The sequence below is a fragment of the Methanobrevibacter sp. V74 genome (assembly GCF_963082495.1).
Classification (GTDB): Archaea; Methanobacteriota; Methanobacteria; order Methanobacteriales; family Methanobacteriaceae; genus Methanocatella.
The window spans coordinates 1-57,671 of sequence record NZ_CAUJAN010000004.1 but is presented as its reverse complement, the minus strand read 5'-3'; the positions used below and the strand labels follow the sequence as shown (position 1 = coordinate 57,671).

Sequence of the window (57,671 nt, the reverse complement as noted above, 5' to 3'; positions counted from 1 at the left end):
AAGTCATTTGTTGGTAAAATGGGGGATATAAAAGGAAAAGAGTTTAATGAAAGAGTTTTTAAATGGTTTGAAGATAATTTAGATGCCTCTGAAAAATTTTATTTAAAACAAAATGTGAAGATAGATAAAATAGTAAAAGCCAATCCAAAATATGGTGATATTGATATTTTATTGTTAGATAACAATGAAAAACATTTATTTTCAATTGAATGCAAAGATATTGAAGGTGCACGAAATCCTCGTGAGATTTTTCATGAAATAGAAAAATTTTTCGATAATAAAGAATGGATAAAAAAACACCAAAGAAGAGATATTTGGATAAAAAATAATCTAGATAAATTAGGCAATAAAATTGGGCATGATTTAAAAGATTATAAAGTTTTTTCATTTTTTATTGTATCCCAAGAGTTATCTATAATTTATTTAAAGGAAACACCTATAGATATACTTCCGTTTTCGCAAATAAAGAATGATGGACCAACTTTCTTAGATAAATATAATTAATAGTGCGTTGGTCATTTCATTTCTTAAACTATACTTCAACACCTGCATCAGTTACAATCCTCTCACCAACAGGCTGTTCTTCCTCAAAGTTACTGAGATAATTTTTATAGATTTCATCACCTTCAGAAGAAAGTTCCATAATGTATCTTAAAACATCATCTCTTGAATAGCTGAAGTAGATATCTAAACTTTCACTAATACCCATCAGCTCCAGTTGCATATTCAATAGCTGATTACAATACTTTAACACCCATTTCTGGTCGTTGGCCACATTAACAATAAACCCAGTGATAGCTGAATCATTAATGTACTCGGCAACATTCTGATTTGATTTTTCATTACCTGCCTGAGACTGAGGAGTTACAAAAGTTCTTAAAATATTATTCCTAAAGATTTCGGTTTGCCTTGTATAGTCAGACTGGTAGTTGTTACCCCCTAAGATTTTACTTTCAATTCCTGGAGGCACAATAGCTACATTACTTCCGGTAGTAGTTCCATAATCAGCATAAAGATTTTCCTTAGCAGTAGATGAAAGTTCAGTAATATAAGGTTGACCGTTTGCATCCATTGCAGGTTTAACTTCAATAATATTATCTTTGTTGATACGTTCCACTTGATTTCGTTCCAAATTACACTTGTGGTATATATCATCAAGGCAATTTAGGATAATGCTTTGAGCTTCACAATAAATTTCATTATACATGAAGTTAATAACATCTTCAGGTTCATACTTGACCGTTAATGTTCCTTCTTCAACACTAACATAATTATCAAACTCTTCAGGAGATCCAGCAACAATATCCTTAGGCATTTCATGAAGATATAGCTGCACTTCATTATCATCATTAAACTCTTTTTTTAATCCGTAACCGTGTGCACCTATTTCTAAAAATACAGGTTTAATGTATTTGCCAATGCTTTTATCCCAACGTTGTACAGGTTTAATTAGACCTTCCCCATCAACCATTCCACCTTGCAGAATATTTTTAGCAACTTGAGAAATGTCAATTTTTCTGGTCCACAAAATTAATGTCAATTTCTGCTCTTGAGATAATTTATTTTCCTTATCAACAAGCACCATATTAACATTAGCTTTATCAATTCTGTTTTTCAATATACCTGAAGTATAACCGTCAAGTTTAACAGCATAACGTGCATTAGCTATTGTCTTATTAATAACTGGCGGAAGCACATCCGGCAAGTCAAGGCCAGTATTTATTCCATCAGTTCTAGGTTGTCTTTCATCTTCACCCCAATAGCTGCGCTTGGTGTTGTACTGTTCCACCCTATTATTCAATAGTCTTGTTTTAATATAATCAGTAATTCCCATAATAATCATTTCTGGCTCTTTCAAAAACTTTGTTGATTTGAAATTTTTTGATGAAAATTAGTTTGGAATTTTTAATTTTGTCTAAAAATAGTTAAATTTAATAAATAGGTGGGAGTAAAAGTTTTTATTATGCCTAATCAAAAAACAAATACTCCAAATAGTATTTTAGATGTTAAACAATATATATTTTGTGATTTTAATGATGGATTTGTCCTTTCAGATCCTCGTTTTGTGAAAATTTTTAAATCCTGTCAAAAGGCTCTGAAATCTTTTGATTTGAGTTTTAAGAAGGATGTTCCGTATTTTAAAATGAGTTTAGCTCGATGCACTCATTGTGGAACTCGTCATGTAGTTAAATATGGTTTTACAAAAAGAACATTAGTATTTAAAGAAATAGGCAAAACTAAGGTGAAAGTTCAGCGTTATATTTGTAAACGTTGTGGTAAAACCTTTCAAACTGATTTAACAAGTCTTGTTGATAAAAACAGTAATTTTACGAATGAATTGAAAAGTAAATCAGAGCATTTAATTTCAGATTATCTGGGAAGCTTGAAAAATGTTTGTAAATCTTTTAAAAAATTCTTTGGAATAACAGTTTCACATCAAACGATTGAAAATTGGCTTTTTGTTGATGAAAACATTTTAGAATTTGATTTAGGTCGTTGCTCGGGATATTATGTCTTTGATGTAGAATGGATAAAAATCAATGGAGAATGGAAATATCGACACACCTTACTTGATTCAATTTCAAATTGCATCGTAGCCGATGCAATTTACGATACTGAAGATGAAAACACTGTTGAGAAGTTTTTAAGAGAATCTACAGTAAATAAAAATAAAATTGCAATCACAACAGATTTAGATAAAAAATATGCCTCAATTATACCAAAACTAGGTTTTAAACACCAATTATGTATTTTCCATACTAAAAAAAGTTTAAATAAACAATTAAAAACTTTTACGTTTAAAGATAAAAATCTCATTTCTGACGAAGAATATCAAGAATGCCACAAACAACTGAAAATAATCAAAGATTTATTCGATTTAAATGATTACGATGAATTCAAAAATGAAGTACAATCTTTAATTTATCGCAAAGATGATTTTCATCCAGTTATTTACAAAATAATCAGAAAAATCAATCACTCCTCGATATAAAAGCTTTATTCATCACTTAAAAGATAAACGAATTGAAAAAACAAGTAACAAAATTGAAAATGCCTTCCAAAAAACAATGCCAAAATCTAGAAAAAGAACATTCAAGACCAAACGAGGTGTTTTAAAACGAATCTATCGCAGAGATTTAATTTGGAATGACAATCGCAAAAAGGATTTTGAAAATCAACAAAGTTTTTGAAAGAGTCTCATTTCTTATATTTTATTATATTGTTTATTATTATAATTATATAAATTATATAATAAATTTATATTGTTATACAATATAGTTCGCATTTTACCGAACAATAATTATACAAGCATTAACATAATATTATACCAAGAAAAAAGTAAAATGGCAACAACCAACCATAATGAAATGTAAAGGCAATACCTACTGCCCATCAGATTTTATACGAATTTTTTTTTAAAAACTAAAAATGAGTTAACGACAAATATTTTAGGTTAATTGTAAATTAGAAAAAATGAGTTAGTCGAAAATTTTAAAAAATTAAATTTCATAAAATTGAAGAATTGTATTAAATTTATTGAAATAACCGGGTAGTGTAATGATGAGTAATGATGATGAAAATAAATCCAATGTTATAAAAATTATTTATTTTGATGAAATTTCAGCAACAGATTATTTAATTATTAAAAATGGTGGTATGTTGGATGAAATAAATAAGGAATTAGGTAAAACTGATAAAATTAAAGATTTGTCTCTTAAAGGAAAATTATGGGCTAAATTACCTTTTTTAATTGGAACGGCAAAAGCGGAAGGGGAACTCAGTTATGAAAATTATGAAGGGTAGTTTTATTCAAAAGACTATTACTAACTCTTTATTAAGTGATTTCATTGAAGAACTTGATGACAGTGAAATACGTGAATTCAACAATTATTCTATCAGACCATATCCCAATTCTTTTGCCTACTTTAAGATGTTCACTCCATTTTTAAAGATGTTTTCTGATAAGTTAGCAGACGGAATTGCAATCCCAATTGATATTTCTTCCATGGACAATGTCTTTGAAGGTGGAAAAGGATATTATGAGATGATTGCAGAATATGGTGAAAATAAAGTTGTTTTAAGATTTAATATTGCTTCTTTTAGAAATAAATACACACTTGCAGATTTGACTAAAATGGATTTAACCTATTACGGCATCCTAGTCGGTGAAACTGAAGAATATCTCTTAGATATTTCCAATGAATTAACACCTTACGAAGATATAGCAAATAATATCAAAGAATTAGAAAATAAACATGATTGTAATACAAAACTTAAAGTTTATGATGTAATTTTGGCGGGGGTTCAACATGGTTGAGATAAACATTTTCATTGGCCCTAAAAAAGCTTTTGAAGAACACATCCCTTCTGGAAATCGTTTGTTATTAAATGATCTTGTGAAAATTGTAGATAACAAAATAAATAGGCCTTTGGAGTATTTTGATTATTTAGTAGGATACTCTGAAAATTATTCTGGAATAAGTGAAAGCGCTATACAAAATTTTGATATGATTTTGAAAGCAGATGAATTTGACCAAATTTATCTTCAAAACCCTCCAGAAAATATTAAACGATTGATAGAAAACATTTATGATGATGTAACAATCGAAATTTATGATTATCCTAAATTAACCTCCGAAAAGTTTCTTAGGATTAATGAAAAGTTCAGTGAAAGAATAGTGGGCCAAAATCATGTTAAAGATGAGTTATTAACTTCATTATATGATTTACTTATGGGATATAATAGAAATAAACCTATATGTTTGCTTTTTTATGGACCATCAGGTGTTGGAAAAACTGAAACAGCAAAATTTTTATCTGAAATTGTAGGCGATGAATTATTTAGAAAACAATTTTCAATGTTTCAAAATAATAAATTTTCTGAATACCTTTTTGGTGGAGCTCATATGCAAGCGTCTTTTGCAAGAGATTTACTCGAACGTGAATCCAATATAATCTTATTGGATGAATTTGATAAAGCAGCTAATGTTTTCCATGATGCTTTTTATCAATTATTTGATGAAGGCATATTTGAAGATTCAAATTATAAAGTTCCGTTGAAAAATTCAATTATTATTTGCACTTCAAATTATCTTAATATTAAAGACATTAGAAAGAATATAGGGGATCCACTATTTTTTAGATTTGATAAAATAATTGAATTTAAAAAATTAAATAATGATGCTATAACCAAAATTCTCACAAATAAAGTTAATAAAAAATATGAGTTATTAAGTGATGAAGATAAAGAATTAATTGATTCCCAAGAAATTATTAACTACTTTAAAGGATATCTTCTGAGAGTTTAATTAATACTCGACAAATATCGAAATTTGTAGATGAAAAAATAAACATGATTCTTGTTGAACATTACCTTAATGAAAATTCTAAAAGTACTAAAACTCCTATCTCAAATAGATTATAAAAAGTTCCGTACCATCTCATCACCACTTTTATTATATTAATTATTATATTTTCTTATATAAAACAAGTAATAAAATTTTTGAAATAATGGGTAAAAATAAAAGTAATAAAAATATATATACTTCTTAGTTTTATATTATAATTTGAGAGCGAAAAGTAGTAAATATTTTGTATAGTATACGGGCAACAAAAAATTAATTGATTTTTTAGGGTTAGATGATCTATTGATTGTTTTATATTATTTTTTATTTATTTTAGGTTAATGCAAAGTTTTAAATTTGAAAATTAACGTTTTTTGTTTTATTTGATTTAAATAAGTTTTATGAATGATTATTTTTCAAGGTCATTTTGCATTCTTTTGGTGGGGGTTTATATTTTGTATTGTTATTTCAGTATATTGTCTTTGTTATAAACATTTTAAAGTGTAATAAATTTTCCAATATTGTAGATTTTATTGAATATTCTTTTATATATAATCATTCAATATATTGAATAAGTATTTATATTTTGTCATTCAATATATTATTAAAGAGGTGGATTATTATGAATCCTGAAAATGAAGATTCAATTCATGATTTTTTACAAAGTCAAATAACAGATACTCCTTTATCTTTAAACAATGAATTATCAAATATGGGTGTTAAATTTAACCATAGGAATGATTTTGAAGAAATAAAAACATTTATAGATGAATTCATTGATGGAAATAATGTTAATCGTTATATTGTATTGCCTGGTCTTAGAGGTGTTGGAAAAACAACAATCCTATTTCAGATATATGACTATTTGTTAAATATAAAAAATATCAAGTATGAGCAGATACTATATTTTTCCTGTGAAGAATTAAATAAAATAGAAGATTGTGACATCTATGATACCATCAAATATTATCTAAAAACATTTCACAACTCATCACTACAAACACTTGATGAAAAGTTATTTTTATTAATTGATGAATCACACTTTGATAAAGATTGGTCAATTTCAGGTAAAATAATCACTGATAAATCTAAAAACATATTTGCGATTTTCACAGGTTCATCAGCAATAAATCTTGAATATAGTGCGGAAGCTGCAAGAAGGATGATAAGATATCCAATAACTCCCTTAAATTATTCACAACACTTAAAATTAAAATATAATTATCACACAGACATTTCCAACAATTTAATAGATTTAGTATTTAATGGTAATGTTGATGATGCAATAATAAAAGAAAAGCAGGTAAATCAGGATTTATTAAATCTAAAAAATTATCATTCAATGGATTGGGATAATTATTTTAAATTTGGTGGATTTCCATCAGTGATGCATGATACGAATCACAGAAATGCATTTAAAAAATTATACTACTCAGTTGAAACTGTAGTAACAAAAGATTTAGGGACAATGAATAACCTGACTGCAAATACACAAACAAATGCATTAAGATTAATGAAATTTTTAGCGGAAAAATATCCTGGGGACATTTCACAAAATGCACTTGCAAATAAAATCAAAACTTCTGCGGGAACTGTTAGTACAATAATGGACTTGCTTGAAAAGACTCATTTGATATTTCACATAGAACCCTATGCTGGTGCAAATGCAAGAGCAAAAAAATCATGGCAATATTATTTCGCAACACCAAGCATAATGCATGCAATAAATACAAAATTTGGATTTTCATCAATAAACTTAACAGAATATGAAGGAATATTGCTTGAAACATTAGTCGGATCAAACCTTGTCAACCTGAAAAATAGTGAACAGTTCTTTGAATTCAGTATATTCTACGACACCCATAAAGTGAAAAAACAAAAGGTTGACTTTATAATAAAAAAAGATTTTGATGAAGTAATTCCAATAGAAGTGGGGTATGGTAATAAGGATGATAATCAAATTAAGGATGCGATAAGGAGGTATAAATCTCCACATGGAATTGTTATATCGGATACAACAAAAACAATTGAAAAAGTTGATAATGTAATATTCGTGCCAATAAAAATATTTTCATTGATGTAAAATATTAATTGGGAAATATTATTTATTTTCCCTTTTATCTTAAATGTGAAAGAATATTCCGACCTCTGTAGGTCGGAGATGAATTTCACAAAAAAAGGGTGTGTTTGGTAAAAAATATTACTTATCAAACGCTCTACCACTTTTTTTATATATTATCTTATTTATATTATTATTTAGTATAACACTTTTAAAAAATATCTTAACTATCATCATTTAGGTTGTGATTATTATTACTGAATTTGTTAATAAGAATTTAAAAATCCGTATTTATCCATCTAAAGCAGATTTTAATGATAAAGATGAAAAGATTGTTAGTATTAGTAAAATTGAGCAGATTTCGGTAATTCAAGGTTTGTATGGAATCAAACATTAAGTTTCATAAAATATTTTAAACAAAGAAATTATTAATAAAATATGGATTTGATTCACATATTAAAGTCAATAATACTTCATGCAATATCATTTTAGACATGCTGAAAGAAGATAATACTTTTTTAGAATTATCTGAGTCAAGCAGCTTACAGCAAACGCTAAGAGACTTGAATACAGCATTTAAAAGATACTTTAATCCTAATTTAAAATCAGCCCATCCCAGATTTAAAAGCAAAAAGAACAAAAAAGAAAGTTTCAGAATACAAAACAACAATAACAATGTAAGACTAACAAAAAACAAATACTGTGGTTCATATAAATTAAAATTAGTAAAATTAGGAATAATAAAATTCAAAACCAGCAAAAAATACAAAAAATTACTAAAAAAAGGAAGCGATAAAAATGACCAAACAGTAAAAATACAACCTTGTAGAAACCCTCTTCTAAAAAATTTGTATGGTTCTGTAAATGTTATATAATACATCTTTGAGTTTTGTTTCTTTATTCTGTTGTCTTGTATTTCTACTAAAATTAATGCCATTAAATTCTTCTTTTTATTACGGAAATTACGCTTTCAACATTCATTCTTCGTGCATTGACATCATGCCAGAAGGATTGTAGCGCTATTTAATCTATAATGTCCTGTTGTCGCACCTTTTTTTTAATGGTATTTGGTCGAATGCTCCTACTTCTTCATTTTATGCATTTTTCTTATTTCTTCGGAAATCATATGCCTTGTCTGCTAGTATGTAATAGGGGGTTTGTATGGTATTAATTGTCTAATTGAAGGTAATGCGAATTGTGTATCATGTTTTGGACTTTTATTTGCTGCGTAATTTTAGGATCATTCGTGTGTCAACATTTGATTGCAATATTGGTTTTTAATGTAAGCATTTTCTGCATTTTCCCCTTATTTTTGCGTAATAATGGTCAGCATAGTCACTTGTGTTCCTGTTCCATCCATATGGCAACTAATTTTACATTCTGATGGATGCATAAAAATTAATTAAGTCATTTAAATCTTTTAATTATGGTGTCTGAAATTCTTTTACAAAGAATTTTTTGAATAGTTGTGAAGTGTGGTAGCTTATTAAGACCTAGGAATTTTCTTATTTTATCCATAAGCTCCAAACATTCAATTATTTCGCGATAGGTTGTCTTTAAATAGGTTTTCATTGCTAAAATAGTGAATAATTGCGGGGCTGATTGTACATAATAGATTGCCTGTAATCACAGGAAATACTTTGGAAAAAAATCCATCTGGAAATAGTTTATAGGTCAATTCAACAAAATTTTAACAGCATATATTTTCATGTTTAGCAATGGAAAAAATAGTTTTTCTTCTTGAGTTTCATTTGTTAATTTTAAGTCCAAAATCCAAAAGGTTTAACTGTCTTGAATTCAAATAAATAATATGGAGAATATTTTATTTTTGTCTTCATATTAATATATATTCTCCATTTTACTATATATAGTTATTTATCGTATTATTTGGATAGTAGTAAGTTATATTTCAAGTGTAAAAAAATTAAAGTAATTAAATCGCTTAAAATTAAAATCTAAGCATTTTTGGAAAAATTTTTTTGCTAAGTACATGTTCAAGTGAAAAATAATAATGAATGAAAAACATGTTAAAATTAAAAATAAAGAATTTATATGACTTATTTAGACAAAACAACTAAATAAATTCGATGTTACCATAAATTTTGATATGGTTTCTACAAGGTTGATAATTTATAAGAATTTAGATGATAAAACTTTCAAAGAACGTGGGAAAGATTTTTTAATTAATTTTGGACTATCATCATTGCAATTTCTATTTTCGCAGTTATATGATAAATTTTCTAATAGTGGAGGTGCATTAAATGGAATTTCAATTTTATAATAAACATGAACTTAAATTATGTGCTATACGATGTTTTATTATTGGAATTATTATTATGGGACTTGGAGGATTAATTTTATTCCTCATTTCCCATAATTTTATTATTTCAAATTTTATAATAATTGGAGGAATTATTTCTTCAGCAGTATATTCCATCCTGATTTATTCCTAAAGAGATTTTATTGATGAAAAATATGGAATATTTGATTCTGAATTTTCTGGTTTTTCATATCATATGGTCATATTACTAGGATGTTTATGTATTGGATTATCATTTGCCTCATTTGGCATAGGTTTAGTTCAAGGAGGCATTTATTCTGCTATTGCATTTAGTTTAACCAGTTATTTTCCATTTATTTTCATGTTTTTGCGATTAAATGTTTATAAAAATGAAAATTCAAGATGGTTAAAAGTTGAATGTGAAAATGGAGATGCATATTATAAAAAAGTTTTTGGATATCATCCTGTTTTTTATTATTTAATTGGAACAATCTTTGTTATGGGACCATTAGGAATGTCTACCCATAATATTTTAAATTCCATATTTTTAAAGAGTTATCCGGTAAACATTGCAATATTTTATTTTATTTTGTCTTTTATCTGTGGTTGTTTACTGTTATCTCCAGATATTTTAAATAGAATTTTACCATTTGAATTAAAAACAATTGAAGGCTTAAAAAAGTTTTTATTTATTTCAGTGATAATTATTGTAATATTGATGGTGTCAATTATTTAATGGCTCTTTCAAAAACTTGTGTGATTTTTTTCTTTTTCATTTTTTTATGTTCCAATAATTTAGTTTTAGCATGAATCTTGTTAAAAGTCCTTGTTTTATCGTTCGTTGATGGAATATTTGTGTTTTCAAGGTGGTTTGTTAATTTTTTAAAGTTGGGAATGATGAATTTCCATAGGATTTTGTATTGTGAAGTTGTTTGGAGGGTATTTTTTTATCAATTAACATGTCACGTAGTTTTTTTAGCATCATTGAGTGTTTCTGCATCCAATATTTTTATAAATGTCTTGTTTTAATTCTGTTAAGATTTCTTTTTCTTCATCTGTTAGTTGGTTTTTATTAAAATAGTCTTTAAATCTTTTTATGTTTTGTTTCACGTGAAATTTGCAGAAATGATGTTTTACTTTTAGTTTATCTATTGCTTCTCGATATTCATGTTTTAAGTCTGTTTCCTATTGATATTTTTCTTTAGATTTCTTAGTGATTCGTTTAAGAATTGATAAATGGTCTTGTAATCTTCTGATTCGACTAATTTGACTGAAACTAAAGTATTCAGTTTAACGTCGAATAATGCTAAAAATATAATATCCAAATCCCATTAATTTTAACCCAAAGACTGTCAAATAAATAATAAACCATAAATAAGTCCAATTTGGATAGTTAAATTGATAATTTGAGTTTTAATAATATGTTTTCTATGCTTTGGTGTGAGATTTCGATGTTGTGTTGATTTTTTAAGTCAAATCGTATTTTGTGGGAGCCCTGCACCATAAAATTTGATATAAATTTTCAATACACTCAACAACCAGTAATGTAATATTAGAATTAGAATAAACAAGTGAAGATAAATTAGTATATAAAAAAAACTTTACCGCATTTTTTTGCATTTATATTTTTGAATAGTACAAATTTGTTCTCCAATTCTTAAAAAAATATTAGTTTCCTTTCGTAAGTTCCATTTTTAACAGCATCTTTTGATTTACAACTTGGATAAAATACTAATTCTATTTTTCAAAATAAGTTTTTTCCTCTTTTTTCCAGTCTAATATAGATTATCAGCAATATTTTTCACAACCAAATCGAGAAAGATCATCATATTGGCGGAATTCAGAAAAAACTCTGGAATAAAATCGGAAAGTTTATATTCTTTTAACTCCATACATTCATATGGAGCTTTAATATTCTTATTAGACATATTAATATTTAAGTTCCACCTTATATATTAATTTTACTACTTTTAAATTAAAAATAAAGAAAAAATTAAACGAAAAAATTTCATGGCTCAAAAACTAGTAAAAATTCAAATCACACAAGTTTTTGAAAGAAACCAAATCCTCCTCTAAACGTGATATAACAATGTTATTAATAATGATAATAATTAAAAATTTCATCTGGAAAACCCTTAAGTTTCTAGGAATGTTGCATTTTCAAAGAATTTATAATAAATGAAAATTATAATTAACTATTAAATTAAAGGTGATTTTTCATGATTTATACTATTGAGGAAATTAAACAGAAAGCCATACCTGTTGCTCAGGAATATGGTGTTGATAGTATGAGTCTATTCGGCTCTTATGCACGTGGTGAAGCAAAAGAGGATAGTGATTTGGATTTTTTCATTGATCGTGGAGACATTAAAGGTTTATTGGATTATATAGGTTTTGTTCAGGAATTGGAAGAAATTTTACACTGTCATGTTGATGTGGTATCAACCGGAATAGAAGATAAATCATTTTTAGCAATAATTAAAAAAGACGGAGTTCTGATTTATGAAAAACAATGATATCAGATATGTTGAAAAAATTATTGAATACTGCGACATTGCCGATAGCCTTTTGGATGAAGGAATTATCTGATATTCCAATCATCACAATCATTTCAGTTATCAACAAGCATGTGCATTGTTCAAATTGGTGAATATGTCGGAAGATTGTCTGAGGAATTTAAACAGGAGCATGACAGTATTCCATGGAAGCAAATCAAAGGCATGAGGAATTTCGCAGCCCATCAATATGAACATTTCGAATTTGAAGTGTTATGGCACACATTAACTGAAGAACTTACTGAATTAAAGGAAATGTTGCTTCCGTTAATTTAATGAACCTTCAATTGTTATCATGATTTTTGAAGGCCTAAGATTCCATTTTATATAAACTTATTTTTTTATCTGTGTTTTAAATCCGCATTTTTCCTGTCTTAAATTCTTGAACTTTTAATGAACAGTACGTTTTTATATTCAGTTCATAGTCTAATCTTTAATGATGACTGTGTAGTTGCATTCACGGGCACTTATGAAAAAATAGCTAATGAAAAGCAAACCAAGAGTTGATGTGAATAGATGGCATTCAACATAAATCAGTCTCTTTCAAAAACTTGTGTGATTTGAATTTTTACTATTTTTTGAGCCACGAAATTTTTTCGTTTAATTTTTTCTTTATTTTTAATTTAAAAGTAGTAAAATTAATATATAAGGTGGAACTTAAATATTAATATGTCTAATAAGAATATTAAAGCTCCATATGATTGTATGGAGTTAAAAGAATATAAACTTTCCGATTTTATTCCAGAGTTTTTTCTGAATTCCGTCAATATGATGATCTTTCTCGATTTGGTTGTGAAAATCCACAAAATGCGATTTGACTTAAAAAATCAACACAACATCGAAATCTCACATCAAAGCATAGAAAACATATTATTAAAACTCAAATTATCAATTTAACTATCAAAATTGGACTTATTTATGGTTTATTATTTATTCGACAGTCTTTGGGTTAAAATTAATGGGATTTGGATATTATATTTTTAGCATTATTCGACGTTAAACTGAATACTTTAGTTTCAGTCAAATTAGTCGAATCAGAAGATTCCAAGACCATTTATCAATTCTTAAACGAATCACTAAGAAATCAAAAGAAAAATATCAATAGGAAACAGACTTAAAACATGAATATCGAGAAGCAATAGATAAACTAAAAGTAAAACATCATTTCTGCAAATTTCACGTGAAACAAAACATAAAAAGATTTAAAGACTATTTTAATAAAAACCAACTAACAGATGAAGAAAAAGAAATCTTAACAGAATTAAAACAAGACATTTATAAAAATATTGGATGTAGAAACACTTGATGATGCTAAAAAACTACGTGACATGTTAATTGATAAAAAAATACCCTCCAAACAACTTCACAATACAAAATCCTATGGAAATTCATCATTCCTTACTTTAAAAAATTAACGAACCACCTTGAAAACACGAATATTCCATCAACAAACAATAAAATCGAAAACATCTTCCAAAAAGTATTCCCAAAACATATAAAAAGAACAATGAAGATAAAACAAGGACTTTTAACAAGATTCATGCCAAAACTAAATTATTGGAACATAAAAAAATGAAAAAGAAAAAAATCACACAAGTTTTTGAAAGAGCCAAAATTAATAAAAGTATAAAGTTCATTCATGAACTTTAACTTCCTTAAATTTTAATTAATGTTTAAAACTAAAATTTTTAATTTAATTAATAAATTTATTTTCTTTTAGATACAAAACAAACTGCTGAAAGAGCTAATAATGCTAAAATTATAGGATTTCCAGTATGATGTTTATTTAAATAGGATAATTGTCCATCCTCATTCCGATTATTATCGGTTCTTAGATTATCCTTTACTGAAGTAATATTTCCTGAATCATCAGTTTCGTTATCATCTATTGGAACAATATCATCAGTAATATTCTCCGAATCATCAGTTTCGTTATCATCTATTGGAACAATATCATCAGTAATATTCTCCGAATCATCAGTTTCGTTATCATCTAATAGAACAATATCATCAGTAATATTCTCCGAATCATCAGTTTCGTTATCATCTAATGAAGAAATATTTCCTGAATCATCAGTTTCGTTATCATCTAATGAAGAAATATTTCCTGAATCATCAGTTTCGTTATCATCTAATGAAGAAATATTTCCTGAATCATCAGATTCATCAACCATAGTATTTCCTGCAAAGACCATACTTGAAGTGATTATTACAAAAAATATACTTAAACATATTATCAATGTTTTACTTACTTTCATTTTTTCACCTCTTTCAAATATTTATGCATTATTGCATATAAATATTTTGGTTATAAATCATTCGGCTCTTTCAAAAACTTGTGTGATTTTTTTCTTTTTCATTTTTTTTATGTTCCAATAATTTAGTTTTAGCATGAATCTTGTTAAAAGTTCTTGTTTTATCTTCATTGTTCTTTTTATATGTTTTGGGAATACTTTTTGGAGGATGTTTTCGATTTTATTGTTTGTTGATGGAATATTTGTGTTTTCAAGGTGGTTCGTTAATTTTTTAAAGTTGGGAATGATGAATTTCCATAGGATTTTGTATTGTGAAGTTGTTTGGAGGGTATTTTTTTATCAATTAACATGTCACGTAGTTTTTTAGCATCATTGAGTGTTTCTGCATCCAATATTTTTATAAATGTCTTGTTTTAATTCTGTTAAGATTTCTTTTTCTTCATCTGTTAGTTGGTTTTTATTAAAATAGTCTTTAAATCTTTTGTTTATGTTTTGTTTCACGTGAAATTTGCAGAAATGATGTTTTACTTTTAGTTTATCTATTGCTTCTCGATATTCATGTTTTAAGTCTGTTTCCTATTGATATTTTTCTTTTGATTTCTTAGTGATTCGTTTAAGAATTGATAAATGGTCTTGTAATCTTCTGATTCGACTAATTTGACTGAAACTAAAGTATTCAGTTTAACGTCGAATAATGCTAAAAATATAATATCCAAATCCCATTAATTTTAACCCAAAGACTGTCGAATAAATAATAAACCATAAATAAGTCCAATTTGGATAGTTAAATTGATAATTTGAGTTTTAATAATATGTTTTCTATGCTTTGGTGTGAGATTTCGATGTTGTGTTGATTTTTTAAGTCAAATCGTATTTTGTGGGAGCCCTGCACCATAAAATTTGATATAAATTTCAATACAATCAACAACCAGTAATGTAATATTAGAATTAGAATAAACAAGTGAAGATAAATTAGTATATAAAAAAAACTTTACCGCATTTTTTTGCATTTATATTTTTGAATAGTACAAATTTGTTCTCCAATTCTTAAAAAAAGATTAGTTTCCTTTCGTAAGTTCCATTTTTAACAGTATTTTTTGATTTACAACTTGGATAAAATACTAATTCTATTTTTAAAATAAGTTTTTTCCTCTTTTTTTCCAGCCTAATATAGATTATCAGCAAAATATTTTTCACAACCAAATCGAGAAAGATCATCATATTGACGGAATTCAGAAAAACTCTGGAATAAAATCGGAAAGTTTATATTCTTTTAACTCCATACAATCATATGGAGCTTTAATATTGTTGTTTTTCATATTAATATTTAAGTTCCACCTTATATATTAATTTTACTACTTTTAAATTAAAAATAAAGAAAAATTTAAACGAAAAAATTTCGTGGCTCAAAAAATAGTAAAAATTCAAATCACACAAGTTTTTGAAAGAGACTTAATTTTCTAAATTCGCATATGGAATAATCGTGTAGAACATATGAAAATTAATCTAAGAATGATACTAGATACCATGAACGTTTGATTGCTATGAAATTGTTTTCTAAATGAAATAAACTTTCAGACTTGCAGATATTTCAAAATAACAAAAAAGACGGTATAATTCTTTCAGATGAAACAACACATATAATTGAAGATACAAACTGGAGATTGTAAAAAATTTAGCTGATTGATTTTTTATAATTTTATTTTCATTAAATTATTATATGAAAAATAATGATAAATTCATTTAATATTTCTTTAATTAAATAATATTCTCGTTTTAAGTATTTTGGTAGTGTTATTTTGAAGTATTCTTCGATTTTTATTGTTTGTTTTTGGTATTTGGGAGTTTTGAAAAGTATGTGGTGGTTTTATTGAATTTTTTTGTTGGGTTTTTTAGGAATTTTTGTGTATCTTCATAATTGGTTTGATTGGTTGTCTTTTTTCGAGTTTTTTTTTTGATTTTTCTAAAGGATGGTGTGCGTTTTTTTATGATGTGGAATATGCAGAGTTGATGATTTATGTATATTTTTTTCTATTATTGTGGGACATGCTAAATAACCATCAGTTACTAGTACTTTTTTTGGGTAATCCTTCCAGAAAGTATTTTAAAAAGATTTCTAGGAATTCTTTGTCGAAATCTTCTTGAAGCATTACTTGGTCATTTATTAGTATTTTGAAGGTTTTCTTCTTTTTGCGTGATGAATGAATCTGCATATGTTGATTTAGTGATTCATATTCATAATATCCAATTTTGGAATAATATTCATCATAATACTCATCAAAAAAGCTCAAATCATCAAGATGAATGGAATTACTGACATTTAGTTGATCATCATCCAAAAAAAATAGTCTCTTTCAAAAACTTGTGTGATTTGAATTTTTACTAGTTTTTGAGCCATGAAATTTTTTCGTTCTATTTTTTCTTTATTTTTAATTTAAAAGTAGTAAAATTAATATATAAGGTGGAACTTAAATATTAATATGTCTAATAAGAATATTAAAGCTTCATATGAATGTATGGAGTTAAAAGAATATAAACTTTCCGATTTTATTCCAGAGTTTTTCTGAATTCCGTCAATATGATGATCTTTCTCGATTTGGTTGTGAAAAATATTTTGCTGATAATCTATATTAGGCTGGAAAAAAAGAGGAAAAAACTTATTTTAAAAATAGAATTAGTATTTTATCCAAGTTGTAAATCAAAAAATACTGTTAAAAATGGAACTTACGAAAGGAAACTAATCTTTTTTTAAGAATTGGAGAACAAATTTGTACTATTCAAAAATATAAATGCAAAAAAATGCGGTAAAGTTTTTTTTATATACTAATTTATCTTCACTTGTTTATTCTAATTCTAATATTACATTGCCTGTTATTGAGTGTATTGAAAATTTATATCAAATTTTATGGTGCAGGGCTCCCACAAAATACGATTCGACTTAAAAAATCAACACAACATCGAAATCTCACACCAAAGCATAGAAAACATATTATTAAAACTCAAATTATCAATTTAACTATCAAAATTGGACTTATTTATGCTTTATTATTTATTCGACAGTCTTTGGGTTAAAATTAATGGGATTTGGATATTATATTTTTAGCATTATTCGACGTTAAACTGAATACTTTAGTTTCAGTCAAATTAGTCGAATCAGAAGATTCCAAGACCATTTATCAATTCTTAAACGAATCACTAAGAAATCAAAAGAAAAATATCAATAGGAAACAGACTTAAAACATGAATATCGAGAAGCAATAGATAAACTAAAAGTAAAACATCATTTCTGCAAATTTCACGTGAAACAAAACATAAAAAGATTTAAAGACTATTTTAATAAAAACCAACTAACAGATGAAGAAAAAGAAATCTTAACAGAATTAAAACAAGACATTTATAAAAATATTGGATGCAGAAACACTCGATGATGCTAAAAAACTACGTGACATGTTGATTGATAAAAAAATACCCTCCAAACAACTTCACAATACAAAATCCTATGGAAATTCATCATTCCCAACTTTAAAAAATTAACGAACCACCTTGAAAACACGAATATTCCATCGACAAACAATAAAATCGAAAACATCTTCCAAAAAGTATTCCCAAAACATATAAAAAGAACAATGAAGATAAAACAAGGACTTTTAACAAGATTCATGCTAAAACTAAATTATTGGAACATAAAAAATGAAAAAGAAAAAAATCACACAAGTTTTTGAAAGAGCCGAATTGATCACTTCGAAAATATTTATTATTAATGAATGGGATATACTTAAATAAGAATTCATTACCTGATGGTGATTTTTCATGGTGTTTACTATTGAAGATATTAAAAAAAGAGTTTTTCCCATAGTTATCAAATATGGAATAAATACTTTCAGCCTTTTTGGATCTTATGCACGTTGTGAAGCAACTGAAGATAGTGATTTAGATTTTATAATGGATAAAGGTGATTTAAGAGGTCTGCAATATGTTTCTTTAGTTCAAGATTTAGAAGATGAATTTGAGTGCCATGTTGATGTAATTAGTAAAGGAAGTTCAAATAAAAAATTTCTTGAAGCAGTAAGTAAGGATGAGGTTCTTTTATATGAACGAAAAAGATAAAAGATATGCTGAAACCATAATTGACTACTGTAATTGCATTAATGATTATCTAAAGCGTTTTGATGATGATAAAGAAATTTACATGTCAGATAGTTTATATAAAGATGCTTGTGCATTAGTTATTATTCAAATGGGGGAATTTGCAAATAGATTTTCAGAGGAATTCCGTGAAGAATATGATGGAATTGAATGGAGTCAGTTAATTGGTTTGAGAAATGTCACTGCACATAATTATGAAATATCGTTGATGATGTAATCTGGGAAATTATTCATGAGGATGTTCCTGAAAATTTAAAGAATATTTAGGAAAAATTCTTTTTGACTAAATTTTACTGTTCTTGGGTTAAAGTAATAAATATTTTGTAATATGAGTCTGTCCAATAAATAATTTTTTCTAATTTTTTATTTTTTTTATTAATTTTTTCATTGAAAATTTGTTTATTTTTAAGATTCTTTTATAAAAAGTAGTTAATTATAAGTATGTGAGAAGATAAATAGTTATTTAATTCTACAAAACCAGAATCCTCTCACAATTTATTTTTATGTATTTTGTGACACTTAAATGTTTTGGTTTTGTCAAAAAGTTTAGGTGTTTTGATATTTATGACTTTAGTTTATGATAAATCCTCTTGTGAACAGGCTATTTTTACATGTACCTTTTCTGGATAGAATTTGAATAACAATAATATAGTTTTTACAGTTAAAAAGTTAGTAAGTAATTTTAAACGTGATTTTCCATTATTCTTTGAAAGTGATTTTAAGAGTCATGGAAGGTCTAAAGAATATTATTTGGATGATTTATTGGGTTTTGTTGTCTATGGAATTTATAATAATAGATTTAGTTGTAGAAGTTTGGCTGATTGGATAAATAATAAATGATGAATCAGTTAATTATATCTTGAATGATAAGAAAGCTAAGAAATCGATTATTCATTTGTTTTTACAGGAAAACACTTTGTTGATTAATGCATTTTTTCATTACACTGTATTTTGGGGATTAATTTGGGTTTAATTGATGGTGAGTGCGTTGCTGTTGATGGAAGCATTGTTAAAGCAAATGCGAATAATTTCCGTTTGATCAAAATTGAAGAAATTGAATTTTTGCAAAATTTGATTTTAAATTATGGCATGGACAGATGTAAAAATAGTATTTGGTACAAAATCCACAAATATTTTAATAAAAATAAAAAACAAGAAGATATTGATGAATTAATTAGTGAAATTATATGATAATTTAAATAAAAATGCATTAATTCTTCTAAAAAGACTGCTTTGATTAGTAATGGACAATGAACTATATTCTTGATTTTCTGGATGTTTTAAAGGCAAATTAATGATGGAAAACACAACTTAGTTTAACATGATCCCGAATCAAGATGGATGAAAGATAAAAAACACAATATAGGATTAAATTACAACTATCAAGTTGCAATAGACAGCAAAAATGGAATGGTAGTGGGGACAATACTTAACACAGAGTGCTACAGACCACAATGAACTATTTAAAATGTTACATGAAATAAAAATAGAAAATGGGAATTAATCCTCAAAGTAGTAGTTGCAGATAAATGGATTATAATGGAGGATGAGGTAATAAAAATATGCATATGAGAACAATATAAAATTAATAATTCCAGACCGTAGCGAAAGTAGTAAAAACCAAAATATCTTCGAAGTACTATTTCAAGTGTAAAAAGCACTCCGAATCTTAAACAATCTCTCTCCAATTCCAAAATCAAAATTTTAAAAAATCACATTATTGGACAAACTCAAATACAAATAGCATTTCTATAAAAATTTCGAATCAACAATATTTTTAAAAGAATCATTTTATTCGGCATAGTTAAACAAACTCGTAATTGTATTTCTTTTTTTAATAGTTTTATCTATTTTTGCTGTTTCGGCACAGGATAATGCTACATCTGAAATAGGTTTAGATGAAAATACAACAATTGTAGAAGTTGAAGAAAATGATGACACACTGAATGTTGAAATGAATAAAAGTGAATTAAGGGGAGGTGGTTCGGCATTTGCTGATTTGCAAAACCTAATCGACATTACTCCTGATGGAGGTGCATTAAATCTATATCAAAACTATGCCTATGAACCTGGTGACAATGTGATAACAATTAATAAACCAATAACTATCAACGGACAAGGTCACACACTTGATGGTAAATCAGCTTCAAGCATATTCTGTATAAAAGGCAATCCAGTTACATTAAAAAATATAAGATTCATAAATGCTAATAACATAGTAACAGATTATGGTGGTGCTATTTACTTACAAGGATTTAATTGTCAAATAACAAGTTGTACTTTTATAGACAACACTGCTCAGCATGGGGGTGCTGTTTATTGGAGTGGTGATAATGGTGCTTCAAATTATTGTTCTTTTAACAATAACAATGCTAAGTATTATGGTGGTGCTGTATTTTGGCATGGTGCTAATGGTGCTTTAAGTTATTGTTCTTTTAACAATAACAATGCTAAGTATTATGGTGGTGCTGTATTTTGGCATGGTGCTAATGGTGCTTTAAGTTATTCTTCTTTTAACAATAACAATGCTAAGTATTATGGTGGTGCTGTTTACTGGGAGGGTGCTAATGGTGCTTTAAGTTATTCTTCTTTTAACAATAACAATGCTAAGTATTATGGTGGTGCTGTTTACTGGGAGGGTGCTAATGGTGCTTTAAGTTATTCTTCTTTTAACAATAACAATGCTAAGTATTATGGTGGTGCTGTTTACTGGGAGGGTGCTAATGGTGCTTTAAGTTATTCTTCTTTTAACAATAACAATGCTAAGTATTATGGTGGTGCTGTTTACTGGGAGGGTGCTAATGGTGCTTTAAGTTATTCTTCTTTTAACAATAACCATGCTAAAAAGCTTGGTGGTGCTGTTTGTTGGAATGTTAATAATGGTAAATTAAGTGGTTGTCTTTTGTTAATAACTATGCTGATAGTAATAAAGGTAATGCTATTTATTTTTATAAATCAAGTGCGATTTATAATTGTATTTTTAGTATTTATCGTCCTAAAAAAACAGCTACTGTTAATGTTAAAAATTTAATTTACGATGCGGAGACTAACTATCCTGTTGCATACTATAAAAATGGTATTAATATTGTTAATGCTTTGTTAAATAATGGTATTACTTTTAATAATTTACACAATGGAAAAAATACTATTAAAATGGTATTTAATGGTTTTTCAAATTACATAATTATAACTGGTGATACTTATTTAAGGGCTAAAAATATTCTAATGTTTTATAACGACGGAACAAAGTATAAGGTTAAACTAACCAACTACAAAGGTAATCCTTTAGTTAATAAAAATGTTAAAATCACAATTGCAAATAAAAACTACTATGTGAAAACCAACAAAAAGGGTTATGCAATTTTACTTCTTAAACAAAAACCTGGAAAATACTTAGTTATCACCAGATTCAACGGAGATCGTGACTACGGATCAAGTTTATATAAAACCACACTAAAAATCATAAAATCTCCAATAACAGAAAACAAAAACATGATAATCTACTTTTTAGGAGGAACATTTAAAGTAAAAATAATCAAACTAAACAAAAAATCTGTAGGGGCTGGAAAAACAGTTAAATTCACCATTGACGGTAAAACATACACTAAAAAAACAAACAAAAACGGATACGCAAAATACGAAATCCTACAAAAATCTGGAAAATACACAATAACCACAAAATACTCCAAATTCAAACAAAAAAACACAATCAAAATCAAACCAGTACTAACAGCCAATAACGTAGTCAAGAAAAAAACAAAAACAACAATATTCAAAGCCAAACTAATAAAAACAAACGGAAGAGCAAACCCTAAAAAAACAATAACATTCAAATTCGAAGGAAAAACATACAAACAAACAACAAACAAACACAGAATCGCAACACTAAAAATCAAAAACTTAAAAATAGGCAAATACAAAATATACTCAAAATACAAAAAATCCACAATAAAAAACACAATAATAATCGAAAAATAAGGAACCCAAACTCCTTATTTTAACTTTTTTTAAAACTTAAAAAATTATTCAATATTAACAAAATTGTATGAATACTCATAAAAAATGAATTCAAAATAAATCTTAACTTAACAGCATTGTTTTTGTTCATAAAATATATATAAAGCTTACAAAAATTCAAATTCAATCTAAACATGATATAACTATGTTATCAATAATGATAGTAATTGAAAAATCCATCATGAACGCCCCTTCTTAAGTTTCTAAAAATGGGAATTATGGTGCTAAAAAGTTACTATTGCTTACAATTTTCATTCAACAAAAATATCTAAAATCAGTTACAGCAGTAACCTCCTAATCCATCAATTTCTTTAATAATATCTTTGAACATGAATACGGATTTAGATTATCCAAACATATGCCATGGGTTCCATTACAGCAAATTCCATCAACAAACAAGTTATTTTCTTGATTGACATTTAATTAAATAATAATATATTAATAATACAAAAAATAAGAATTTTTAGAAAAAATTAAGTTGACGACATTTAGAATTTTTCTAAAATTCTGGCATATACGGCTTTTAATTCATCATCTGATTTTTCATAAATTCTTTTTAGGATTAATTCAGGGGTACTTTTTGCAAGGAAGTTCATTTTAGGTGTTCTGTCAACTATTAAATTATAGTCTTCATCTAATCCTTTAGCTTCAATTCCATCTACTCTAATATCTGTGTAGTTCATTAATTCTCTTGCCATGTGAGTAACAATCACTCCATAAGAATTAGATTCTTTAATCATATCAATAAATGTGGATATAATTTTAACAGCTGCTTCAAGTTCTGTTATTCCTTCAAGTTCATCTAATAATACTAACTTTTCACTATTTGTGGTAACGATTGGTATGAACACATTTAGGAATGATTCAAATGCTCCAGCATCTAGAGATCTTTTCTTTGAGAAGTGGTAAATCTCATGGAATAATTTTATTTTAGCTTTATCCGCACTTACAGGAAGCCCCATTTGCGCCATTATTGATATTTGAGTTAGGGTTTCTAAAAGTGTTGTTTTACCTCCACTGTTTGCTCCTGTTAGAAGTGCAATATTTTCTTTTTTGCTTAATTCATAATCAATATTTTGCACATGATCTTTATCTTTTTTAAGTGCCAATTCTAAGTGTATTGCTCCTGTTAATTTTATTTCATCACTGAATTCTGGCTTACATAAATCATATTCGTATGCAAAGCTTCCTAAACTGAATTCATAGTCAAATTTGATTGTATCGTTTACTTCTTTGATAGCTTTTTCTTTTATAGAATTTAATTCAATTGCGGCTGTTTTTTTAATGTCGAATATGTCGTTTTCTTTTTTAGATGCCTGTTCAATGGTTACTCTTTGAATTTCTGTTTCATCAATTTGAATTGGATATGTTCTAAGGTATGGATCAAAACTTAAACCAGTTTTCTCGCGGATAATTTCCTTACGTTTGTTTATAATTTCATCGAATATTTTGCTAATTTTTGGTGGGAAGTTATTGTTTAATAAGTTGAGAATTTCACCTCCTTCAAGGTCAACTTGTTTGATGGATTTTTCTAATTCTTCATCCATCTCCTCTTTTAGAGAAAGTACAAGTTTTTCAATATCCACTTCACGCTTATCAATAATGTTCAATTCATCAATTAGTGGAATTATTTCTCCTAAAACACTTTCATTATTTCTAATCTTTTGTATTTCATAAACTTTGGAGAATAATTCTTTATTTTGGATAAAAAAGTTTATGATTTTTTCAGGAATAATTTCATAATCATTTTCATCAATGTTTATCATAATAAGGTTTGGCATTCCTTCAAAATCAAGTATTCCTTGAGAATAAACATAAAATACTAGATCATAATTCAATAATTCCTCTTTTAGTAGTGGGGAATCACTAGCAGTTATGATTGGGTAATATTGATTCAATCCTAAGTCTGTAAGATATGAATTGTCTTCTTCACTTTCAACAATAATGGCTTTACTTGGGTCATATTCCGGTTTTACTTCTTCAACTTCTTTTAAATTTTTCATTAATCCTCTTAATTTAATAATTGGAAGTTGTGAAACATGCTCCTTTGCGGTCATTACAAAATTAAGGTTTGAATTAATTTTATCAATATTTTTTGACGGTGAGAGTAATAGGATTCTATTTTTAGAATAAGAAGTATTAGAATATGCCAAAATCTTGTTTATAATATCTTCATAAATCTCCATTGCCCTATCACTTTTTATAAACTGATATTCAGGGTTATTCAGTAGTTGATTCATTATTTCAATAGCTTTTCTTTGGCTTATGCCTTCAATATTCGCTATTTTTTCAACATCAATATCTTCAACTATTTTTTGGAGTTCCTCTTCTCCTCCAACACTATTGATTATTTTTTCAGAGATTTTATCTCCAACGCCTTTAATATTTTGCAATGTAATTCTTTCTCCACACATTTTACCAAACCTTTTTTGTAAATATAGTATAAAGTTGATATGTTATTCTAATTTGCCAAGAGCATTTGAAAAGTATTTGTGCAACAAGCTAGGATCTATCCGTTAAAATCGGCGAAATTTTATTTCAATCCTCTTTATGATGAAATTTTCCCCATTGAAACTCATAATCTGGTAATTGATTATGGGTTCATGATATATGTCCAATTAAATATAAAGCATTCATCATATTTATAGTAGGGAAAGAATGAAAAAAGGTTAATGAAAGCGAAGAATTGTAGTCTTCGCAAAACAAGACAATAGGGGGAATGCGACGTTAAATTTATTTAACTGCTGCTGAACAGCAAATTCATAGAAATCATCAATAAATATGTGGTTGTTTTGCCGTAACCTTACAGTAATTTGCCTGAGCAGTGATGTAACATTATTAATTCGATATGAAGCAGATCAACTTTTTAGGCCTCACAACAATTTGTGAGTAAGCGAATTGTAAATGAAGTCTAAATCCTTAGAAGATAAAGGATATCAGGGAAAGTGAAAGCCATTAAATGTCAAAAGACAATAAGGAAATAGGAATAATGACTATAATGGATACCGTGCCTTGTGCATGGCATGGATAACATGGATGGCTTCTGTTGGTGGAAAAAGTGAATATAAAATGAATAAAAATCATTAATTCAAATGATTGGTGATGGAGGATATATGCTCAAAACAATAATGTTTATGTGTCCACAACACAATACGCTACGGATTGGGTCACTATCAACTGCTACAATGTTGAGAAGTAGGATGTAAGTTAAAGTTCTGCATTGTCAGTGTCTTCGGAAACGGATACATACGGTTCTTAAGAGCGTGCGAACGAGCAATCGTCCAATATTATCTGACTTAATAATTGGCTGGTGTATTTTTTGGGGAATATTTTTCTAATTCTTGTTTGAGGATATTCCCAGTTAATGCTTCCTGATAGATATTTACTATTTTATAATAAGAATCCTTCCTATATCTTCCATCTATTGAGAAATTGCAATAACCAAGATTTTTCAAGTGATCTATTTCGTCTATAAGTGATAGGTCCCGTTCATTGAAGATAATCAATTCTTCTGATGAAATACTTTTATGAATTGGATGCTTGTTCTTTTTTTCATCAATTAAATAATTTTTATAATCTCTTTTACTTTCATTTCCATATAAAATCGGATATCGTGTTTTCATTAACTCAACACGTCCATGAACCAGTATTTCAACTTTATTGGGGTTCATGCAATATTTGATAATCTCTTCATAATCTTTTTTGCGAAGTTCTGGTGAAACTGTTAATATTTTATAGTTCTCAAGACTGTTGATTGAGTAATTATTTGCAATGTTCATTGAGTAGGAAGCATATTCTCCATTAAAGGAATTGCTCATGATTGGAATGGTGTAGTGCATTTTGTTTAATATTCCTCTTACTTTATTCAATGCTTTAATAAGTTTATCGTGAGCAATATCCGGCCATTTCCAAATCAATTCATAATTTTTACCATTTGCAATTTCAATAGCTTTTTTAATAAAATTTACAATGTAATTAATGTTATAGTTTCCATTTTCAAGGGATAATGAATCATCTTGGGGTGGAATTTCCAGATAAACTCTTTTAACTCCTGTGATGTTTTCCAGGTGCTTTAAATTATTGGTATAGAATGAAAAATTAATTTCTGCTTCTTTTTGATTGATTTCCTTTTTATTTAATCTAATGGTCTCTGGTTCATGTTTATATGAGTCGATTACTTCATTTTCTAATTTTTCAAATAAATTTCTTCTAAGTTTATTAATTTTACTAATTGGGATGAATAATGTTCCATCATAGTTAATATTGATTTGTGCAATTTCAAATGGATATTTATCCATTTTTAATAATTGGTTTTTAATTGTATCTTGACTGATGCTCTTTTTTAAAGGTTTTTCAAATGGTGTATTTCCCATAACTTCACAAGTCACTTCTTTGTGGTTTGCAAGGGTCAATCTTGCTTTCAGGACAGGATATTTATTTCTTATAGAAAACGTCAGCATCAATTTTGATTTGACATAACTTGAACCTTTATTCTCAATTTCTTTAACTTTTTTCGATAAATTGTTTTTCTTTGTTAGGTATACATCAGATTCATTTAAATTAAAGTCTGCCTTTTTATTTTGCCATACTTTTTTAACAATCAGCACTTTATTCTTACGGGTCAGGTCTTTTACAGGTTTATTTTTACCTTTTTGGAAATGATTCAAGGTTGTTATTAGGGGATCTTGTGATATCTCAAAACCATAATCGTCATTATTTTTAACTATCAGTAATCCGTCCCCTTTCTCAGGCATAGTTTTGATATGATCATTCATACGTATTGCAAGTTGATTTTCACTGCTTTTAATTACACGACCTATTTTTAAACCGATATGGCCTGCACGTATGCTTCTTTTAGATTTATTTAGAAATTGCCCTTCATTAAATCCTCTATTAAATACCAAATTAATTTCTTCAGAAGTGCTTTCTTTTCCACTTTTTAATCTATTCAATGCCTTTCTATAATTGCTTACAACAATAGTCAAGTATTCCTTTGACCTCATTCTTCCTTCAATTTTAATGCAGCGAATATCTAACTCAGCAATCTCTTTTAGATGGTTAAACAGGTTCAAATCACTTGGAGATAAGTAATAATCTTGTTTTTTCATACCTTCAATTAGGTATTTTTGACGGCAAGGTTGGGCGCAGGTTCCTCTGTTTCCGCTTCTTCCACCTTTAAAACTACTCATTAGACATTGTCCGGAATAGGAATAACATAATGCTCCATGAACGAAAATTTCAAGTTCCATATTTGTTTTAAGATTTTCAATTTCTTCTTTTCTCATTTCTCTTGGAAGAACAACTCTTTTAATTCCTTTACTTTCAAGATAATCTATTTTAAGCTGATTTTCACAAGTCATTTGTGTTGAAGCATGAATTTTCAAATTTGGTAAGTGTTTTCTGATCAGCTCAACTAATCCTAAGTCCTGTACCAAAACAGCATCTGTCCCCATTGCATATAGCTTGGCTAAATAGTTTATAACATTTTCAAGTTCGTCTTCCTTAATTAATGTATTGACAGTAACATAAACTTTAACATTATGCATATGTGCCATGTTTACTGCTTCCTCAATTTCATCTAATGTGAAGTTAGTCGCGTATTTGCGGGCACCATAATTCTTTCCAGATAGATAAACTGCACTGGCACCGGCATTAATCGCAACTTTTAGATGATCCATTGACCCAACAGGCGCAAGTAATTCAGGAATTCTCATGTAATCTGCCCTCAATATAATTGCCTTTGTTAATGTAGGATTGTGAGAAATCCATAATTTGGTATTTATATTTACTTAATTCCTCTGGGTCTTTATTTTTAAGACTTTCAGTATAAATTGATAAGATTTGAGAAGTATATTTCTCATTTGAGTATCTGCAATCTAAAATTAAACAGTCAAGACCCATTTCTTTAATTTCATTCATCTCTTCAATTAAACATAAACAATCCTTGTTGATAATATGGCTTTGTCGGTTATAGTCAAAGAATACTTTATATTTGAATTTTTTTCTTTTTTTATCTTCTAAAGTTGCATAATCAGAATCATTTGAAATAATGAAATCTTTTCCATCATTTAAATTGGTGAAATCGTCCTTACTTACAATCACTTCCAAGTTTCCATTAACAATCATTTCCAAATCAATATTCTTGTCATGATTTTTAAGCACGATTTGCTTGATTTCCTCACCTGAAAGTTCAGATGATAAGATTAATGATTTAAAATTGGATGCATTCAGATTATGCACACAGAAACTATTCCAAACATTCAAATTGTGATTTCCATAAATTGGACAGTCAAATAGGTCATTCATACCTGGAAAATCCCCCATTACAGAAACAATGATTCCTTCATTTTCAAGTTCCTTAATGATTTCACTACATTTAACGGCGTCTTCTTGTGTTATGAAGGAGGATAAAACCCAAACGAATTCTGTTGGAGCCGCCATCAAACTGCCTTTCTTTAAAGTTTCTTTTATATTTTCAAAGTAATCTTCAGGGTTGTTATAGTGACAATTGCCATCAAAATAAATTCTTTTCAAATCAAAACCAGAAGCGGATCTGATTTGTGCGATATCATCGATAAATATTGATAATTTCGGAGTTTTCTTTTTAATTTTGCCGGGATTTTCAGTATAATCTTTGAAAAATTTAGTTAAATCTTTACGAACCGCCTTTATGGATTTTTTATTAGGTGTGTAGTGATTTAATAATAATTCAGTTGCAGTATCTAGGATTTCGCGCCTTATCTGATTAATTTCACCTAAGGGTATGAAAATATCATTGGGCATATTGTTAAATCGGATATTTCCAATATAAAATGGGGTGTTGCCTGTCCTTTTCAATTGTTTTTCCATTACCTCTTCAGTCAATGGCTTGTTTTTAGCTTTTTCAAATTTATCAAGTGTTTTATGTCTGAAATTAATTAATTCATCATCAAGGTGAAATTCGACCTTAGTATAAAGGTTTAAATCCTCATCCCAAGTAAGGGACAATTCAATAGCAACATTGTTTTTAATTGTTTCTTTTTCAAACTGCTTTAAATATTCGTGGGTTGATTTAGAATAGCTAATGAATACTTCAGTTCCAACTTTAACAAGACGTGTAGTGTCTATGATTATTTCATTTTCATCTTGTTTTATGATGTTTTCTAAATATATCCCTTTGATTTTTCCATTGTATTTAAAAGCAATTCCATCTCCTGGTTCTAAAATAATTGGAATTTCTTTGTTTTTAATTTCAATTGTAACTTTAGTGTCTTCAATGTTTACAATATCTCCGATATATAATCCTTCATGACCAGAATGGCCTCTTCCCATTACCTCTCCAGGTTTATCCCCCAGCATATATCCTTCGGTAAATTGACGATTGAAAACAAGGTGCAGGTCTTTTTTATAATCTCCTGAATTTCCATCAATTATGTTTCTGTAACTGTTAACAATTGTTCCGATGTAGTCTTTTGATTTCATACGGCCTTCAAGCTTTAAGGATTTAACTCCTGCATCTGAAATATCAGTTAGGTGATTATATGTTGCAAGGTCATGTGTAGATAATAAATAACCATTTCCAATATTGTATCCTCTGTATTTTAGACGATATTCTCGCCTGCATGGTTGGGCGCAAGCTCCACGATTGCCGCTTCTTCCACTGTTGTATGAGGACATGTAGCATTTTCCACTAACACAATAGCATAATGCGCCATGTCCAAATACTTCAATATCCATGTCAATATGGTCTTTTTCAAGTTGGTTTTTGGTGTTTCTGATTTCATCAAGTGTGACTTCTCTTGGAAGAACCACTCTTTTAATATTGTTCTTACTGGCCCATTTTATTGAGGAATAATTATTCAATCCCATTTGTGTTGATGCATGAACTTCCAAATCCGGAATAAATGTCTTTAAAAGCCAAATTAATCCTAAATCCTGTACAATAACTGCATCCACTCCAATTTGATATAATTTAAATAAGTATTTTAACACATCAACAACTTCAAAATTGTTTATTAATGTGTTTACAGTTACATGGACTTTGCTGCCATTTAGATGAGCGTAGTTAACTGCTTTTTCAATTTCTTCTATTGTGAAATTCTTAGCATATGCTCTAGCACCATATTGTTGGCTTGCAATGTAAACTGCATCAGCTCCCGCATTAACTGCAACCACTAATACATCATAAGACCCTGCCGGAGCTAATAATTCTTTTAAAACCATTTTATTTCTACACCCTGATTGATTTGTTCATTTAAGTTTTTGTACTTAATTATATATTAAATTAAAACATAATCTATTTTATGTATATAGTATTTGAGGGAATTGATGGAGCTGGTAAATCTACTCAAATCCAATTATTAAAAGAATGGCTTGAAGCAAATGGATTCAGAGTAGAAACATTAATTGAACCGACTGATTCAGAAGTTGGAAAACTTATTAGAAAGATTCTGCAACGCCCTGATGCAACAACTGACAGAGTTCAAAAAACCCTAGGTTTACTTTTTGCAGCAGACAGAATGCTGATGGGGGATAAATTAAATGATGAATCAAAAATAATTATTTCAGATAGGTCATTTATTTCAAGTTTAGCTTATCAGGAACCTGCCGATTGGATTGAAGTTTTAAACAAATATGCTAAAAAACCTGATTTATTGTTGCTTCTTGATTTGGATGTTAAAAAATCCGTTGCAAGAACTTCTGGTAGGGATACTTTTGAAAATGAAGAATTTTTAAATAATGTTAAGGAAAATTACCTAAAACTGATTGAAAATTATGAACATCAAATAATTGATGCAAATAATGGAGTAAACAAAGTATCTTCGGATATAAAAAAAGCAGTAGCACCATATCTTGGAATCTGTCCCGATTGCATACTATAATTAAAAATAAAGGGAATTATTTTTTCCCTTCTAATTCTTCTAATCTTTCACGAATGGCGTTTTCTAAAAACTCTCTAACTTTTACAAGCTCTTCATATTCCCCAATAATTTTTGGACCAAATTCAGTTTGTTCTAGTTTAATGTCAAACTTTTCAAATGCATGAGCAAGCATTTGTTCGCCAACACCATTAGGCAAACCCATTTCAAATTCTTCTTTCTCTTCAACCATTTAATTTTCCTCCATGTACTTTCTTACCGGAGCAAAGAATTCAATTAAGAAATCCTTAATTCCATTTTTCAAATCCATTGGATGTAAATTACCTTCACTAAAGTCCTTAATCAACTCATCATGTGTTAATTCAATGTCTCCACCGAATTTTTCAGGTCTTTTAATTAATAAAGTATCTTGATTTGGAAAAACAAAGGTTTTTGCGATTTCAATCATCGAATTTCCTTCAATTTCTCCTTGCGGGCAGTAACTTTTGTTGATTTTTTTAGATATTTCTTCAACGCTATCGTCTACAGCGATATAGTTTCCTTTACTTGAAGACATTTTAGCATCACCGTCAAGGCCATGTAATAATGGTGTGTGGATACAAACAGGCACATTTTCACCTATTTTTTCTAAGTTTTCACGTGCTAGCATTTGGATTTTTCTCTGTTCCATTCCCCCAAGTGCAATGTCCACTTCAAGAGCACTCATATCAACAGTTTGCATAATAGGATAAACTACACTTGCTACTTTAGGATTGTCGTCTGCACGACTTACTTGATCCATACTTCTTCTTGCTCTTTTTAAAGTAGTCATAGTAGCTAATTTATAAACTTTATCAGTGTAGTCAGGTTTCAATTGGAATGAGGAACCGTAAACATATTCTGTTGTTTCATCAAGACCTAACGCCTGGAAACATTTTTTGTTGTACTCAGCAGTTTCTGCAATTTCTTCAACACTTCCTTTTCCGTTTAAAAATGCATGGTAATCTGCTAAAAGGATTTTAATTTTAAAACCTAACTTTTGTAATTGTTTTAATTTTTGTACCGTTACTGCATGTCCTAAATGAATTTTACCTGAAGGTTCATAACCGGTGTAAGCTATAGGCTGTTTTTTTTTAAGCACTTCTTTCAATTCTTCTGCATCTATAACTTCCAGAGTTCCTTCTTCAATCAATTGAATCTTTTCTTCAATATTCATGTTATCACTTAAATTAATAAATAAACGTAGCTATCAATTCTGATAAGTTTCACTTCTTCTCCAACATCTAATTTTTCATATTCCTCACACATATTCAAATCCACAGCTGAATAATCGAGAGGGTCTAGAATTTGTATGAATTGAGGAGATTTTGATATGACTGTTGTAGTTCCTATTTCCGATGACTTTTTAACAAGTTTAATGTCTTCCATATTTTTCATAGGAATATTATGCTTTTTGTGTGTGGAGATATCTACTCCTAAAACACTATTTTTACTGATGCTATTTATCCTGATTATTTTATCTTCATATTTTACAAAATCATCTATTTCAAATTCAGGAATTCTAACTGAAATCCAAATTCTGTACAATCCTTTACCTGTTGATTTGTCCTCACTTATAAGTCTCGGAGACTCTTTAACGATTCCTCCAAACTCTTCAGTCAATGCTTCAGCAACTTTTTTTCCTGATTTGAAGGAACCAATGTAGTAATCATAACCTTCTTTTAGCTTAGCTATTTGCGGACAGTATGCTAATTTATCGCTTTTTGATTGTTTAATTAAAGTTCTCTCAACAATCTCATCAGCTTTTCCATATTCTTCAGGTTTTATTTCTCTTGAATCAGCTCTAAATTGAATAACAGTTTCATAGTATCCTGACTGCATTTTGCTGCATGTTGGACAAACTGTTTTTAGGATTTTAACTTCACTTTCATGAGTTTCTTCAATTTGAGTTCCATGAACTTCACCAATAACCTCAACATAACAAGAAGCTATTGTGCCTTTAATCTGATCAATTTCAAGGTTTATGATTTCGTTTTCAACTTCATCAGCGATTTTAATGTTCCTCTCAAGTGCACGATAAATAATTTCTTCTTCGGGAATGTTTTCTTCCCCCCATTTCCCTTCTTCAAGTTTGCTATTGCAATGGCTGCAGATTTGAACTTCAATACGTTTCGCTATTTCAATCATCTGAAATTTTTTTAAAAAACAGCCTATGCAGATGTCACCAACCATTTCTTTATCAGTACTTCCGCACTCTGGACAAAACATAATATCTGAAAAAATAAGTAAAAAAAAGTAGAATTATAAAGTTTTTAAAGGAGCTGTTGCACCGCATGCAGCACATTTAAGTAAGAATATTCTACCTTCTCTGATAATTTTGGTATCTGGTCTGTTACATTCATGACAAATAACATATTTGTCTACATAGTCTTCAATTCTCTCATTAATCAAGTAATGAGTAAATTTTCCTTGTAAAATTGCTCTTTGACCTTCAATATTTCCTGCAGTACCTAATTCTCTCATTAAGAATTTTAATAAATGTTGAGGGTCTCTACTTAAACCTTCTGAAACATCTTTAAAGTTTTTAATAAATGTTCTATTACCTTGGATATCTGAATAAGCTTTAGGAATTTTGAATCTTTTGTGTTCAAATACTTCAGGAGGTAATTGGTCTATTGCTCTGTCTAATAAATCTTCGTATTTATCCATAATTATCTCTCCTAATAAAATTAGTATAAGTATAATACACTAATTTTAAATTTAATCATTTATTAATGTATTGTTATTTTGGAAAATTTCCAAATAAAAATAAAAATTGAATAATTTAGACAACACGCCTAAAGTATCCATTGGTTGGCTGATAGATAACTCCTTTTTGAACAAGGTTTTTAACAATTTGTTCAGTTTTATCTTCACTTATTCCATATTTTTCACTCATATTTGACAGTAACACGTTTAATGGAGCTTGTCCAGCATATTCCTCTTCAAGATTTTTGATTTCTTCAGTTACTCTTTGGATTTTATCTCTGTCAGATTTTGGTGTTCCCCCACCAACAATATCCACATCCATTTCACCAGTTTCGGGGTCTACTCCAACTTCTTTAAGACATGCCATTTGCAATCTAACAGCTTTTTCAGCATCTTCTTTGTCAACAGTTTCTTTAAGTTTAATTTTAGCGCTGGCTTCTGATAAACGAATGATAGCTTCTAATTGTCTTGCAGTGATTGGAACTGGGCCTTGTTCTTCAGAATTGCTATTTCTTGTATTTACATAGAACTCTCTTAAAACTTCGTTAGCTTCATCAGTTAAGTGGGGTTTGATGTTTTTACGAGCATATGCAATATATTTTCTAAGTAAATCTGGTTCGATTTCATATTCAACAGTATTTTCTTTATGTATTTTCAAAATATGCTCTGCTAATTTTGAATCTCCTTCTCTGCTTGGTTTGTCTTCAATAACAAAGATTAAATCAAAACGGGAAATGATTGGGGCTGGTAAGTCAATTTGTTCTGCAAGAACTTTATAGCGATCAAATCTTCCAAATTTAGGGTTTGCTGCTGCAAGAACAGAACATCTTGAGTTTAATGTTGCCATAATTCCTGCTTTTGCAATACTTACAGTTTGTTGTTCTAATGCTTCGTGAAGTGCTGAACGATCTTCTGACCTCATTTTATCCAATTCGTCAACACATACGTTACCCTGATCCCCAAGTACCAATGCACCTGCTTCAAGAGACCATCCGCCAAGTTCGTCTCTAACTGCAGCTGCAGTTAATCCTGCACCAGTTGTACCTTTACCGCTTGTGTAAATACTTCTTGGGGCAAGTCTTGAAACATATTTCAATATTTGGGATTTACCGATACCTGGATCTCCAACAATCAAAATGTGGATGTCTCCTCTTAATTTAGTTTCATCTTCGAGTTGTTTTGCAGCTCCTCCAAATAATTGAAGAGCTATAGCTTCTTTAACATCTCTATATCCTCTAATGGATGGGGCAGTTGATTTAATTATTTTGTCATAAATATGAGGGTCTTTCGATAATTCGATGATTTTTTCCTCATCCTCTTCAGAGAGCTGTAACTCTTCAAATTCCTGTTCTAAAGGTTCAATATGGTTTACATAAATATAATTTTTAAATTTACCGCTTCTCTCCTCTCTGAATGTTTTTAATGTTCCAGTTATTCTTACTTTATCTCCCGGATTTAATTCATCTACTAAATCATCTTCTAAAACCATCAGCATCTGCTTAGGTTCAGTTCCTCCAGATAAATTCTCTAAAGGTTCTTGCATCCTAGCAGTTTGAGTATCAATGTATTTTGATTCTTCTTGAAGTAATCTAAATGATCTTCCACCGCATTCACTACATAATGACGGTTCAATAATGCGATTTCCTGAAGTTTGCTCAACCTCGTGCAATCTCATACATCCTCTACATTCAAAAACACCGGTTTCAATACGTGGTCTGATTTCATCAGTTTTCCTTACAATTCCATCAGCAGAAACAAATGTTCCTATATACTTGCTTAAAAGAGTTTTTAAAGGAATTACATTTGTTAAATTTTCAAAACGGATATTGATTTCTGCATCTTTAACTAATGGATCAATATTTTTAATAGCTATTTGAGCAGATGCAATAACCTCTTCAGGTTTTTCAATTAACAAATCCGCTAAATTAGGATCGAACATTTCTAATGATTGATAGTTTACAGTAAGTGATCGCTCATCAGGATATTTTTCGAGTATTTTAAATACATCATCCTTATATGATGTTGCGAAAAATTCTTCAAATTTTGCGGTTGATGTTTGAGTTTTATTAGTTGAGTTCATTGTCATAATATTAATTGTTCATACCTTAAAAAATATTGCATGAACTTCCTAAAAAGCAACATTAATATACTATTAATTGATATAGTAATAACAAATAAATTTTTATTTATTGGGATTAATATGAGGAAATCTAGATTAAGCTTATTTAAATCCACCTCCATGTTAATTTCTGTTGTTGGAATTATTATGATAATTGCTACAGTTATTGTAGTTGCATATGTAGGTTATAGTGTTGTTTCCACCGGAATTACAAATGAAATATCTTCCGGTACTCAATATGATGAACTTGCACAGTTGCAATCTGAATATAATAATTTATCTGCAAAGTTTGATAGTATTAAAGCCACTTACTATGCGGGTGGTGCTGATGATGTTAAAATTTATAATGATGCTAAATTGGAGTTAACAAGGGCGAATTCAGCTATTGAAAATGTTCAAAGCGCTCTTGATGCAGATAAACCATCAAATGAAGTTGACAGTAGGATTGATTTTGCAAAGGAAAAACTTAAAACTGCTAATAAAGCATATAATGATCTTTAAATTATTTTTTTCTCTTTTTTTTATTAGGCATATATTCTAGTCCTACAACGTACATTTCAGAACTTTTTTTACGTGATGATGGAGGTTTGGTGGTTCTAACATGTCTGAATTTGGATTTAAGTGAATCTAACATATTTTTATATTCGGAACCTTGGAATACTTTCATAACTAAATTGCCTTTTTCTTCTAGGATGTTTTCAGCTATTTCAATAACCACATTAACTAAATCAATTGATCTGAGCTGGTCGATGTTTTTAATGCCGCAAAGTGATGGAGCAGCATCAGACATTACCACTTTAGCTTTTCCACCAATGATTTCCATTATTTTTTCCTGAACTTCGGGAGTTGTGAAATCTCCTCTGATTCCATAATAATTTTCTTCGGGGAATTTTTTAAATCTATTTAAGTCAACTCCAACAACAATTCCCTCTTCACCTACTTTTTCCAGTGCAACTTGTGACCATCCGCCAGGTGCTGCACCTAAATCAACCACTGTATTGCCCTCTTTAATAAGCTTGTACTTTTTATCTAATTGTTTAAGTTTATAAGAGGCTCTTGAACGATAATCTTCTTTTTTAGCTTTTTTATAATATGGATCATTATGTTTTTCCATTTGCCATTTGCTTCCCATTTCAATCCCTCGGATATTGGTCAAAATCAAGTGCGCTACATACTGGTGAGCCAATTTTAACAATTTCAACATCAACTTCTTCATTATTAATTTCAAGTAACATAACAGTTCTGTCTGCAAGCCTTGGAACTATAGGACTTCCAGGATTCAATAGCAATATTCCATCTTTTTGTTCTATTTTTGGTTGATGTGAGTGTCCTGAAACCAGAATGTCAACATTTAATTCTTTTGCCAAGTATAATAATTGGCTGCTATCTGCTCTTGGGTACACTTCTCCATGTATGAGGCCAATTTTCAGACCTTCTGCTTCAATAACTTTTGCTTTTGGTAGGTCAATTCCATTAACTCTATCCATATTTCCTTGAATTGCCATGACTGGAGCTATTGTTTCTAATTCTTCAATTACTTTTGGAGAAGTTAAATCTCCTGCATGTAATATTAATTCAACTTCACTAAATGCTTCCATTACTTTTTGAGGCAATACTTTTGCTCTATCTGGGATGTGTGTATCTGAAATTAAACCAATTAACATTTTTTCCAATCCTTAATTATTCAATTTAATTATATGTTTATTATCCTTTTTAAATTTTTAAATAACAAATATTATAAATTGTTAAAAACATATTTATAAACACCATTCTTTTAGGAGAAGATAAAATGGGAGAAGTTAAAAAGGAAGATATTTTAAATATTTTGGCTAATTATGACAAAAGTGAAATCACAATAGCTACTCTCGGAAGTCACACTTCTTTACATATTTTGCAAGGTGCAAAAGAAGAAGGATTTAGAACCGCTATCGTTTGTGAAAAAGGAAGAGAAATTCCATATCAAAGATTCGGAGTTGCAGATGAATATATAATCGTTGATGAATTTAAAGACATTGTCAATGAAGATATTCAAGAAAAACTCCGAGCAATGAATGCAATTGTTGTTCCTCATGGATCTTTTGTTGCATATGCCGGCCTTGATAATGTAGAAGACAAATTTAATGTCCCTATGTTTGGAAACAGAGACGTGTTAAGATGGGAAGCAGAAAGGGATAAAGAAAGAGCACTGTTGGTTGAGGGTGGAGTTAGAATTCCATTTAAATATGACGGTCCATCTGAAATCGACCGCCCAGTTATGGTTAAATTCCCAGGTGCAAGAGGTGGAAGAGGTTACTTTGTAGCATCCTCTACTGAAGAATTTAATGCAAAAATTGAATCTATGAAAGCACGTGGTTGGTTAGATGACAGTGATGTAGAGGCGGCGCACATTGAAGAGTATGTTTCGGGTTGTAATTACTGTATACATTATTTTTACTCATCACTTGATGATGCTGTTGAATTAATGGGTATGGATACAAGATATGAATCCAGTATTGACGGTTTTGTAAGAATGCCTGCAAAAGATCAGTTAGACATTGATTTAAGCCCGTCTTATGTTGTAACTGGTAACCACCCTGCTGTCATTCGTGAGTCATTACTTCCTCAAGTATTTGAGATGGCCGATAAATTAACTGAAAGTGCTAAAAAATTGGTTGCTCCTGGATTAAACGGACCATTCTGCATGCAAACATTAGTGAATGATAATTTAGAAGTAATTTGTTTTGAAATTAGTGCAAGAACTGATGGTGGAACTAACACATTTATGAACGGTTCTCCTTACTCCTACTTAACTTATGGTGAACCAATGAGCATGGGTAGAAGAATTGCGGTTGAAATTAAAAAAGGCATAAAAAGAGATGAATTAGAAAAAATAATAACATAAATTTGTTATTATTTTTTGTTTTTATTTTTTCCGATTTTCTGTTTTTTTTCGTATTCCTCTAATGCTTTTACACGACTTCTTTTTGTCCATGCACCAACAAAACCAACGAAAGCACCTACAACAATGATTAAGATGGTTAAACCCATCATTCCGTTTTCAGTTAAGAAAATTCCACTAAATTGACCCATATATCCTTTGAATGTTAAAGCGATAATGGGTGTTGATGCGATTGCTCCTATAATGGCTCCCATTTTCAGGTCATTTTGACCGTATCCAGCATATAAAAGACCTATTGCTGAGAAAGGATAAAACCAATCCCAAAATTGCCATCCAAATATAATAAATGCAGCAGCTATTGCGGCTCCAAATACCAATGATTTCATATTAAAATCTACGAATTTATTCATTTCATATCTCCAAAAATTAATTTTTAGAAGCTAATGCTCCTCCAACGGCTCCTGTAATTCCCATTACAATTGCATAATAAATTAATGATTCAATAATTGTGATTATGCTAGCGACTCCAGAGAGTGTGAATCCGGTTAATCCTCCAAACATTCCTGCAAAACTGCCTCCAAATGTTACAATTAAAACAAATAATATTGCTGCAATAATTGTACCTAAGGCTCCTGCAACAGCAGCATTCCAAAGTCCACTTAATGCTCCAGAATGAGCAATGTATCCTGTAATGAATCCTACAATTAACAATCCTACAAATTCATAATGTGCGAAAAATGATTTTACAGCAACAGCAAATATGAATCCGATAAATACTGCACTCCATTTAGTCATATTATCACCTTTTTAATTAATTATTTAACATCATTTATAATATGTTTATCTTTTGACTTTTAATAAATATCTTTTAGTTTATCTTTAATTTGCTCAACGATTGCTTGATGCATTCTTTTTGTAAATTCGTTTTTGTCATTTTGATTTAAGATATCTAAGTATCCTTGTGAAACTAAATTAAATGCAAATGGACTTGGAATAACAGTGTCTATTGTTTTAATTTCTAGCTCACCACTATCGACAATTTTGATAACTTTTAAGGCATTTTTAACATCCATATAATCTTCCATTGCTTCTCTTCTAGCTTCTTTTAGAATTGAGAAATCCTCATCCATGCCTTGAACGAACTTAAGTAATATTTTTCCTCTAACTTGTTGGCGACCAACTGATTTAGATTCTCCCTTATATTTTCTAAGTGTCATCAATGATCTTCCAGCACAATGTCTAAAGCGGGAAGCTAATGTTTCTGTTTTATTTAATGAATTTGATAATATTTGCTCGAAATTTTCAGGAGTTAATTTTTTAAATGACTCCAGTCCTCCAATAGTGCCATCTGAGCTTAAATAAAAACCATTGTCTGATATTGAAATGGTAACATTGGTATTGTATTTTTGAGCAACAACATAAGCAACTGCACGGGATAGTGCATCATTGACTTTTCGTCCGAATAATGAATGAAATATTACAAATTTCCTCCCTCCGAATCCTTTATAGTATTCAATTAATAACCTTCTATTGGATGGAATTCTAGCATATTTGTATTGTTCGACAAAGTATTCATATATTGAATTGGCTGCAAATTCATCTACATATAAATAATCATAGATAAATTCCATGATTTCTTCTTTACTTTTCCTATATTCAAATTTAGAGTCCATAAACGATCTAAATTTTTGTATATCCATTGCAAGGTCAAATGATAGTGGCAGTTGTTGTGAAAACCATGAAGGTATTGTCGGAGGTCCGCTTGCAGGAGTTACATTTATAGTCATTCCTTTTCCATAATTGAATCGATATGTTCTACCTCCCAAAACGAATGTGTCTCCTTTTTTCAGTCTCTCCATAAATGACTCTTCAATTTTACCAACTGTTTCACCATCATATTTAACAAGCACTCCAGATGAATCTGGTATTGTTCCAATATTTGTCGAATAAAGCATTCTGGCTAGCTTTCCTCTTTTTCCAAAGGTATTTTCTTTATAATCAATCCAAATTTTAGCATAAACATAATGTTCTTCAAGTTCAGGATATTCTCCAGCAAGATAACTCAATACATTTTCATAATCATCTCTTGTTAGGTCTTTATAACAATAACTCTTCCTTATCACGTCATATGCATAATCAATATCCCATGGATTTTCAATACTCATTCCGTAAATATGTTGGGCCAATACATCAAGACAGTTTGTTGGTATCGTGATTTTATCAATTTTACCTTCTTTTGCATTTTTTAGAAGAACTGAACATTCTACTAAATCATCACGGTCGGTTACTATGATTTTTCCATGTGATTTCTCATGTAGCCTGTGTCCGCTTCTACCGATTCTTTGAAGAGCTCTTGCAACTGATTTCGGCGAGTTTATTAAAACTACAAGATCAATATATCCAATGTCAATGCCAAGTTCTAGGGATGTTGATGAAACGACAGCTTTTAATTTTCCTTCCTTTAGTTTATTTTCTGTTTCAAGACGTGCTTCTTTTGAAAGTGAAGAATGGTGAGCCATGATATTGTCATTATCATAATTCATCGGATACATTTTCTTTAAATTATAAACAAAACGTTCTGTTCCACTTCTTGTATTTGTAAATATTAATGTGGTCTTGTTTTCCTGAATTAAATCATCAAGCAAGTCATACATTCCAAGTCGTATGTCTTCTTCATCAGCAAGTACAATATCGCTTACTGGACACATTACCTCCATGTCAAGTTCTTTTAAATAGTTTATATTAACTATTTTGCAGTTTCGCTCTACTCCATATTCATAACCTACTAAAAATCTTGCAACTTCTTCAATTGGACTTACTGTTGCTGATAGGCCGATTCTTGTATATTGTCCAATTAGGTGCTGCAGCCTTTCAAGAGATAAACTTAAATCTACTCCTCGTTTATTTTCAGCTAATGAGTGAATTTCATCAACAATAACATATTTCACATGACTTAATTTTTCTCTAAATTTAGGGGCCACTAGTAAGATTGATAATGTTTCAGGGGTTGTAATTAAAATGTGCGGCGGTTTTTTAAGCATTTTTTGTCTTTGATATTGGCTTGTATCGCCGGTTCGCACCGTTTTTCTTATTCCTAAGTTCTGACCAGCTATTTTTTCAATTTCTTTTAGGGGTTCGTCTAAATTTTTTTCGATATCATTATCTAATGCTTTTAGGGGTGAGATGTAAATGCAGTAAACTTTATCTTCAAGCTTTTCTTTCTCAGCAAGACTTGTTAACTTACTGATTACTGATAAAAATGCTGTTAATGTTTTACCTGAACCTGTTGGTGAAGATATAAGTATGTTATTGTTTTTGTGGATATCTATGATCGATTTTTTCTGAGCGGGTGTGAAATCTTTGAATTGGGATTCAAACCATTGTCTAACCCATGGGTGAAGTGTTTTGTAAATTTGTTTTTTTGAATATGTTTTGTTTTGCTCTTCAATCATTTAATGTTCCCCGTCTTTTACTAACATTTTTTATTTTATTTGTGTCAATTTATTTAATATTATTGTATCTTTTTATAATTGGGGTATTATTTTTAAACAGTTTTTTGTCAAATTCAAATACTTGGGTGTTCATAAAAATTATTAATTGTATTCGTTATGGGACTGTTTATTTTTAGGAATATTTTTTAATATTTTTTATAATTTATTGGATTTAATTTCTATATTTACGAAATAAATTAAATAAAAATAGTTAAATACTTTAAATTTTAAAATAATTAACATAGCCTTATGCCTAAGTGGAATGTTAAATGAAAAACTATTTTGATATAAAAGATAAAGTGGCAGTAATAACCGGTGCTTCATCTGGACTTGGCTGGCAAATTGCACAGGCATATGCAAGTCAAGGTGCTAGATTAGCATTATTTGCAAGAAGAGAAGAAAGATTGTTAGAAAACGTAGCTGAAATAGAAAAAGAATATGGAGTTGATGCTATCTATGCTGTATGTGATGTAGGAGATTATGACAGTATAACTGCGGCGGTTGCAAAAGTTATGGATGAATATGGGTAGGATTGATATTTTGGTTAACGCTGCAGGTATGGGCAATAACAAAATGGTTACTGATCAATCAAATGAAGAATGGGAAAGACACATTCACATTGATTTAAGTGGTGTATACTACATGTGTAAAGCTGTTGGGGAAATAATGATTGAACAGGAATATGGTAAAATCATTAACATTGGTTTAATCCACTCAAGAGTAATCTTCCCCGGTGGAGGAATTAGCGCATACTCATCTGCTAAAGGTGGAGTAATGAACTTAACCAAAAACTTAGCAGTAGAATGGGCCAAATACAATATTACTGTAAACGCTATTGGTCCTGCGGTATTTGAAACTGAATTAACTGTAGCTTCTATTGAAATGGATGGATTCATGGACCTCATTGCAGCATATTGTCCGGCAGGCCGCTTAGGTAAACTTGGTGAATTGGATGGTATTGCAATTTACTTGGCCTCTGATGCATCAAGTTTCTGTACTGGTCAATTAATCTGTATTGATGGTGGATGGACAGCTATTTAGATAAGGGATTTTTTCCCTTATTTTTTTATTTCAATAACATATTTATAATTGATTTAACTATTTTTAATGAAATTTAAGTAATGGGTATTATTATATATTCTTAAAATCTAATTATTTACTATGTCAAATTTAAATTTTAATGATACTATTAACGATTTATCAAATGAGGATGTCAGTATCAGAAAAGAAGCTGTCGAATCATTAGTTGGCATCACTGATGAGGAAGCAATTGAACCATTAATTAAAGCTACTACTGATGACAATGCCCAAGTCAGATTTAAAGCTGCTGAAATATTAGGAAGTATGGGTGAGGTGGCTGTTGATAAATTAATTGATGAATTTGAAAATGCAGAAGGTAAAGATAAACGTTTCCTTGCATTTGCACTTAAAGAAACTGAAAATAAAAAAGTCATTGATTCTTTTGTCAAATCAACAGAAGACGAGGACTTTGGAGTTAGAAAGGTTGCAGTACGTGCACTCGGAGAACTTCAAGCTGAAGATGAACTAGATTTCATTGCTAAATGTCTTGATGATGAGGATTGGGGAGTTAGACTTGCAGCTATTCAAGCATTAGGAGATCTTGCAACTGAGGAATCTATTAATCTAATCAAAGATGCAAGAAAAGCTGAAAAAGATAAAGACTTCAAAAAATCATGCAATAAAGCCATTAAAAAAGCTCAAAAAAGACAAAAAGCAAAAGCAGCTGGTGAAAGTGTTGCAAAAGTTATTCCAATTAGCACAATTAAAGAAATGGAAAAAACTAATCTTCAAAAAGCTATCAAGGAATATGAACGTTACGTTGAATCAAAACAGGATAAAGATGCTCCATATAAAAGATTATGTATTTTATACAGAAAAGCCAATGACTATGATAATGAGGTAAGGGTCATTGAAACAGCAATTGAAGTATTTTCTGATAATGATAAAAAATTAGAGTACTTCACGAAAAGATTAGCCAAATTAAAATAGTTATTTGCAAATAACTTCATATAAATCTTTTCTTTTATTTTTTAAAAGGGGAATTTCCTCTCTTACTTTTTTTATTTCATCTAAATCGATTTCGCAAAATATCAAATCTTCTTTTTCATTTGACTGGACAATAACTTCGCCCCATGGATTTGTGACAATTGAATGGCCATAACTGTGGTAACTTGCATCTTTATTTAGTGCAGGTGCAACGCCTATGCAGAAAACTTGGTTGTCAAGAGCTCTTGAACGGAATAATAACTCCCAATGGGCAGGGCCAGTTGCCATATTAAATGCCCCTGGATAGAAAAGAAGCAATGCCTTATTTTCAACCATAATTCTTGCAAGCTCAACAAAACGAATATCATAGCAAATTCCAATGCCTATTTTGCCGAATTCTGTATTGGCGATTGTAAATTCGTCTCCTGCAGTCAATACATCTGACTCTTTAAAAGTAATTTGGTCTTCAATGTCAATGTCAAAAAGATGCATTTTTCTATGTTTAGCTATTATTTCGCCTTTCCGGTTAAATAAATAGCTAGTGTTGTATAATCTGTCTGATTCTCTTTCAGGAATTGATCCAGCTAAAATATAAACCTCATTCTTCTTTGCTAATGCTGAAATTTTGTTTAAGGTGGGGCTGTCTTGCTCTTCTTCACTATATTCAATAAATTTATCATTAGAGTAAGGACAGTTAAACATTTCAGGTAAAACTATAAAATCAGCATTATTTTTAACACTTTCTTCTATCATCAAGCTAGCTTTTTTAATATTCGCCGCTTTATTGTCTATGACATTCATTTGACAAAGTGCAAGTTTAATTTTTGTCATATTGAAATTTAAAAATAAAAAAAGTATGATTTAAATCATACTTAAGCAATATCAGCAGAACTAATAGTGCTTTCAATATCTTCAGAGGAAAGTGAGTTTTCAGAGTCTCCAGTTATTTTAAAGACATGTAACTTTCCATCACTAAACATAGAAATATACCTAGTATAATCACCATCAGCATTTTCTAAAAGAATATTTGATGCGTTTCTACCATCTAAAGTTATTGTTTCAACAAGTTCGACATAATTTCCATTAGTTTGAGCAGTACTAATTCTATTTTGAGTTATTTCCTTTAAAGAGTTAGAATCATTACTTACATTATAATACTCAATGGTTACATTATTTTTATTTTGGAAAAAGATAGCTCCAGGATGCTCTATATCGGTCAGATTGATTGATTTCCAACTGCTAGGATATTTAAATGAAAAATCGCCGGAAGTATATTTAAGCATATCATTAGATTGAATAAGTGAATTAGAATTATTTTGATTATTTGATCCGGTCAATACGATTCCACAAATAACAATTAAAGTTATAGCTATTATAATTCCAATAATAAGTTTACGTTGTTTAATGATACTTATTGTATCTTCATCATTGGAATTTTTTTCAACTTTAGGCTCTTTTTGGAAAATATCTTCGCTTTTCGGGGTTACAACTTTCGGTTTTGGAAAGTTATAACCACAATTTCCACAAATAGGAGCACCATCATAACTAGGATTTCCGCATTCAGGACATTTTTTCACAGATTAACCTCCATTAAAAGTTACATTTATTATTTATTGTATAAAAACATATTTAATATATGTGATATTATGGATGATGATAAAATTATCAATCTTGATGATATAAATTATGCAATTTACAAAATTGGTGATTGGAAAAACCATTATGAAGTTAATCAAATTGGTTTATCAAAAGAAATTCCAGTTACTAAAAACACAATAACCCATATTAAATTTTCTATGGATGAAATTAGAAGTTCTGAATTTTCTGTAGATGATAGAAAAGTTAATGGATTTGTAGCTATTGCCTTACACTTAAATCCAACAGTTCAGGAAATGGAATTAGATGATGTTATTGAATTAGAAAAAAATGAATATGAAACTATCTTGTCTGAACTGGACAATCTCGATGTTTTAAATGAGGACGGGTCTGTTTCTCTTGAAAGTGAAGATTACCTTATTTACAAATTAGAAAAAAACTGCCATGTAACTATTTCAATTCCGGCAAATGAGTTTACTAAACACTATTTTGATAATGAAATAAAAAAAATTGAAAAGGCATTAGATTAAAAGAAATCCAATGTTACTTTTTTGTCTCTTTTAAGCTCACGAGGGGGTTCAACTGATACAAATTCAATGCCTTCCTCTTCAATCATTTCCAGTGCGTCATCCATAAGGGATGGTGCAACAAGCAGTCCTCTAATTTTTTTCTTTTCAGCTTCAACTTCTCTTAGATAGTCATTTTCAGTATTTTCCATGTCCTGAATGTATCGTCTAAGTTGCTTTACAGCAGTAACTCCGGCTTTGCGAGCTTTTAGTTCTAAAATCATTAAATTATTGTCACTATCTTTTCCTAAAATGTCTATAAATCCATGTTCAACACTATATTCACGAGCAGTGGGTGTGAAACCTTCTTCAATTACATGTGGTTTATCCATAATCATGTCTCCCATGTCTTTTTCATATCCTGCCTGTTCAAGTTCTTCAAAGTCTTCAATATTTGCATAGTTGATAAATTGGGTTTGTCTTATTTCCACGGTTAATAATTCTTTAGGGGTTCTTCTATGACTTTCAAGGAATAAATTATCGTTTTTAATATATGCTCTTGTTCGAGATTTTGGCGGTTGCCAATTAACGGGTTCTACCTTTTTTTCTTGATGAATTAGGAATGCTCCATCTGGCTTAATCAGTATTATGCGTTCGCCCCAGTTAAGCTCGCTTAAAGCTCTTCCTTCATAATTGACTTTACAACATGCAAAAATCATGATTGTTGCCTTTTTTCTAAGAGCCTCCTCGATTAAATCATATGCTTCTTGACAAGTTGGCTTTTCTAAAATTTTATATTTCATCACAATTAACATTGTTTAGTTTAATTTAAATAATTTGTTTTTCATAGATTTATACATTATTTCAGGAGGAATTCAAATTTACGACGAGGAATATTTTGAAAGTAAAAATGAATATTATACTATGGATTCATTTGAATTTAAAAGTGGAAAAGTCTTAAATGATGTTAAAGTTGAGTATATGACTTTTGGAACTCCACTATATGATGATGAGGGTTTAATTAAAAATGCAATTATTTATTGCCATGGGTCTCTTGGCAATTATTCCTCAATGAAGAAAGTAGCTCCATTAGTTGGTGATGGTGATGTTTTTGATGAAAACAAATATTTTTTCATATCTTTAACTGCTTTAGGATCTCCAGCATCATGTTCTCCTTCAACTACTGGATTAAACAGTAAATTTCCAAAATATTCCATTCTTGATGTTGTTAATTTCCAAAAACAATTTTTAGTTGAAAAATTTAATATTTCCCATGTTTTAGGAATGATTGGCAATTCCATGGGAGGTTTTGTTAGCTTAACCTGGGCTATTAATTATCCTGACTTTGCAGATTTTATAATTGTTGGTGTTAGTAGTTATAAAGTAGCGGGTCATGATTTTATCCTTTCAAAATTTGTTGATGAAATCATAACCTCTGACCCGGATTATGCTAAAGGTAAAATGACTTATTCTCTACTTAGAACCCTGAGAATAGCTAATTTAGCTGAATTTAACTTTGGACTTTCTAAAGAATCATTGAGGGAAATGTCTAATATGGAATTGGCTAGTGAATTTGAAAATTTCGGCAATGAGATGATGGATGTTGACATTTATGATTTAAAATATTGTAATGGATCCTGCATGGATTATGATGTTGAAAATGAGCTAGATAAAATCAAATCTAAGGTTTTAATAATTTCTTGTAAACAAGATCCTCATTTTCCACCTGAACTTGATGCAATTCCAATGTCTGAGATGATTAAGGATTCACAGTTGATTATAATGGATTCTGATTTAGGGCATTTATGTTTCAATGATCTTGTGAGTATTTCTGATGAATTAAAAGAATTCATGGATAAATTTTAGGTGATATTTTGGATGTAAAAATTACTGATTATGGTCAGGGTGAGGTTAATTTTGTTGAATATTCGGTTTATAATTTATCTCAAGGGCAATTGCAGGGTTTAAATGAAAATCTTGAAGAAGAAAGTAAAATTGCTGGTGATGTTCTTGTAATTAAAATGTATTTTGAAGATGAATTATATCCTTTTCAAAGTGATGTTGCAAAATTCAGATTTGATGATTTTAAAGCACGTGAAGAAATTGAAATGTTTGTATTTTTAAATAGTTTTTTAGAGGATTTATGAATACTTTTGTGCATTATTGTTTATTTTTACTTTTTATTTTTATTATGGATAATTATATATAATTCGTTTAATATTATAATTAATTAAATGTATTTGGAGGATTAATATGGTTTATAATGAGGTATTTATTGATTATGACAAGTTTATTATAGATGAATTTGAATTTGAATCTGGAGATATATTAAACGATGTTGATGTGGAATATTTAGCTAAGGGCACTCCAAAATATGACGATGATGGAAATATGACTAATGCAATCGTTTACTGCCATAGTTTCAATGAAAATTATTCTTCATTAGATAATCTTTATCGTATTATTGGTGAAGGTAAAATTTTCGATTATGATAGTTATTATTTTATTTTTGCAACCTCATTGGGGTTTCCAAATTCTTGTTCACCATCAGTTACTAATTTAAAACATAATTTTCCAAAATATACTATTAAAGATCGTGTCAATTTCAAAAGGCAATTTCTAAAAGAGCGATTCAACATTGAAAGGGTACATGGTATTATGGGACGGGGATTGGGAGGATATGAAGTATATACCTGGGCATGCGAATATCCGGATGAAATGGACTTTATAATGATTTCCGGCAGTTCCTATAAAACAAACGGATATAGGTATGTGATTTCCAAATGCATGGACAGTATTTTAGATTTATCTGATGATTTTTATTCTGATGTATATACTGATTCATTATCCAGAATGATGGTTTCTATTAATAGATTATTATATTCGAATTATTTTTCTAAAAGAATGTTTCAAAAAATGTCTAATGATGAAATTGATGTGTTGATGGATGATTTTGTTGATGAAGGATTATTTGTAGATGTATATGATTTCAAATTTAGAAATGATGCAATTTTAGAATATAATCTGGAAGATAAGTTAAAAAATATAAAAACAAATGTGTTAATCGTCGGCACTGATAATGATGTGTATTATGCTCCAGAATTTGATTTATTGCCATTAGAGGATTTAATTGAAAATTCAAAAGTAGTATTGTTTAAATCATCTGATAATTATCAAGAATATGATGAACATCCAATTATTGATGATGAATTGAAGGAATTTTTAAGTAATATAAAATAAGAAATAAGTAACTAGTTTAAAACTAGCTATTTAAACGTTTAACATGTTTTCCACTGCTTTTCTAGATTTGTCGGCCACATCTTTAGGCAATGTAACTTCTGGAGTTTCATTTACAAGTGAGTCTCTAACTTTTTCAAGAGTATGAAGTTTCATAGTCTCGCAGATAGCTCCTTCAAGTAAAGGATATAATTTTTTGCCCGGAACCTCTGAATTGATTCTTGTAATCATGTCAATTTCAGTTCCAATAACAAATTCTTCTTTATCACTTTCAGCAATGTGTTTTAACATTCCACCAGTGGACATTACTTCATCACATGCATTCTGAACTTCAATTTTACATTCGGGGTGGCAGATTATCTCTGCATTTGGATATTCTTTTCTTTTAAGTTCCACATCTTCAACTGCAAATAATCTGTGAACATAACAGTAACCGTCTTTTGGAACATAAATTATTTCTTTATCAACTTTTTCCGAAACATGGGTTCCTAAGTTTTTATCAGGTCCAAATAGGATTTTATCATGAGGTAAGCTTGTTGCAACTTTAACTGCATTGGCTGAAGTGCATAAGGTATCCGCATGTTGTTTTGCTTCAGCAATACTGTTTACATAAAGGATAACTCCTGCATCAGGATGTTTTTTCTTAGCTTTTAATAATTCTTCTTCTGGAAGCATATGGGCCATTGGACATTCAGCTTCTAGTGTTGGTATGATGATTTTTTTATTGGGATTCAATATAAATGCGGTTTCTGCCATGAAATCAACACCACAAAATACAACTAAATCTTTATCATCAATTTCAGAAGCTTTTATGCATAATTCTAATGAATCTCCTAAAAAGTCTGCAATTTCTTGAACTTCTTTTGGTTGGTAGTTGTGCGCAAGTATAATTGCATTTTTCTCATCTTTTAATTCTAAAATTTCTTCTTGAAGGGAACTACTCATCTTTCCACCTATTCAATATAATTTCGTATGTCATTTGTAATTATTATTTTATATTTGTCTTTATCATTAAAATTATTTACCCAAAAAGATACTTTCACTTTACTTTGTTTAAAATTAATTTCTTTTGCATAAACATTGGGTTTGGGATAACTAGAAATGTCCTTGTGACTTTCCATTTTTTCAATGATATAGGCTTTAAATTCTTCAATATCAATATTTAGGGGCAATCCTGCAAATATATCCACTCTATACTTTTCAGGAGTTTTATATTGTAAGTAAGGATTATTTGTCAAAGTAGAATTTGGAACAATATTTTTAACACCTATGTCATTAACAATAAGGGTTGATCTAAGTGAAATTCTTTTGACAATGCCTTTTTCACCATCAATTTCAATGGTATCTCCGACCTTTACACTTTTGCCTATAATCAAGATTATTCCGGAAAATAAATTGGAAATAATGTCTTTTGCAGCAAAGCTCACTGCAATACCTACAATACCTAAACTTAATAATGTTCCTGCAAGATTAATTCCAAAAAATTGTAAAATAACTATTAATGCTATGAAATAGATTACATAATCAATAATATCTGTTATAAGGTACATTGCAGTTTTATCTTCTTTAAATCTTTCCATTTTATTCATTATTCTGGCAATAATTTTAGTTATTATTAGGGTTGCCATAATAACAATTATTGTGCAAACTAAAGTCATAATTGGGTCATTAATAGTTGGAATGTTCATAATAATCATTTAACTTCAATTTCTAATAAGTCATAAGCTAATTTAGTATTCTTAAAGACTTCTTTGGCTTCTTTTAACATGATATTTTCATGTTCTTTAGTATATCTGGTACTAATATGGGTTAAAATCAACTCTTTGCTGTTTGATTCACGGGCAATGTATGCAGCATCAACTGATGTGGAGTGTGAGTGTTCTACTGCGTTGGCATTTTCTTCCTGTATGAAAGTTGATTCATGTATAAGTAATGTGGAGTCAAGAGCAAGCATGATCATCTCTTCGCAAGGTCTTGTGTCTCCAGAATAAGTTACTTTAATTCCTTTTCGTGGTTTTCCAAGCACTTGTTCAGGTTTTATGATTTCGCCATCGACTTCAACTTCTTCACCGTTATGCAGGAGTCCAAAAGCGGGACCTTCAGGAACGCCTAATTCAAGTGCTTTTTCACGTAAAAATTTAGGCTTCTTTTTCTCTTCAACTGCATAAGCAAGTGTAGGTACATTATGCTTAACTCTTTGTGCTTGAATAAAATACTTGTCATTATCTTCGATTATTCCAGTGTTTATTTCCCTAAATTCAACTGGGTATTCAATTGCGCAATATCCTAGAGAATAAATTGCGTCTTTTAATTTATGCAATCCTTTTGGTCCATAAATTGTTAATTTAGATTCTCTACCATTTAAGCTCATAGACTGGAGAAGCCCTGGAAGGCCTAGAATATGATCGCCATGATAATGGGTGAGAAATATTTTAGAGATTTTCATTGGACTTATATTGCTTGAAATTATTTGTTTTTGAGTTGCTTCACCACAATCAAACAGCCAGGTTTCTCCAAAAGCTTTAAGGGCAATTGATGGGTGATTTCTTTCTTTTGAATGGACTGCCGATGAAGTTCCTAAAAATGTTATTTCCATAATGTAATCACTTTTATATTTATTGAAATAATATATATTCATAGTTATATTAACTTTTTAGGTGATTTTTTGGACAAAATTATTGAGTATATGCTGGTTGAAGATGAAGGATTTGGTGATATAACATCTGATGCGGTAGTTGAAAAAGGCAAAGTTGTAAATGCAGTTATTGTATCAAAAGATGATGGTATTTTAGCAGGTATTGATATTATTAGAGATTTATTTGAAGAACATGGTGTTAAAGTCACGTTCTGGTTAAAAGATGGAAGTAAAATATCTCCTGGTGATGTATTAATTTCGTTGATTGGCGATGCAAGAGCTATTTTGCTTTTAGAGAGAACTGCACTAAATTTGTCAATGAGGATGAGTGGGGTAGCAACTGCAGCTAATTATTATGTTAATTTAGTAAATAATTCTAATGTTAGAGTTGCCGGAACACGCAAAACTTCACCAGCAATTTCTAAATTTGATAAATATGCTCTTAAAGTTGGAGGTGCAGATACTCATCGTTTTAGCCTAGATGACATGGTTTTAATTAAAGATAATCATATTGCAACATGCAGTTCCGCTTTAGATGCTCTGTTAAAGGCAAAGAAGAACACCAGCTTTTCTAAAAAAATAGAAATCGAAGTTGAAACACATGAGGATGCAGTTGCATGTGTTGAAAATGGTGTTGATATTGTAATGCTTGATAACATGTCTTCAGATGAGGTTAAGAGAGTGATTGATGAGTTGAATAATTTAAACATTCGTCAAAATTCATTAATTGAAGTTTCAGGAGGAGTCATTGATGAAAATATAATGGATTATGTCGATTTGGGTGTAGATATTATTTCTATTGGAGCATTAACTCATTCATCTAGGAGCCTTAATTTTAGTTTAAGGTTTGATTAGTTACAGTCTTAAAGTTAAAGCTTCTTTCAACTCTTCATTTGTCATTTCTGTAATGAAAGTTTCATCATTGCTTATTGCCTTTTCGGCCAAATTTAATTTATTTTTACTCATTTGATCAATTACCTCTTCAAGGGTTCCTTTAGTAATGAACCTATAAACCATCACATCACTTTTCTGACCAATTCTATGTACTCTGTCTGTTGCCTGGTTTTCTATTGCAGGATTCCACCATAAATCATAATGGATTACATTTTGTGCGGCTGTTAGGTTCAATCCAACACCTCCGGTTTTCAGTGTTGCAACTAAAATCTTAAACTCTTTGTTTTCTTGAAAATTAGAGATCACTTCAGCTTTTTTTTGTTGTGTTAATGAGCCATGTAAGAATAATACATTGGTTTTTAGCTTTTTAGAAACTAATTGTTCTATGATTTTGCCCATTTGGGCATATTGGGTAAAAATAATTACTTTTTCATCTACATCTAAAATATTTTCTAAAATCGTGATTAACAATTCCATTTTTCCTGATTCATTAATTTTAGGATTGTCGGATTTGAGGAATTGTGAGGGATGATTACATACTTGTTTTAAACCAGTTATTATATTTAAAATAATTCCACGTCTTTCAATACCGGTTTTACCTTCTAAATCTTCAAAAATACCCTCCATTATTGCATTGTATAATCTAATTTGTTTTTTTGTCAGACTACAGTAAATGTCATTGATGATTTTATCTGGAAGTTCCTCTTTGATGTTGTCATCAGTTTTCAGTCGTCTTAGAACAAATGGTTTTGTTATTGTTTTGAATTTTTCTAATGTTTTTGTCTCTTCCAGTCTTTCAATTCTCATAACATAATTAGCTTTAAAATTATCTAGACTTGATAAATATCCTTTGTTTACAAAATCAAATATTGACCAGTAATCTGTTAATTTATTTTCAATTGGTGTGCCTGTTAGTGCAACCTTGTTTTCAGCTTTAATACTTTTAATTGCTTTTGTTTGTTGGGTATTGGGATTTTTAATGTTTTGTGCTTCATCAATAACACATATGAACCATGTTTTATCTTGGAATATGTCTAAATCAAGTCGGATTACTCCATAAGAAGTCAAAATGAGGTCATATTCTTCAAGAGGGAAAGTTCTGTTTGTTCCATGATATATGTAATAAGTTAATTCTGGTGTGAATTTTTTAATTTCATTTTCCCAATTGGACAATAATGTTGGTGGAACAATTATTAGTGAGGATTTGTTTTCTAGGGAATTAACTTCTTTAAAATGAAGAATTGCACTTAGAATTTGTAACGTCTTACCAAGTCCCATATCATCAGCTAAAATACATCCAAAGTTATATTTAACATTTTGAACCAACCATGAATAACCTATTTTTTGGTATGGTCTTAACTCACCAGTTAATGATTTTGGAACTTCATATGCTTTAGAATTATCAATCAATTTTTTGAATTTTTTAAAATCATTCGTGTTTTTTAATTGATTTTTAATTAATCTTTCAGATTCACAGTCCATATTTTTGTTCTCAATACTTATTTCAATCAAATATATAATTTTATTGAATTAAATATTTTTATATTTGCAAATATTTAAATATGGATAATAATTAAAATAAATGTTAGTAAAGTAAATTTGATAATTTTTATTTTACGTTTTGGTCTTTTTTTATATAATGGGATGTTAAGGCCAGAATTAAATGTAAGGTGGGATTTAATGAAAATTAAGACAATTTTAGTAATATTTTCAATATTAATTGTTATTTTGTTTAGTTTTGGTCTTGTTTCTGCTTCAACAGAGGTTAATGATAATTTAACATTGCAATATGGTGCAACAGATGAAATTGGTATTGATGAATCCCATTCTTCTTTGAATGTTTTAACAACACAGAAAGATACTGTCCATGTGATTAATCAGATAAACTTTAAAATGTATTTTGATGATTCAAATACTTTAAAAAGTAATTATGGTGGCAGTATTTTGACTTTTGATGGTAAATTTAATGACAAAGGTGTTATAACCATTAATTCATCTGATACTAATTATTGGACGTAATGCATTGTTCAATAATACTGTTTTTAACCTGAAAGCTAATGGGATTATGTTAACTAATTTACATTTTGTTTTGGATAAAGATTTTGTCGAAAATGAAGGTGCATGTATTTTAGTTAGTGCTAATAATGTCACAGTTTATAATGTTAATATTAATTATATTGTTCCTAAGAATGTCACTGGTTTTGGAATTTATTCTAATGGTTTAGATGCTAAATTAAGTGGTGTTAAATTAGTCAATAATACTGTGAATATGCAGGGTAATGCTTTACTTGGTGGTTATAATTATGGGATGGTTTTGACAAATACTATTGATGCTATTGTTTCAGGGAATATAATTAATTGTTCATTGCCTTTAAGGGCTGTTAATTGGATGGCTGAGATTTATGGAGGTATTAGCATGGATGCTGTTGCAGGTTTTGCTGCAGATTCATGTAATAATTTAAGATTATCTGATAATCATATTCGTTGTGTTGTTAATGGTGTTGCTCAAGGAGAACCTACTTTAGATGCCGTACTTATTTATGCTTGTCATAATTCTACAATTGAGAGAAATACCATTTTAGAAAATGATTATATTACTCGTAAAGGTGATGTTAATTATTTATATGGTTTGGATTTGTATTTGTCTAATAATGTTGTGATTTATGGTAATAATATTCATATTCGTACTTCTGGCGGTAAAGAGACTCATGGTACTGCTTATCCAATTCAAGTAACAGGACAAGCTGAAAATATTCTTATAGCTTTTAATAATCTTAGCAGTTATAGTAATGGTCCAAATATCGGTATTTATTCTCAAAATTATTACGGTAAAACTCATATTGATATTATTAGTAACTTTATTAATGTCACCGGTTTTGCTAGTAAACATAGTTGGGCATTAGTTGCTGGAATTGAAGTTCAAGATTCTGATGATAAAATAATGAATAATACTATTATCGTTGGTACTGTGAATAAATTTGAGAGGGGTTTCAATGTTTATGGAATTAGTTATTCACAGACCACTAGTGGTGATCATAAGTATATTCAATATAATAATGTTTCAACTAATAGTGATCTTGCGGTTGCATTAAAAAGTGGTGGTGGTTCTTCTGTTAGTGATTTTATTATTGCAAACAATATTTTAAATACTCGTAAGTATGGAGGTAATCGTGCTGCATATGTTTATGGAGGATCAGGAAATGTTGTTGTTAATAATACTGATGGTTCTAAGTTTGTTCGTAAAATGACCAGTGATGATTATTCTGATAATTTAAAATTTTATCTTAAAAATCCATTTAAAGGTGGTGGCTTATCATTAGGCTGGCTTGATAGTAATGGTAATTCTATCGGAGGCAAGGGTGATGATAAAGGTAATTCTATAAATAATGGGAATAATGGTTTGACTAATAAGAAGAATATTTTTGGAAATAATCATAATAACAGCAAATCACAAGCAAAAGTCGGCAATTCTAATTCAACACATTATACTTATGGGTCTTCTGGTGAAAATATTGCTAGTGCTTCTTCATCTTCTGGTGCAGGCAGAAGTAGTGATCAATCAGATGTTGATGATTCAAAGTCTTATGAAGTAAATAAAAAAATTGAAAGTGACAATATAAAGTATATTCAAGTAATTGCATGATTGCATTGGTATTAATATTAGTAATCATGGGGTATAGAATAAAAGAACACAAAGAAGAATGATAAAATTAAATTAAAAAAGAGATAATAACATTTATTATAACTTTTTTAAAACTATTTTTTTATGCGATGTCCGTGTTTATTTTTTTTCATTATTTGTGATTGTTTTCTTTTTTGTTGTTAAAATTCGATATTAAATTTAATAAATTCATATTATTGGCAATACTTAAATATAATCTGGTAAAACATAAATTAAACATCTTTAATCATATGAAAACAAGATGATTTCATTTTCAAAAAAATTTTCATTAAAATGTTTTCCAGATATTTTGGGGTTTATTTTTATAATTTAAAGCAATTAAATTGATTATAGAGAAATAATTTAGTGCATAATCAAAAAACAATTTAACCTTGTAGAAACCC

56 protein-coding genes (1 of these 56 running past the window's edge) are annotated in these 57,671 nt (G+C 29.3%); 31 read left to right on the top strand and 25 right to left on the bottom strand.

Annotated features, from left to right (window positions below; translation table 11 throughout):
* Positions 1-504: the final stretch of a hypothetical protein gene (locus Q9969_RS07305; protein ID WP_305555871.1), read on the top strand. Its footprint begins 1,722 nt before the window's first position; the window shows 504 of its 2,226 coding nt (coding positions 1,723-2,226); the start codon falls outside the window, past its left edge; its stop codon occupies positions 502-504.
* Between the two features lie 28 nt (positions 505-532).
* On the opposite strand, the gene Q9969_RS07300 is transcribed toward Q9969_RS07305, so the two are convergent.
* Positions 533-1,843, bottom strand: a complete 1,311-nt coding sequence (locus Q9969_RS07300; RefSeq protein ID WP_305555868.1) for a hypothetical protein — start codon at positions 1,841-1,843, stop codon at positions 533-535.
* 120 nt (positions 1,844-1,963) lie between these two features.
* Between Q9969_RS07300 and Q9969_RS07295 the strand changes: the two genes are divergently transcribed.
* From Q9969_RS07295 to Q9969_RS07260, 8 genes are all read left to right on the top strand, one after another.
* On the top strand, positions 1,964-2,992 hold the full coding sequence (locus tag Q9969_RS07295) for a hypothetical protein (RefSeq protein WP_305555866.1): 1,029 nt from the start codon (positions 1,964-1,966) through the stop codon (positions 2,990-2,992).
* Positions 2,993-3,558: 566 nt separating this feature from the next.
* Positions 3,559-3,804, top strand: coding sequence for a hypothetical protein (locus tag Q9969_RS07290; protein WP_305555863.1), 246 nt, complete (start codon positions 3,559-3,561; stop codon positions 3,802-3,804).
* Entirely contained in the window at positions 3,785-4,318 is a 534-nt protein-coding gene (locus Q9969_RS07285; protein ID WP_305555858.1) for a DUF6414 family protein, read from the top strand. The genes Q9969_RS07290 and Q9969_RS07285 overlap by 20 nt, the downstream gene beginning before the upstream one ends.
* Positions 4,311-5,309, top strand: coding sequence for an AAA family ATPase (locus tag Q9969_RS07280; RefSeq protein WP_305555855.1), 999 nt, complete (start codon positions 4,311-4,313; stop codon positions 5,307-5,309). Before Q9969_RS07285 ends, Q9969_RS07280 begins: the two co-directional genes overlap by 8 nt.
* 658 nt (positions 5,310-5,967) lie before the next feature.
* A complete protein-coding gene (locus Q9969_RS07275; RefSeq protein WP_305555851.1) occupies positions 5,968-7,428 on the top strand; it encodes an AAA family ATPase in 1,461 nt (486 codons plus the stop codon).
* 220 nt (positions 7,429-7,648) lie between these two features.
* The gene (locus Q9969_RS07270) at positions 7,649-7,801 is read left to right on the top strand and encodes a hypothetical protein (protein ID WP_305555848.1); all 153 of its coding nucleotides are present in this window, start codon (positions 7,649-7,651) and stop codon (positions 7,799-7,801) included.
* 97 nt (positions 7,802-7,898) lie between these two features.
* Complete coding sequence (locus Q9969_RS07265) at positions 7,899-8,279, top strand: hypothetical protein (protein ID WP_305515111.1); 381 nt, start codon at positions 7,899-7,901, stop codon at positions 8,277-8,279.
* A 1,641-nt stretch (positions 8,280-9,920) separates the two neighbouring features.
* Complete coding sequence (locus Q9969_RS07260; RefSeq protein WP_305555845.1) at positions 9,921-10,421, top strand: hypothetical protein; 501 nt, start codon at positions 9,921-9,923, stop codon at positions 10,419-10,421.
* A gap of 245 nt (positions 10,422-10,666) precedes the next feature.
* On the opposite strand, the gene Q9969_RS07255 is transcribed toward Q9969_RS07260, so the two are convergent.
* Positions 10,667-10,795, bottom strand: a complete 129-nt coding sequence (locus Q9969_RS07255) for a hypothetical protein (protein ID WP_305555842.1) — start codon at positions 10,793-10,795, stop codon at positions 10,667-10,669.
* Positions 10,796-11,904: 1,109 nt separating this feature from the next.
* Here Q9969_RS07255 and Q9969_RS07250 point away from each other — a divergent pair.
* The 3 genes from Q9969_RS07250 (at position 11,905) to Q9969_RS07240 (ending at position 13,655) form a co-directional block, all read left to right on the top strand.
* Positions 11,905-12,201: a nucleotidyltransferase domain-containing protein gene (locus Q9969_RS07250; RefSeq protein WP_305555839.1), complete on the top strand. Its 297-nt coding sequence runs from the start codon at positions 11,905-11,907 to the stop codon at positions 12,199-12,201.
* Positions 12,202-12,270: 69 nt separating this feature from the next.
* Positions 12,271-12,516 carry a HepT-like ribonuclease domain-containing protein gene (locus Q9969_RS07245; RefSeq protein WP_342766066.1) on the top strand — a complete coding sequence of 82 codons (246 nt, stop codon included), beginning with the start codon at positions 12,271-12,273 and terminating at the stop codon, positions 12,514-12,516.
* A gap of 1,010 nt (positions 12,517-13,526) precedes the next feature.
* Positions 13,527-13,655 (top strand): hypothetical protein, encoded by a 129-nt coding sequence (locus Q9969_RS07240; protein ID WP_305555836.1) that lies wholly within the window; start codon positions 13,527-13,529, stop codon positions 13,653-13,655.
* Positions 13,656-13,946: 291 nt separating this feature from the next.
* On the opposite strand, the gene Q9969_RS07235 is transcribed toward Q9969_RS07240, so the two are convergent.
* The 3 genes from Q9969_RS07235 to Q9969_RS07225 all read right to left on the bottom strand — a co-directional run bounded on the left by Q9969_RS07235 (position 13,947) and on the right by Q9969_RS07225 (position 16,834).
* The gene (locus Q9969_RS07235) at positions 13,947-14,498 is read right to left on the bottom strand and encodes a hypothetical protein (RefSeq protein WP_305555833.1); all 552 of its coding nucleotides are present in this window, start codon (positions 14,496-14,498) and stop codon (positions 13,947-13,949) included.
* A 366-nt stretch (positions 14,499-14,864) separates the two neighbouring features.
* Complete coding sequence (locus Q9969_RS07230) at positions 14,865-14,996, bottom strand: hypothetical protein (RefSeq protein ID WP_305553426.1); 132 nt, start codon at positions 14,994-14,996, stop codon at positions 14,865-14,867.
* Between the two features lie 1,559 nt (positions 14,997-16,555).
* Entirely contained in the window at positions 16,556-16,834 is a 279-nt protein-coding gene (locus Q9969_RS07225) for a hypothetical protein (RefSeq protein WP_305555830.1), read from the bottom strand.
* A gap of 1,066 nt (positions 16,835-17,900) precedes the next feature.
* Here Q9969_RS07225 and Q9969_RS07220 point away from each other — a divergent pair.
* The 6 genes from Q9969_RS07220 to Q9969_RS07195 all read left to right on the top strand — a co-directional run bounded on the left by Q9969_RS07220 (position 17,901) and on the right by Q9969_RS07195 (position 22,619).
* Positions 17,901-18,029, top strand: a complete 129-nt coding sequence (locus Q9969_RS07220) for a hypothetical protein (protein WP_305555826.1) — start codon at positions 17,901-17,903, stop codon at positions 18,027-18,029.
* A 276-nt stretch (positions 18,030-18,305) separates the two neighbouring features.
* A complete protein-coding gene (locus Q9969_RS07215) occupies positions 18,306-18,602 on the top strand; it encodes a nucleotidyltransferase domain-containing protein (RefSeq protein WP_305555823.1) in 297 nt (98 codons plus the stop codon).
* Positions 18,586-18,858, top strand: coding sequence for a HepT-like ribonuclease domain-containing protein (locus Q9969_RS07210; RefSeq protein WP_305555820.1), 273 nt, complete (start codon positions 18,586-18,588; stop codon positions 18,856-18,858). The genes Q9969_RS07215 and Q9969_RS07210 overlap by 17 nt, the downstream gene beginning before the upstream one ends.
* A 416-nt stretch (positions 18,859-19,274) precedes the next feature.
* Positions 19,275-19,481, top strand: coding sequence for a hypothetical protein (locus tag Q9969_RS07205; protein ID WP_305555817.1), 207 nt, complete (start codon positions 19,275-19,277; stop codon positions 19,479-19,481).
* A gap of 123 nt (positions 19,482-19,604) precedes the next feature.
* Complete coding sequence (locus Q9969_RS07200; RefSeq protein WP_305555814.1) at positions 19,605-19,832, top strand: hypothetical protein; 228 nt, start codon at positions 19,605-19,607, stop codon at positions 19,830-19,832.
* 1,704 nt (positions 19,833-21,536) lie between these two features.
* The gene (locus tag Q9969_RS07195) at positions 21,537-22,619 is read left to right on the top strand and encodes a hypothetical protein (RefSeq protein WP_305555811.1); all 1,083 of its coding nucleotides are present in this window, start codon (positions 21,537-21,539) and stop codon (positions 22,617-22,619) included.
* 527 nt (positions 22,620-23,146) lie between these two features.
* On the opposite strand, the gene Q9969_RS07190 is transcribed toward Q9969_RS07195, so the two are convergent.
* The 3 genes from Q9969_RS07190 to Q9969_RS07180 all read right to left on the bottom strand — a co-directional run bounded on the left by Q9969_RS07190 (position 23,147) and on the right by Q9969_RS07180 (position 30,860).
* On the bottom strand, positions 23,147-25,072 hold the full coding sequence (locus Q9969_RS07190) for an endonuclease MutS2 (RefSeq protein WP_305555808.1): 1,926 nt from the start codon (positions 25,070-25,072) through the stop codon (positions 23,147-23,149).
* Positions 25,073-25,954: 882 nt separating this feature from the next.
* A complete protein-coding gene (locus tag Q9969_RS07185; RefSeq protein ID WP_305555805.1) occupies positions 25,955-28,372 on the bottom strand; it encodes a U32 family peptidase in 2,418 nt (805 codons plus the stop codon).
* Positions 28,359-30,860 (bottom strand): U32 family peptidase, encoded by a 2,502-nt coding sequence (locus Q9969_RS07180; RefSeq protein ID WP_305515645.1) that lies wholly within the window; start codon positions 30,858-30,860, stop codon positions 28,359-28,361. Before Q9969_RS07180 ends, Q9969_RS07185 begins: the two co-directional genes overlap by 14 nt.
* An 80-nt stretch (positions 30,861-30,940) precedes the next feature.
* Between Q9969_RS07180 and tmk the strand changes: the two genes are divergently transcribed.
* The gene (gene tmk / locus Q9969_RS07175; protein ID WP_305515643.1) at positions 30,941-31,519 is read left to right on the top strand and encodes a dTMP kinase; all 579 of its coding nucleotides are present in this window, start codon (positions 30,941-30,943) and stop codon (positions 31,517-31,519) included.
* 16 nt (positions 31,520-31,535) lie between these two features.
* Here the strand turns inward: tmk and Q9969_RS07170 are convergent, their stop codons facing one another.
* The 5 genes from Q9969_RS07170 to Q9969_RS07150 form a co-directional block, all read right to left on the bottom strand.
* Positions 31,536-31,748: a hypothetical protein gene (locus tag Q9969_RS07170; protein ID WP_305515641.1), complete on the bottom strand. Its 213-nt coding sequence runs from the start codon at positions 31,746-31,748 to the stop codon at positions 31,536-31,538.
* Positions 31,749-32,711, bottom strand: coding sequence for a tyrosine--tRNA ligase (locus Q9969_RS07165; RefSeq protein WP_305515639.1), 963 nt, complete (start codon positions 32,709-32,711; stop codon positions 31,749-31,751). It abuts the gene before it with no gap.
* An 8-nt stretch (positions 32,712-32,719) separates the two neighbouring features.
* Positions 32,720-33,763 (bottom strand): NMD3-related protein, encoded by a 1,044-nt coding sequence (locus Q9969_RS07160; protein ID WP_305515637.1) that lies wholly within the window; start codon positions 33,761-33,763, stop codon positions 32,720-32,722.
* 33 nt (positions 33,764-33,796) lie between these two features.
* Complete coding sequence (locus Q9969_RS07155; RefSeq protein ID WP_305515634.1) at positions 33,797-34,204, bottom strand: translation initiation factor IF-2 subunit beta; 408 nt, start codon at positions 34,202-34,204, stop codon at positions 33,797-33,799.
* A gap of 115 nt (positions 34,205-34,319) precedes the next feature.
* On the bottom strand, positions 34,320-36,323 hold the full coding sequence (locus Q9969_RS07150; RefSeq protein ID WP_305556781.1) for a minichromosome maintenance protein MCM: 2,004 nt from the start codon (positions 36,321-36,323) through the stop codon (positions 34,320-34,322).
* Positions 36,324-36,443: 120 nt separating this feature from the next.
* Here Q9969_RS07150 and Q9969_RS07145 point away from each other — a divergent pair, with 120 nt between their 5' ends.
* Entirely contained in the window at positions 36,444-36,863 is a 420-nt protein-coding gene (locus Q9969_RS07145; protein ID WP_305515632.1) for a hypothetical protein, read from the top strand.
* A gap of 1 nt (position 36,864) precedes the next feature.
* On the opposite strand, the gene Q9969_RS07140 is transcribed toward Q9969_RS07145, so the two are convergent.
* Together Q9969_RS07140 and Q9969_RS07135 are read right to left on the bottom strand one after the other, a co-directional pair.
* Positions 36,865-37,494, bottom strand: a complete 630-nt coding sequence (locus Q9969_RS07140) for an SAM-dependent methyltransferase (RefSeq protein ID WP_305515630.1) — start codon at positions 37,492-37,494, stop codon at positions 36,865-36,867.
* 1 nt (position 37,495) lies between these two features.
* Complete coding sequence (locus Q9969_RS07135; RefSeq protein ID WP_305555802.1) at positions 37,496-38,035, bottom strand: metallophosphoesterase; 540 nt, start codon at positions 38,033-38,035, stop codon at positions 37,496-37,498.
* A 116-nt stretch (positions 38,036-38,151) separates the two neighbouring features.
* On the opposite strand from Q9969_RS07135, the gene Q9969_RS07130 reads away from it, so the two are divergent.
* Positions 38,152-39,243, top strand: coding sequence for a formate--phosphoribosylaminoimidazolecarboxamide ligase (locus Q9969_RS07130; RefSeq protein WP_305555799.1), 1,092 nt, complete (start codon positions 38,152-38,154; stop codon positions 39,241-39,243).
* An 8-nt stretch (positions 39,244-39,251) separates the two neighbouring features.
* Here the strand turns inward: Q9969_RS07130 and Q9969_RS07125 are convergent, their stop codons facing one another.
* Genes Q9969_RS07125 through Q9969_RS07115 form a run of 3 tightly spaced genes read right to left on the bottom strand, consistent with a single transcriptional unit; the run spans position 39,252 to position 42,692 of the window.
* A complete protein-coding gene (locus tag Q9969_RS07125; protein WP_305555796.1) occupies positions 39,252-39,650 on the bottom strand; it encodes a hypothetical protein in 399 nt (132 codons plus the stop codon).
* A gap of 16 nt (positions 39,651-39,666) precedes the next feature.
* On the bottom strand, positions 39,667-40,035 hold the full coding sequence (locus tag Q9969_RS07120) for a DUF5518 domain-containing protein (protein WP_305555793.1): 369 nt from the start codon (positions 40,033-40,035) through the stop codon (positions 39,667-39,669).
* A 59-nt stretch (positions 40,036-40,094) separates the two neighbouring features.
* Positions 40,095-42,692, bottom strand: a complete 2,598-nt coding sequence (locus Q9969_RS07115; protein WP_305555790.1) for an ATP-dependent helicase — start codon at positions 42,690-42,692, stop codon at positions 40,095-40,097.
* Between the two features lie 308 nt (positions 42,693-43,000).
* On the opposite strand from Q9969_RS07115, the gene Q9969_RS07110 reads away from it, so the two are divergent.
* From Q9969_RS07110 to Q9969_RS07100, 3 genes are all read left to right on the top strand, one after another.
* A complete protein-coding gene (locus Q9969_RS07110) occupies positions 43,001-43,261 on the top strand; it encodes an SDR family NAD(P)-dependent oxidoreductase (RefSeq protein WP_305555787.1) in 261 nt (86 codons plus the stop codon).
* Complete coding sequence (locus Q9969_RS07105) at positions 43,254-43,772, top strand: SDR family oxidoreductase (protein WP_305555784.1); 519 nt, start codon at positions 43,254-43,256, stop codon at positions 43,770-43,772. The genes Q9969_RS07110 and Q9969_RS07105 overlap by 8 nt, the downstream gene beginning before the upstream one ends.
* 120 nt (positions 43,773-43,892) lie before the next feature.
* Positions 43,893-44,741 carry a HEAT repeat domain-containing protein gene (locus Q9969_RS07100; RefSeq protein WP_305555781.1) on the top strand — a complete coding sequence of 283 codons (849 nt, stop codon included), beginning with the start codon at positions 43,893-43,895 and terminating at the stop codon, positions 44,739-44,741.
* Here Q9969_RS07100 and Q9969_RS07095 read toward each other — a convergent pair whose 3' ends face one another.
* Positions 44,742-45,569, bottom strand: a complete 828-nt coding sequence (locus Q9969_RS07095; protein ID WP_305555778.1) for a carbon-nitrogen hydrolase family protein — start codon at positions 45,567-45,569, stop codon at positions 44,742-44,744.
* A gap of 41 nt (positions 45,570-45,610) precedes the next feature.
* Entirely contained in the window at positions 45,611-46,315 is a 705-nt protein-coding gene (locus Q9969_RS07090) for a PsbP-related protein (protein ID WP_305555775.1), read from the bottom strand.
* A gap of 69 nt (positions 46,316-46,384) precedes the next feature.
* Between Q9969_RS07090 and Q9969_RS07085 the strand changes: the two genes are divergently transcribed.
* Positions 46,385-46,864, top strand: a complete 480-nt coding sequence (locus Q9969_RS07085) for a hypothetical protein (protein ID WP_305555772.1) — start codon at positions 46,385-46,387, stop codon at positions 46,862-46,864.
* Here the strand turns inward: Q9969_RS07085 and nucS are convergent.
* Positions 46,861-47,643, bottom strand: a complete 783-nt coding sequence (gene nucS, locus Q9969_RS07080) for an endonuclease NucS (protein WP_305515596.1) — start codon at positions 47,641-47,643, stop codon at positions 46,861-46,863. The two genes, Q9969_RS07085 and nucS, sit on opposite strands and share 4 nt — an antisense overlap.
* 121 nt (positions 47,644-47,764) lie before the next feature.
* Here nucS and Q9969_RS07075 point away from each other — a divergent pair, with 121 nt between their 5' ends.
* From Q9969_RS07075 to Q9969_RS07065, 3 genes are all read left to right on the top strand, one after another.
* Positions 47,765-48,706, top strand: coding sequence for an alpha/beta fold hydrolase (locus tag Q9969_RS07075; protein WP_342765959.1), 942 nt, complete (start codon positions 47,765-47,767; stop codon positions 48,704-48,706).
* A gap of 8 nt (positions 48,707-48,714) precedes the next feature.
* On the top strand, positions 48,715-48,987 hold the full coding sequence (locus Q9969_RS07070) for a DUF5750 family protein (RefSeq protein ID WP_305515591.1): 273 nt from the start codon (positions 48,715-48,717) through the stop codon (positions 48,985-48,987).
* A 106-nt stretch (positions 48,988-49,093) separates the two neighbouring features.
* Complete coding sequence (locus Q9969_RS07065; RefSeq protein ID WP_305515589.1) at positions 49,094-50,080, top strand: alpha/beta fold hydrolase; 987 nt, start codon at positions 49,094-49,096, stop codon at positions 50,078-50,080.
* A 30-nt stretch (positions 50,081-50,110) separates the two neighbouring features.
* Here the strand turns inward: Q9969_RS07065 and nadA are convergent, their stop codons facing one another.
* Genes nadA through rnz form a run of 3 tightly spaced genes read right to left on the bottom strand, consistent with a single transcriptional unit; the run spans position 50,111 to position 52,673 of the window.
* Entirely contained in the window at positions 50,111-51,022 is a 912-nt protein-coding gene (nadA, locus tag Q9969_RS07060) for a quinolinate synthase NadA (RefSeq protein ID WP_305515587.1), read from the bottom strand.
* Between the two features lie 8 nt (positions 51,023-51,030).
* Positions 51,031-51,765, bottom strand: a complete 735-nt coding sequence (locus tag Q9969_RS07055; RefSeq protein WP_305555767.1) for a mechanosensitive ion channel domain-containing protein — start codon at positions 51,763-51,765, stop codon at positions 51,031-51,033.
* Between the two features lie 5 nt (positions 51,766-51,770).
* Positions 51,771-52,673: a ribonuclease Z gene (gene rnz / locus Q9969_RS07050; RefSeq protein WP_305515582.1), complete on the bottom strand. Its 903-nt coding sequence runs from the start codon at positions 52,671-52,673 to the stop codon at positions 51,771-51,773.
* 69 nt (positions 52,674-52,742) lie between these two features.
* On the opposite strand from rnz, the gene nadC reads away from it, so the two are divergent.
* Positions 52,743-53,567, top strand: coding sequence for a carboxylating nicotinate-nucleotide diphosphorylase (gene nadC, locus Q9969_RS07045; RefSeq protein WP_305555764.1), 825 nt, complete (start codon positions 52,743-52,745; stop codon positions 53,565-53,567).
* Here the strand turns inward: nadC and Q9969_RS07040 are convergent, their stop codons facing one another.
* Entirely contained in the window at positions 53,568-55,088 is a 1,521-nt protein-coding gene (locus Q9969_RS07040; protein WP_305515578.1) for a DEAD/DEAH box helicase, read from the bottom strand.
* Positions 55,089-55,286: 198 nt separating this feature from the next.
* Between Q9969_RS07040 and Q9969_RS07035 the strand changes: the two genes are divergently transcribed.
* Both Q9969_RS07035 and Q9969_RS07030 read left to right on the top strand, forming a co-directional pair.
* Positions 55,287-55,625, top strand: a complete 339-nt coding sequence (locus Q9969_RS07035) for a hypothetical protein (RefSeq protein ID WP_305555761.1) — start codon at positions 55,287-55,289, stop codon at positions 55,623-55,625.
* A gap of 46 nt (positions 55,626-55,671) precedes the next feature.
* Positions 55,672-57,249, top strand: coding sequence for a hypothetical protein (locus Q9969_RS07030; RefSeq protein WP_305555758.1), 1,578 nt, complete (start codon positions 55,672-55,674; stop codon positions 57,247-57,249).
* Positions 57,250-57,671: the final 422 nt, after the last annotated feature.

Excerpts from the sequence above, each read along its gene's own strand:
- Q9969_RS07065 (WP_305515589.1), top strand. The coding sequence starts at position 49,094 with ATGGTTTATAATGAGGTATTTATTGATTATGACAAGTTTATTATAGAT.
- Q9969_RS07215 (WP_305555823.1), top strand. The coding sequence starts at position 18,306 with ATGGTGTTTACTATTGAAGATATTAAAAAAAGAGTTTTTCCCATAGTT.
- Q9969_RS07055 (WP_305555767.1), bottom strand. The coding sequence starts at position 51,765 with ATGAACATTCCAACTATTAATGACCCAATTATGACTTTAGTTTGCACA.
- Q9969_RS07210 (WP_305555820.1), top strand. The coding sequence starts at position 18,586 with ATGAACGAAAAAGATAAAAGATATGCTGAAACCATAATTGACTACTGT.
- Q9969_RS07150 (WP_305556781.1), bottom strand. The coding sequence starts at position 36,323 with ATGAACTCAACTAATAAAACTCAAACATCAACCGCAAAATTTGAAGAA.
- Q9969_RS07100 (WP_305555781.1), top strand. The coding sequence starts at position 43,893 with ATGTCAAATTTAAATTTTAATGATACTATTAACGATTTATCAAATGAG.
- Q9969_RS07085 (WP_305555772.1), top strand. The coding sequence starts at position 46,385 with ATGGATGATGATAAAATTATCAATCTTGATGATATAAATTATGCAATT.
- Q9969_RS07300 (WP_305555868.1), bottom strand. The coding sequence starts at position 1,843 with ATGATTATTATGGGAATTACTGATTATATTAAAACAAGACTATTGAAT.
- Q9969_RS07120 (WP_305555793.1), bottom strand. The coding sequence starts at position 40,035 with ATGACTAAATGGAGTGCAGTATTTATCGGATTCATATTTGCTGTTGCT.
- Q9969_RS07160 (WP_305515637.1), bottom strand. The coding sequence starts at position 33,763 with ATGTTTTGTCCAGAGTGCGGAAGTACTGATAAAGAAATGGTTGGTGAC.
- Q9969_RS07235 (WP_305555833.1), bottom strand. The coding sequence starts at position 14,498 with ATGAAAGTAAGTAAAACATTGATAATATGTTTAAGTATATTTTTTGTA.
- Q9969_RS07140 (WP_305515630.1), bottom strand. The coding sequence starts at position 37,494 with ATGGGAAGCAAATGGCAAATGGAAAAACATAATGATCCATATTATAAA.
- rnz (WP_305515582.1), bottom strand. The coding sequence starts at position 52,673 with ATGGAAATAACATTTTTAGGAACTTCATCGGCAGTCCATTCAAAAGAA.
- Q9969_RS07030 (WP_305555758.1), top strand. The coding sequence starts at position 55,672 with ATGTTAACTAATTTACATTTTGTTTTGGATAAAGATTTTGTCGAAAAT.
- Q9969_RS07285 (WP_305555858.1), top strand. The coding sequence starts at position 3,785 with ATGAAAATTATGAAGGGTAGTTTTATTCAAAAGACTATTACTAACTCT.
- Q9969_RS07170 (WP_305515641.1), bottom strand. The coding sequence starts at position 31,748 with ATGGTTGAAGAGAAAGAAGAATTTGAAATGGGTTTGCCTAATGGTGTT.
- Q9969_RS07155 (WP_305515634.1), bottom strand. The coding sequence starts at position 34,204 with ATGGATAAATACGAAGATTTATTAGACAGAGCAATAGACCAATTACCT.
- Q9969_RS07105 (WP_305555784.1), top strand. The coding sequence starts at position 43,254 with ATGGGTAGGATTGATATTTTGGTTAACGCTGCAGGTATGGGCAATAAC.
- Q9969_RS07260 (WP_305555845.1), top strand. The coding sequence starts at position 9,921 with ATGGTCATATTACTAGGATGTTTATGTATTGGATTATCATTTGCCTCA.
- Q9969_RS07165 (WP_305515639.1), bottom strand. The coding sequence starts at position 32,711 with ATGAATATTGAAGAAAAGATTCAATTGATTGAAGAAGGAACTCTGGAA.
- Q9969_RS07095 (WP_305555778.1), bottom strand. The coding sequence starts at position 45,569 with ATGACAAAAATTAAACTTGCACTTTGTCAAATGAATGTCATAGACAAT.
- Q9969_RS07040 (WP_305515578.1), bottom strand. The coding sequence starts at position 55,088 with ATGGACTGTGAATCTGAAAGATTAATTAAAAATCAATTAAAAAACACG.
- Q9969_RS07035 (WP_305555761.1), top strand. The coding sequence starts at position 55,287 with ATGAAAATTAAGACAATTTTAGTAATATTTTCAATATTAATTGTTATT.
- Q9969_RS07275 (WP_305555851.1), top strand. The coding sequence starts at position 5,968 with ATGAATCCTGAAAATGAAGATTCAATTCATGATTTTTTACAAAGTCAA.
- Q9969_RS07115 (WP_305555790.1), bottom strand. The coding sequence starts at position 42,692 with ATGATTGAAGAGCAAAACAAAACATATTCAAAAAAACAAATTTACAAA.
- nadA (WP_305515587.1), bottom strand. The coding sequence starts at position 51,022 with ATGAGTAGTTCCCTTCAAGAAGAAATTTTAGAATTAAAAGATGAGAAA.
- Q9969_RS07190 (WP_305555808.1), bottom strand. The coding sequence starts at position 25,072 with ATGTGTGGAGAAAGAATTACATTGCAAAATATTAAAGGCGTTGGAGAT.
- Q9969_RS07185 (WP_305555805.1), bottom strand. The coding sequence starts at position 28,372 with ATGAGAATTCCTGAATTACTTGCGCCTGTTGGGTCAATGGATCATCTA.
- Q9969_RS07250 (WP_305555839.1), top strand. The coding sequence starts at position 11,905 with ATGATTTATACTATTGAGGAAATTAAACAGAAAGCCATACCTGTTGCT.
- Q9969_RS07265 (WP_305515111.1), top strand. The coding sequence starts at position 7,899 with ATGCTGAAAGAAGATAATACTTTTTTAGAATTATCTGAGTCAAGCAGC.
- Q9969_RS07180 (WP_305515645.1), bottom strand. The coding sequence starts at position 30,860 with ATGGTTTTAAAAGAATTATTAGCTCCGGCAGGGTCTTATGATGTATTA.
- Q9969_RS07295 (WP_305555866.1), top strand. The coding sequence starts at position 1,964 with ATGCCTAATCAAAAAACAAATACTCCAAATAGTATTTTAGATGTTAAA.
- Q9969_RS07280 (WP_305555855.1), top strand. The coding sequence starts at position 4,311 with ATGGTTGAGATAAACATTTTCATTGGCCCTAAAAAAGCTTTTGAAGAA.
- Q9969_RS07130 (WP_305555799.1), top strand. The coding sequence starts at position 38,152 with ATGGGAGAAGTTAAAAAGGAAGATATTTTAAATATTTTGGCTAATTAT.
- Q9969_RS07075 (WP_342765959.1), top strand. The coding sequence starts at position 47,765 with ATGGATTCATTTGAATTTAAAAGTGGAAAAGTCTTAAATGATGTTAAA.
- Q9969_RS07110 (WP_305555787.1), top strand. The coding sequence starts at position 43,001 with ATGAAAAACTATTTTGATATAAAAGATAAAGTGGCAGTAATAACCGGT.
- tmk (WP_305515643.1), top strand. The coding sequence starts at position 30,941 with ATGTATATAGTATTTGAGGGAATTGATGGAGCTGGTAAATCTACTCAA.
- Q9969_RS07145 (WP_305515632.1), top strand. The coding sequence starts at position 36,444 with ATGAGGAAATCTAGATTAAGCTTATTTAAATCCACCTCCATGTTAATT.
- nucS (WP_305515596.1), bottom strand. The coding sequence starts at position 47,643 with ATGAAATATAAAATTTTAGAAAAGCCAACTTGTCAAGAAGCATATGAT.
- Q9969_RS07290 (WP_305555863.1), top strand. The coding sequence starts at position 3,559 with ATGATGAGTAATGATGATGAAAATAAATCCAATGTTATAAAAATTATT.
- Q9969_RS07125 (WP_305555796.1), bottom strand. The coding sequence starts at position 39,650 with ATGAATAAATTCGTAGATTTTAATATGAAATCATTGGTATTTGGAGCC.